This is a genomic window from Arthrobacter mangrovi, assembly GCF_026011795.1.
GTDB classification, from domain to species: Bacteria; Actinomycetota; Actinomycetes; order Actinomycetales; family Micrococcaceae; genus Crystallibacter; species Crystallibacter mangrovi.
Genome location: NZ_BRVS01000006.1, coordinates 1 through 56,640, shown reverse-complemented (window position 1 = coordinate 56,640; position 56,640 = coordinate 1). Strand labels below are relative to the sequence as shown.

53 protein-coding genes (1 of these 53 only partly in view) are annotated in these 56,640 nt (G+C 66.5%); 34 read left to right on the top strand and 19 right to left on the bottom strand.

The features are described from left to right. From AHIS1636_RS08245 to AHIS1636_RS08225, 5 genes are all read left to right on the top strand, one after another. Nucleotides 1-1,145, top strand: partial view of an FdhF/YdeP family oxidoreductase gene (locus AHIS1636_RS08245; RefSeq protein ID WP_264795346.1) — the 3' portion only. 1,177 nt of this gene lie to the left of the window's left edge; the window shows 1,145 of its 2,322 coding nt (coding positions 1,178-2,322); its start codon lies off the left edge, out of view; it ends in the stop codon at nt 1,143-1,145. Nucleotides 1,146-1,412: 267 nt separating this feature from the next. Next, the gene (gene purU / locus AHIS1636_RS08240) at nt 1,413-2,339 is read left to right on the top strand and encodes a formyltetrahydrofolate deformylase (protein WP_264795345.1); all 927 of its coding nucleotides are present in this window, start codon (nt 1,413-1,415) and stop codon (nt 2,337-2,339) included. 111 nt (nt 2,340-2,450) lie between these two features. Further along, a complete protein-coding gene (locus AHIS1636_RS08235; protein WP_264795344.1) occupies nt 2,451-3,074 on the top strand; it encodes a cyclodeaminase/cyclohydrolase family protein in 624 nt (207 codons plus the stop codon). Continuing rightward, nucleotides 3,071-3,967 carry a bifunctional 5,10-methylenetetrahydrofolate dehydrogenase/5,10-methenyltetrahydrofolate cyclohydrolase gene (locus AHIS1636_RS08230; protein WP_264795343.1) on the top strand — a complete coding sequence of 299 codons (897 nt, stop codon included), beginning with the start codon at nt 3,071-3,073 and terminating at the stop codon, nt 3,965-3,967. The genes AHIS1636_RS08235 and AHIS1636_RS08230 overlap by 4 nt, the downstream gene beginning before the upstream one ends. Nucleotides 3,968-3,975: 8 nt before the next feature. Beyond that, the gene (locus tag AHIS1636_RS08225) at nt 3,976-4,224 is read left to right on the top strand and encodes a hypothetical protein (protein ID WP_264795342.1); all 249 of its coding nucleotides are present in this window, start codon (nt 3,976-3,978) and stop codon (nt 4,222-4,224) included. Here AHIS1636_RS08225 and AHIS1636_RS08220 read toward each other — a convergent pair. After that, nucleotides 4,182-4,844, bottom strand: a complete 663-nt coding sequence (locus AHIS1636_RS08220) for a TetR/AcrR family transcriptional regulator (protein WP_264795341.1) — start codon at nt 4,842-4,844, stop codon at nt 4,182-4,184. The genes AHIS1636_RS08225 and AHIS1636_RS08220 overlap by 43 nt on opposite strands. A 258-nt stretch (nt 4,845-5,102) precedes the next feature. Between AHIS1636_RS08220 and AHIS1636_RS08215 the strand changes: the two genes are divergently transcribed. Beyond that, nucleotides 5,103-5,459 (top strand): hypothetical protein, encoded by a 357-nt coding sequence (locus tag AHIS1636_RS08215; protein WP_264795340.1) that lies wholly within the window; start codon nt 5,103-5,105, stop codon nt 5,457-5,459. A 74-nt stretch (nt 5,460-5,533) separates the two neighbouring features. Here the strand turns inward: AHIS1636_RS08215 and AHIS1636_RS08210 are convergent, their stop codons facing one another. Beyond that, the gene (locus tag AHIS1636_RS08210) at nt 5,534-6,001 is read right to left on the bottom strand and encodes a type II toxin-antitoxin system VapC family toxin (protein ID WP_264795339.1); all 468 of its coding nucleotides are present in this window, start codon (nt 5,999-6,001) and stop codon (nt 5,534-5,536) included. 269 nt (nt 6,002-6,270) lie between these two features. Between AHIS1636_RS08210 and AHIS1636_RS08205 the strand changes: the two genes are divergently transcribed. From AHIS1636_RS08205 to AHIS1636_RS08185, 5 genes are all read left to right on the top strand, one after another. Then, nucleotides 6,271-7,095: a DUF4397 domain-containing protein gene (locus AHIS1636_RS08205; protein ID WP_264795338.1), complete on the top strand. Its 825-nt coding sequence runs from the start codon at nt 6,271-6,273 to the stop codon at nt 7,093-7,095. Between the two features lie 108 nt (nt 7,096-7,203). Further along, complete coding sequence (locus AHIS1636_RS08200; protein ID WP_264795337.1) at nt 7,204-7,902, top strand: class F sortase; 699 nt, start codon at nt 7,204-7,206, stop codon at nt 7,900-7,902. Between the two features lie 57 nt (nt 7,903-7,959). After that, nucleotides 7,960-8,529, top strand: a complete 570-nt coding sequence (locus AHIS1636_RS08195) for an RNA polymerase sigma factor (protein WP_264795336.1) — start codon at nt 7,960-7,962, stop codon at nt 8,527-8,529. Next, a complete protein-coding gene (locus AHIS1636_RS08190) occupies nt 8,516-9,301 on the top strand; it encodes an anti-sigma factor (RefSeq protein WP_264795335.1) in 786 nt (261 codons plus the stop codon). Before AHIS1636_RS08195 ends, AHIS1636_RS08190 begins: the two co-directional genes overlap by 14 nt. 95 nt (nt 9,302-9,396) lie before the next feature. Then, nucleotides 9,397-10,500, top strand: a complete 1,104-nt coding sequence (locus tag AHIS1636_RS08185) for an NADH:flavin oxidoreductase/NADH oxidase (protein ID WP_264795334.1) — start codon at nt 9,397-9,399, stop codon at nt 10,498-10,500. 129 nt (nt 10,501-10,629) lie between these two features. On the opposite strand, the gene AHIS1636_RS08180 is transcribed toward AHIS1636_RS08185, so the two are convergent. Beyond that, nucleotides 10,630-12,120 (bottom strand): amino acid permease, encoded by a 1,491-nt coding sequence (locus AHIS1636_RS08180; RefSeq protein ID WP_373875807.1) that lies wholly within the window; start codon nt 12,118-12,120, stop codon nt 10,630-10,632. Between the two features lie 742 nt (nt 12,121-12,862). Here AHIS1636_RS08180 and AHIS1636_RS08175 point away from each other — a divergent pair. Then, entirely contained in the window at nt 12,863-14,257 is a 1,395-nt protein-coding gene (locus AHIS1636_RS08175) for a DUF6421 family protein (protein ID WP_264795332.1), read from the top strand. Nucleotides 14,258-14,352: 95 nt separating this feature from the next. On the opposite strand, the gene AHIS1636_RS08170 is transcribed toward AHIS1636_RS08175, so the two are convergent. After that, nucleotides 14,353-15,084, bottom strand: coding sequence for an SDR family NAD(P)-dependent oxidoreductase (locus AHIS1636_RS08170; RefSeq protein ID WP_264795331.1), 732 nt, complete (start codon nt 15,082-15,084; stop codon nt 14,353-14,355). Nucleotides 15,085-15,543: 459 nt separating this feature from the next. Between AHIS1636_RS08170 and AHIS1636_RS08165 the strand changes: the two genes are divergently transcribed. Then, nucleotides 15,544-16,731, top strand: coding sequence for an MFS transporter (locus AHIS1636_RS08165; RefSeq protein WP_264795330.1), 1,188 nt, complete (start codon nt 15,544-15,546; stop codon nt 16,729-16,731). Between the two features lie 140 nt (nt 16,732-16,871). Beyond that, a complete protein-coding gene (locus AHIS1636_RS08160; RefSeq protein WP_264795328.1) occupies nt 16,872-17,210 on the top strand; it encodes a DUF8129 domain-containing protein in 339 nt (112 codons plus the stop codon). Between the two features lie 37 nt (nt 17,211-17,247). Here AHIS1636_RS08160 and AHIS1636_RS08155 read toward each other — a convergent pair whose 3' ends face one another. Then, nucleotides 17,248-20,076 (bottom strand): FAD-binding and (Fe-S)-binding domain-containing protein, encoded by a 2,829-nt coding sequence (locus AHIS1636_RS08155; protein ID WP_264795327.1) that lies wholly within the window; start codon nt 20,074-20,076, stop codon nt 17,248-17,250. Between the two features lie 173 nt (nt 20,077-20,249). On the opposite strand from AHIS1636_RS08155, the gene AHIS1636_RS08150 reads away from it, so the two are divergent. Together AHIS1636_RS08150 and AHIS1636_RS08145 are read left to right on the top strand one after the other, a co-directional pair. Beyond that, nucleotides 20,250-20,570, top strand: coding sequence for a putative quinol monooxygenase (locus AHIS1636_RS08150; RefSeq protein ID WP_264795326.1), 321 nt, complete (start codon nt 20,250-20,252; stop codon nt 20,568-20,570). Nucleotides 20,571-20,700: 130 nt separating this feature from the next. Continuing rightward, nucleotides 20,701-21,489, top strand: coding sequence for an IclR family transcriptional regulator (locus tag AHIS1636_RS08145; protein WP_264795325.1), 789 nt, complete (start codon nt 20,701-20,703; stop codon nt 21,487-21,489). A gap of 107 nt (nt 21,490-21,596) precedes the next feature. On the opposite strand, the gene AHIS1636_RS08140 is transcribed toward AHIS1636_RS08145, so the two are convergent. Beyond that, the gene (locus tag AHIS1636_RS08140; RefSeq protein ID WP_264795324.1) at nt 21,597-23,183 is read right to left on the bottom strand and encodes a GMC family oxidoreductase; all 1,587 of its coding nucleotides are present in this window, start codon (nt 23,181-23,183) and stop codon (nt 21,597-21,599) included. Further along, entirely contained in the window at nt 23,180-23,758 is a 579-nt protein-coding gene (locus tag AHIS1636_RS08135; RefSeq protein ID WP_264795323.1) for a gluconate 2-dehydrogenase subunit 3 family protein, read from the bottom strand. The genes AHIS1636_RS08140 and AHIS1636_RS08135 overlap by 4 nt, the downstream gene beginning before the upstream one ends. Nucleotides 23,759-24,127: 369 nt before the next feature. Here AHIS1636_RS08135 and AHIS1636_RS08130 point away from each other — a divergent pair, with 369 nt between their 5' ends. Next, on the top strand, nt 24,128-24,349 hold the full coding sequence (locus AHIS1636_RS08130; protein WP_264795322.1) for a hypothetical protein: 222 nt from the start codon (nt 24,128-24,130) through the stop codon (nt 24,347-24,349). Between the two features lie 136 nt (nt 24,350-24,485). Here AHIS1636_RS08130 and AHIS1636_RS08125 read toward each other — a convergent pair whose 3' ends face one another. Further along, entirely contained in the window at nt 24,486-25,577 is a 1,092-nt protein-coding gene (locus AHIS1636_RS08125) for a glutamate--cysteine ligase (RefSeq protein WP_264795321.1), read from the bottom strand. Between the two features lie 110 nt (nt 25,578-25,687). After that, nucleotides 25,688-26,689, bottom strand: a complete 1,002-nt coding sequence (locus AHIS1636_RS08120; protein ID WP_264795320.1) for a LacI family DNA-binding transcriptional regulator — start codon at nt 26,687-26,689, stop codon at nt 25,688-25,690. Nucleotides 26,690-26,859: 170 nt separating this feature from the next. Between AHIS1636_RS08120 and AHIS1636_RS08115 the strand changes: the two genes are divergently transcribed. From AHIS1636_RS08115 to AHIS1636_RS08085, 7 genes are all read left to right on the top strand, one after another. Beyond that, nucleotides 26,860-27,828 (top strand): asparaginase, encoded by a 969-nt coding sequence (locus AHIS1636_RS08115; RefSeq protein ID WP_264795319.1) that lies wholly within the window; start codon nt 26,860-26,862, stop codon nt 27,826-27,828. A 23-nt stretch (nt 27,829-27,851) separates the two neighbouring features. Beyond that, entirely contained in the window at nt 27,852-28,730 is an 879-nt protein-coding gene (locus AHIS1636_RS08110; RefSeq protein WP_264795318.1) for a polysaccharide deacetylase family protein, read from the top strand. An 8-nt stretch (nt 28,731-28,738) separates the two neighbouring features. After that, nucleotides 28,739-30,094: an MFS transporter gene (locus AHIS1636_RS08105; protein ID WP_264795317.1), complete on the top strand. Its 1,356-nt coding sequence runs from the start codon at nt 28,739-28,741 to the stop codon at nt 30,092-30,094. Next, the gene (locus tag AHIS1636_RS08100; protein WP_264795316.1) at nt 30,091-30,870 is read left to right on the top strand and encodes an SDR family NAD(P)-dependent oxidoreductase; all 780 of its coding nucleotides are present in this window, start codon (nt 30,091-30,093) and stop codon (nt 30,868-30,870) included. Before AHIS1636_RS08105 ends, AHIS1636_RS08100 begins: the two co-directional genes overlap by 4 nt. Before the next feature lie 26 nt (nt 30,871-30,896). Beyond that, nucleotides 30,897-31,646, top strand: coding sequence for an SDR family NAD(P)-dependent oxidoreductase (locus AHIS1636_RS08095; protein ID WP_264795315.1), 750 nt, complete (start codon nt 30,897-30,899; stop codon nt 31,644-31,646). A gap of 134 nt (nt 31,647-31,780) precedes the next feature. Next, complete coding sequence (locus AHIS1636_RS08090) at nt 31,781-32,089, top strand: hypothetical protein (protein WP_264795314.1); 309 nt, start codon at nt 31,781-31,783, stop codon at nt 32,087-32,089. Between the two features lie 143 nt (nt 32,090-32,232). Then, the gene (locus AHIS1636_RS08085) at nt 32,233-33,336 is read left to right on the top strand and encodes an oxidoreductase (protein ID WP_264795313.1); all 1,104 of its coding nucleotides are present in this window, start codon (nt 32,233-32,235) and stop codon (nt 33,334-33,336) included. Between the two features lie 516 nt (nt 33,337-33,852). Here AHIS1636_RS08085 and AHIS1636_RS08080 read toward each other — a convergent pair. The 9 genes from AHIS1636_RS08080 to AHIS1636_RS08040 all read right to left on the bottom strand — a co-directional run bounded on the left by AHIS1636_RS08080 (nt 33,853) and on the right by AHIS1636_RS08040 (nt 43,877). Beyond that, nucleotides 33,853-35,583 carry a carbohydrate-binding domain-containing protein gene (locus AHIS1636_RS08080; RefSeq protein ID WP_264795312.1) on the bottom strand — a complete coding sequence of 577 codons (1,731 nt, stop codon included), beginning with the start codon at nt 35,581-35,583 and terminating at the stop codon, nt 33,853-33,855. 95 nt (nt 35,584-35,678) lie between these two features. Further along, complete coding sequence (locus AHIS1636_RS08075; RefSeq protein WP_373875806.1) at nt 35,679-36,470, bottom strand: polyphosphate polymerase domain-containing protein; 792 nt, start codon at nt 36,468-36,470, stop codon at nt 35,679-35,681. Further along, complete coding sequence (locus AHIS1636_RS08070; protein ID WP_264795311.1) at nt 36,467-37,102, bottom strand: DUF4956 domain-containing protein; 636 nt, start codon at nt 37,100-37,102, stop codon at nt 36,467-36,469. Before AHIS1636_RS08070 ends, AHIS1636_RS08075 begins: the two co-directional genes overlap by 4 nt. Continuing rightward, nucleotides 37,099-38,262 (bottom strand): bifunctional glycosyltransferase family 2/GtrA family protein, encoded by a 1,164-nt coding sequence (locus AHIS1636_RS08065; RefSeq protein WP_264795310.1) that lies wholly within the window; start codon nt 38,260-38,262, stop codon nt 37,099-37,101. The genes AHIS1636_RS08070 and AHIS1636_RS08065 overlap by 4 nt, the downstream gene beginning before the upstream one ends. A gap of 2 nt (nt 38,263-38,264) precedes the next feature. Continuing rightward, nucleotides 38,265-39,305 (bottom strand): phosphodiester glycosidase family protein, encoded by a 1,041-nt coding sequence (locus AHIS1636_RS08060; protein WP_264795309.1) that lies wholly within the window; start codon nt 39,303-39,305, stop codon nt 38,265-38,267. Between the two features lie 22 nt (nt 39,306-39,327). Continuing rightward, complete coding sequence (locus AHIS1636_RS08055) at nt 39,328-40,899, bottom strand: sensor histidine kinase (RefSeq protein WP_264795308.1); 1,572 nt, start codon at nt 40,897-40,899, stop codon at nt 39,328-39,330. Further along, entirely contained in the window at nt 40,896-41,645 is a 750-nt protein-coding gene (locus AHIS1636_RS08050) for a response regulator transcription factor (RefSeq protein WP_264795307.1), read from the bottom strand. Before AHIS1636_RS08050 ends, AHIS1636_RS08055 begins: the two co-directional genes overlap by 4 nt. A 109-nt stretch (nt 41,646-41,754) precedes the next feature. Further along, complete coding sequence (locus AHIS1636_RS08045) at nt 41,755-42,807, bottom strand: D-2-hydroxyacid dehydrogenase (protein ID WP_264795306.1); 1,053 nt, start codon at nt 42,805-42,807, stop codon at nt 41,755-41,757. A 77-nt stretch (nt 42,808-42,884) separates the two neighbouring features. After that, nucleotides 42,885-43,877, bottom strand: coding sequence for an Lrp/AsnC family transcriptional regulator (locus tag AHIS1636_RS08040; protein ID WP_264795305.1), 993 nt, complete (start codon nt 43,875-43,877; stop codon nt 42,885-42,887). 214 nt (nt 43,878-44,091) lie between these two features. On the opposite strand from AHIS1636_RS08040, the gene AHIS1636_RS08035 reads away from it, so the two are divergent. The 10 genes from AHIS1636_RS08035 to AHIS1636_RS20430 all read left to right on the top strand — a co-directional run bounded on the left by AHIS1636_RS08035 (nt 44,092) and on the right by AHIS1636_RS20430 (nt 55,954). Further along, a complete protein-coding gene (locus AHIS1636_RS08035) occupies nt 44,092-44,907 on the top strand; it encodes a substrate-binding periplasmic protein (RefSeq protein WP_264795304.1) in 816 nt (271 codons plus the stop codon). Nucleotides 44,908-44,934: 27 nt separating this feature from the next. Next, nucleotides 44,935-45,702, top strand: coding sequence for an amino acid ABC transporter ATP-binding protein (locus AHIS1636_RS08030; RefSeq protein WP_264795303.1), 768 nt, complete (start codon nt 44,935-44,937; stop codon nt 45,700-45,702). After that, nucleotides 45,699-46,355: an amino acid ABC transporter permease gene (locus AHIS1636_RS08025; RefSeq protein WP_264795302.1), complete on the top strand. Its 657-nt coding sequence runs from the start codon at nt 45,699-45,701 to the stop codon at nt 46,353-46,355. Before AHIS1636_RS08030 ends, AHIS1636_RS08025 begins: the two co-directional genes overlap by 4 nt. Beyond that, nucleotides 46,352-47,002: an amino acid ABC transporter permease gene (locus AHIS1636_RS08020; protein ID WP_264795301.1), complete on the top strand. Its 651-nt coding sequence runs from the start codon at nt 46,352-46,354 to the stop codon at nt 47,000-47,002. Before AHIS1636_RS08025 ends, AHIS1636_RS08020 begins: the two co-directional genes overlap by 4 nt. Before the next feature lie 111 nt (nt 47,003-47,113). Then, nucleotides 47,114-48,316 carry an FAD-dependent oxidoreductase gene (locus AHIS1636_RS08015; protein ID WP_264795300.1) on the top strand — a complete coding sequence of 401 codons (1,203 nt, stop codon included), beginning with the start codon at nt 47,114-47,116 and terminating at the stop codon, nt 48,314-48,316. Between the two features lie 42 nt (nt 48,317-48,358). After that, nucleotides 48,359-49,036, top strand: a complete 678-nt coding sequence (locus AHIS1636_RS08010; protein ID WP_264795299.1) for a haloacid dehalogenase type II — start codon at nt 48,359-48,361, stop codon at nt 49,034-49,036. Nucleotides 49,037-49,277: 241 nt separating this feature from the next. Then, nucleotides 49,278-50,555, top strand: coding sequence for an aspartate aminotransferase family protein (locus AHIS1636_RS08005; protein ID WP_264795298.1), 1,278 nt, complete (start codon nt 49,278-49,280; stop codon nt 50,553-50,555). An 8-nt stretch (nt 50,556-50,563) separates the two neighbouring features. Continuing rightward, the gene (locus tag AHIS1636_RS08000) at nt 50,564-53,482 is read left to right on the top strand and encodes an FAD-binding and (Fe-S)-binding domain-containing protein (protein WP_264795297.1); all 2,919 of its coding nucleotides are present in this window, start codon (nt 50,564-50,566) and stop codon (nt 53,480-53,482) included. Next, complete coding sequence (locus AHIS1636_RS07995; RefSeq protein ID WP_264795296.1) at nt 53,479-54,939, top strand: NAD-dependent succinate-semialdehyde dehydrogenase; 1,461 nt, start codon at nt 53,479-53,481, stop codon at nt 54,937-54,939. The genes AHIS1636_RS08000 and AHIS1636_RS07995 overlap by 4 nt, the downstream gene beginning before the upstream one ends. An 859-nt stretch (nt 54,940-55,798) precedes the next feature. Continuing rightward, on the top strand, nt 55,799-55,954 hold the full coding sequence (locus AHIS1636_RS20430) for a YjzC family protein (protein ID WP_373875805.1): 156 nt from the start codon (nt 55,799-55,801) through the stop codon (nt 55,952-55,954). A gap of 483 nt (nt 55,955-56,437) precedes the next feature. Here AHIS1636_RS20430 and AHIS1636_RS07990 read toward each other — a convergent pair. Next, the coding region (locus AHIS1636_RS07990) for a hypothetical protein (RefSeq protein WP_264795295.1) at nt 56,438-56,640 on the bottom strand (203 nt) is incomplete at its 5' end.

Sequence of the window (56,640 nt, the reverse complement as noted above, 5' to 3'; positions counted from 1 at the left end):
AAATCATCAACATCCTTTTGATGCAGGGCAACTTCGGCAAGCCAGGCGCCGGCGCCTGCCCGGTCCGCGGCCACTCCAACGTCCAGGGCGACCGCACCATGGGCATCTGGGAGAAGCCCAAGGAATGGCTGCTTGAAGCACTGGACAAGGAATTCGGCATCGCTTCCCCGCGGGATCACGGCGTCGACGCGACCGAAACCCTCGAGGCGTTCATGGACGATGAGGTGGATGTCTTCGTCTCCATGGGCGGCAATTTCGCCCTGGCCTGCTCCGATACCGAGGCACTGGAAGCCGGCATGAAACGGGCGGGACTGACGGTGCACGTATCGACCAAGCCCAACCGCTCCCACATCGTCCACGGGCGGACCTCGCTGATCCTGCCGACCCTCGGCCGCACCGACAAAGACGACAAGCACCCCAAGGGAGCACAGTTCCTCTCCGTCGAGGACTCCATGTCCGTGGTCAAGTCCACGCAGGGCCGGCTGGCGCCGGTCAGCGAACACCTGCTGGCCGAGCCCGTCATCATCGCCCGCATGGCCCAGGCCACGCTTGGCGACGACCACCCGGTGGACTGGCGGGCCATGGCCGAGGACTACGACGTCATCCGCGACCACATCTCCCGGGTCCTGCCCGGCTTCGAGAACTTCAACCAGCGGATCCGCAACAAGAACGGCTTCGTGCTGCCCAACCCGCCGCGGGACACCCGCTCCTTCGCCACGGACATCGGGAAGGGCCGGTTCACCGTCAGCCCGCTGGAGTACCTGGAGGCGCCGGAAGGCCACCTGATCCTGCAGACCATGCGCAGCCACGACCAGTACAACACGACGTTCTACGGCCTGGATGACCGGTACCGCGGCATCTCGGGCGGCCGGCGCGTGGTCCTGGTCAATCCCGAAGACCTGAAGGACCTGGGCTTCGCGGACCGCGACCTCGTGGACGTCATCAGCACGTTCAAAGGCACCGAACGCAGGGCCGAAAAATTCCGCCTGGTCGCCTACCCAACCGCAAGGGGCTGCGCGGCTGCCTACTTCCCGGAGGCCAACGTCCTGGTGCACCGTGACCTTGTCGCCCGGGAATCGAACACGCCCGGCTACAAGGCGATGACGGTCCGGTTCGTGCCCCGCGAGGAGCCCCAACTCAGCTAGTACCGCGCTGCTCGATTGGGACTGCTGCCGCAGAACCAGGGTCACGGGTAGGAGGTAGGGCACCCTCCTGCCTTCAGCGCGCGGAATGAGGAGGCGTTTTTAGGCAAAACTGCCTGTCAAAGAACTGGCTGAGAGGCGGACGAAGAATTCACGCCAAAAAGTATTGACACCATATGTGAAGTGCGCCACTCTGGACGAGTTGCACATCGCGACGAATGTTGCGCTATTCGAGCCAGAACCAAATCTGAGATGGGACAAAGAGATCCGATGACTTTACTGAATCCGGCAGCTTTGGCCGGCACCGCCCTCGCAACGCCTGCCAACCCTCAGCCTGATGCAGCAAAAACGTCGCCCCGGTTCCTGCTGACAATGGCATGTCCCGAGCGCCCGGGCATCGTCCATGCGGTGACGAGCTTCCTGGTCGAGCACGGATTCAACATCAATGAGCACCAGCAGTTCGACGACTCAGTCCGGGGCAAGGTCTACCTCCGGACGGCCTTCTCTGGTGCCGGCGCCTTGGACGCTGGACACCTGGCGGAGGAATTCCAGGACATCGCCGATCGTTTCGGCATGACGTATGAGTTCCATGACCAGACCCGGATGCGGCTGCTGGTCATGGTGTCGAAATTCGGGCACTGCCTGAACGACCTGATCTTCCGCTGGCGGGCAGGGACACTGGGCGGCGAGATTGCGCTCGTCGTATCCAACCATGAAGACCTGCGCCCGATGGCGGAGGCCGCGGGACTGCCCTTCGTGCACATCCCGATCTCTTCCGGGAACAAACCGGAAGCCGAACAGGCGCTTCTCCGCCTGGTCGACGAGCATGAGATCGACCTCGTCGTCCTTGCCCGCTACATGCAGATCCTGTCGAACGAACTCTGCACCGCCCTCGAGGGCCGGGCGATCAACATCCACCATTCCTTCCTGCCGGGCTTCAAGGGCGCACGGCCGTACCACCAGGCCTACGCGCGCGGGGTCAAGCTGGTCGGGGCCACCGCCCACTACGTGACGGCCGACCTGGATGAAGGGCCCATCATCGAGCAGGAAGTCATCCGCGTGGACCACACCTACCATCCGACGGCCTTGTCGACGGTGGGACAGGACGCCGAGGCCCTGGCCCTCTCCCGCGCCGTCCGCTGGCACTGCGAACACCGTGTCCTGCTGGACGGGCACAGCACCGTCGTCTTCCGCTGACCAGGCAACGTACAAAGACCCGCGGCCCCGGTCCCGCTCAACCTCCAGGACCGGGGCCGCGACCCCCTACCCTGCCAGCCATCTCAGCACGGCCGATTGGACCACCTCCCCATGACCAGTTCCGATACCATCAACAACTACCTCCAGCGCCTGGCAGCCCGGCAGCCGACGCCAGGCGGAGGCGCCGCAGGGGCCCTGCACGCAGCCCAGGGGGCAGCCCTCATCGCCATGGTTGCCCGCTACTCCACCGGCCCCAAATATGCGGACGATGCGGACGACGTCGAACGCATCATCGCCGCCGCCGACGGACTGATACCCGCCGCCGTGCGCATTTCCGACGACGACGAGGAAGCCTTCGCCGCCGTCATCGCGGCCTACGGGCTGCCGGGCGGCTCCGACGATGAACGGGCATGCCGCAGCCGGGCCGTCCAGGCAGCGCTGGCGCGGGCAGCCGAACCGCCCCGGGCGCTCATAGAAGTGGGGGAACAAGTCATCGCCCTCGGCCGCGAGCTGGCCCATATCGGCAACGCCAACGTCATCAGCGACGTTGCGGCAGCGGCGGAAGCAGCACGTGCGGCGATCGCTACGGCCCGGATTACCTTGGACATCAACATCAAGGCGATCAAGGACACCAGCCTGCAGGACGCCCTCCAAGCGGAGGTCCTGCGCGCCGACCGGGCGATTGAGTCCGCCGATGACCTCGCCGGCCGGGTGCGGAAGCGGGTGCTGGCATGAGCGCGGTTTCCCTCGCCGGTGCACCGGTGGCCAAGGCACTCCGGGCCGGGATAGCGGACAATGTCGCACGGCTGGCGTCCGACGGGATCGTTCCTGCCCTCGCGGTTGTCGTAGCCACCGACAACGAGTCAACGCATTGGTACGTCCGCTCCATCGCCAAGGCCGCAGACAAGGCCGGCGTGGACTGCAGGATCATCGATCTGGGCCCGACAGCCTCCGCTGAGCAGCTCAAGTCCACGCTGTCCGAGCTCAGCGAAGACCGGCAGACACACGGCATCATCCTGCAGACCCCGCTTCCGGACGGAGTACAGGCCGACGAGCTCGTCCCCCACATCGACCCGGGAAAAGATATCGACGGCGCCAACCCGCTGAGCCTTGGCCGCCTGGCCGTCGGACTCCCGGCTTTCGCTCCCGCTACGGCACGGGCCGTCGTGGAGCTGCTCGTCCATTACGACGTCCCCGTCGAAGGCCGGCACGTCGCCATTGTCGGAAGGTCCGCCGTCGTTGGCAAACCGCTGCTGCACCTGCTGCTCGAACGCAATGCATCGGTCACCATCTGCCACTCCCGGTCGCGGCCATTGGAGGACTACACGCGGGCTGCCGACGTCGTCGTCGTTGCCGCCGGACGGCCCGGGCTGGTGACCGAACGGCATGTGGCGCCCGGCGCCGTCGTGGTCGATGTGGGAACCAATGTGCTCGAGGACGGCGCCCTGGCCGGCGACGTCGACGCACACTCGGTGGAGCAGGTTGCGTCGGCGCTCTCGCCGGTTCCCGGCGGCGTCGGCACCATCACTACCGCTCTCCTCCTGCTCCACACCTCCGTGGCTGCCCGGGCTGCGGTGGAAGCGAAGGGCCCGCTGGTATCCAGCGGAACCGTTAGGTCAATCAGGTAAGGCGCGCCATGTCGAAGCAATCCGCTTTGGTCCCCGACCGCCAAAACGTGCAGGAAAGGCCGGGCCGCCTGTACCCGGGAGACCCGGTCGCCATCGAACACCCCCGGCGGGTGAAGGAGACCGGCGTCGTCGACGACGTTACCGAAGACGGACGAACCATCTGGGTGTACCTGGACCACGGCCGCGGCCGGCGAATGTACCTCGAAGACGATGGTTACCGGTTCTCCCTCCGGAACTGCCCCGTCCCCTCGTGGTGACCGGGTGATGCCGGGCAGTGGAAGGCTTGGGTGGCTGTGGCAGGACGGTGCTGGGCGATCAGCGCCGCAGCCAGCCGGCGGGCACGGGACGCCGCCCCCAGGTCCCCTTCAGCCGCGGTGACGATCGATCCGGCCATGAGGATCCGCCATGACCACGCGAATCCGTCCACATCGTCCAGGCCGGCATCCTTGGCCAGCAGGACGATCTGGTTCCGGATCTCGTGCAGGTAGCCAATGCTGGCCTGCCCGGCCGGATCCGAGGCGCCCAACTCAAACATCACGCGGATGAAGGAACACGCTTCGTAGTCCTCGCGGGCGAACCATTCGGCAAAGACATCGAAGATCGCCAGCAAGCGTCCCTCCGGAGTGGTCGCCCGCCGCGCCACCTCGCCGAGGAGCCAATTAATGCCGAAGACCTCGTGGCGCCGCTGCAGGAAAGCCAGGACCAAAGCTTCCTTGGACGCAAAATGCCGGTAGAACGTCGCCTTGGCCACTCCGGCAGTGCGAATAATCTCGTCGATGCCCACATCACGAACGCCGCGATGCGCAAAGAGCGGGTAGACGGCGGACAGCACCCGTTCGCGCGGGTGCTGGGATTCGGCGACTTCGCTTTGGGTCATGACAGTCACCTAGGATACGCCAGGCATCCGGTCGCGGACCGGTCATTCCACTGGCCGGAAACGGGTTTTCCCCCTGCGCCAAGCGGCCGTAAGCACCCGCAAGAGGGCCCGAGACCCAAGCCGCTCTGTCCAGGATTCACGATCCGGCACCGGCCCCGTATATGCTGTGGGCCACGAGCGAGACCGGTCGGTCTTGCCCGGAGGCCTCCTTCCCCCGGAAGGCAGAAGGCCCGCCCCTCTCGCTTGGAAGGGACCTCCATGGAGCCCATTGCTGAACCAAAGACTCTGCCCCTGTCCGTTGCGGCGCTGGAGGCAGACGTAATCGTCGAGTCAGCACCCGAGGTCCTCCCGTTGCCGGACGGGGAGACGGACGCCGTGGCCAGCCTTTCCACCGAACAGAAGAAGGCGCTGGCGGCCGTCACGGTCCGGGCGGGGGAGGTCGAAGCAGCCGAATGGGCGCTGGACCAGGCGAAAGCTGCCTGCGATGAGGAGATCAGCATTGCCCTCGCTGCCGGCATCCCGCCGGAGCTCGTGAGCGCAGCCGCCGGAGTTTGTGCCGGCGCCGTCGCGAATAGGTTCGCCCAGGACCGCGCGGCGGAACCCGAAGCCAGCTAGCTGTCCGCCCACGGTCTGAGGGCGCGCCTCAATCTGCGCTCGTCGTGGCCGTCGAGGACCGCGACGAGCACTTCCTAGATCTTGAGCGGCGGCAGCTTCCGATGGCGTCCTCCGCCGCTGCCTGGCCTCCTGTCGGTACCGGCAGGTACGAATAACGCCTCGGGCTCTGCGAGCTTCACCAGTTTCCGAGCGGACCGCGCGAGCTGCTGGTCAAGGGTCACAAAGGCGTCGGCCTGAAGCTGGGCCAGAGCCACGTATTCGGCCTCGAAAGTGTCCGGCCACCCAAGTTCGCTGGCTACCTTCCATGCGGCCCGCTGCAAGGCACGATCTCCCAGCAGCCGGATCCGCAGGCCGCGCAGGTAGTCGAGCTGCCGCTCCGCCTCACGCGACTCCATCGCACCGCTGCGCACCTCCCGGTAGAGAACGGAGAGGACCTGCGAGCGCAGCAAAGTCGGCGCCACGAGCTGGTGCGCCACCGCAATCCGGGCCCTGTCCCGCGCCAACTGCAGTGCAACATCGGGCCCGATCACGAACCTGGTCATCGCGACACCACCCCACACTCCCGCGGCCGCCCAACCGCCCCCGGGATGCGCCCGGGACTGCTGCAGCGGCCGCGACTTTACCGCCCTGCCCACCCTCATTGTCCCGCCGGCCGGCCTGTACGTCACGGCCCACGGTCCCGGGGTATTGGGACCCCTCCACCGTTTCGAAAAAAACTGCGTCCGCCTGCATCCAAACGGCAGTTTCGACCGGTAGTAGGGGTGTCAGCAATATCCCGCCCGGTCCCCGGGCCGATGAAGGAGAGATGGCAATGCGCAGAATGATTCTTGCTACCGGAGCCGCAGGACTGATGGCCGCCGCCGGTTTCGCCGCGCCCGCCAACGCGGCGGATGGCGAGGCCCAGCTGTCGGTGCTGCACGGCGTGCCGGACCTCACCGTCGATGTGTGGGTCGACGGTGCGCTCACCCTGGACGACTTTGCGCCGGGGACCTTGGCCGGTCCGCTGCCGGTTCCGGCCGGCGGCCACTCGCTGGCGATCACCGCCTCGGACGCGGCGAGCGCGGATGAAGCAGTCATCGGCCCGGTCGATGTCGACCTCAAGGACGGCGGCAACTACACCGCGGTGGCGAACCTCGACGCCGAAGGCAACCCGACGGCCAACTTCTACACCAACGACGTCTCCCCCATCGACGCCGGCAAGGGCAAGCTGACGGTCCGGCATACTGCCGCAGCCCCCGCGGTGGACGTCCTCGCCGGGGGCACCGCCGTGATCAAGGGCCTCGAGAATCCGGACGAGCAGACCCTCACCCTGGATCCGGGCACCGTTCCCGCGGCCGTCGCTGCTGCAGGCACCACGGACCCCGTCATCGGCCCGGCCGACGTGACGGTGGCCGAGGGCACCCACACGATTGTCTACGCCTGGGGCAGCCTGGACGACGGCAACCTGCAGCTGGCCGTCCAGAACATCGAGGGCCTGCACTCGAACCCTGGCGCCGTTCCCGGCGGCCGCTCGGGTGCGGCTGCCGACGACGGCGGCACCGGCGCGGCCATGGCGGGTGCCGCTGCCGGCGGCCTGCTCCTGCTCGGCGCCGGCGCGGTGGCCCTGCGGCGGCGCGCTGTTGCCCGCCGCGGCTGATTGAGCCGGCGGCGTCCACGTCATCTAAGCACCGATGGGCGCCGCCTTCATCCGCCCGTCCGGTCCCTGGCACCTTGGGACCGGACGGGCCCCGTCCTGAGGAGAGCCATGACCCGGCCAGCGAAAACGAACACCCGCCGCCGGAGGGAACGCCCCGCCGTCGTTATGTCCCTGGCGGCCGCCCTGCTGCTGGCGACGGCCTGTGGCACCGCGTCTCCCGGCACCCCGCCTCCCGGTGCCGGTCCGTCCGCGCCGGTTGCCGGCACGGCGGCCGCGGCCCCCTCCCGGACCGCCTCGGAAGCGGCGCCGGATCTGCCGGATATCCCGCTCCACAAGGCCACGCTGGCCCCGGCACCCCGCGAACCGGCTCCGCCACGATTCCTGCGCGTCGAAGGCACGTCCATCGCCGTCGACGTGGTGGAGGTCGGCGTCGGCCCGGACAACGCAATGGTCATTCCGGACTCCTTCTACCAGGCCGGCTGGTACCGCCACGGAACGGTCCCGGGCGCGAAGGAGGGCAGCGCCGTGATCGCGGCCCATGTCGACACGCTGACGGATGTGGCGCCGTTCGCCGAACTGAAGCGGCTGGACCCGGGCGCGCGGGTGACGGTGGAGCAGGCCGACGGCGGCGTCCTGGAGTACGAGGTTTCACGCGTCGATTCCGTCGACAAGGGGGAACTCGACGGCGGGGCCCTGTTCCGCCGGGATGGTCCTCCCGAACTGAAGCTCGTGACCTGCGGGGGCCGATGGCTGGACGAGCGCCAGGACTACAGCGACAATGTCATAGTCACCGCGGTGCCGCGGTGAGCGGTCCAACCGGCCATGGAAGCGACGCGCTACGCCGCAGTTTGGAGGGAGCAACCGTTGGCTCCTCCCGCTGCCAGTGCCTGGACCGCGGAACTCGACGCGGCCTTCGCCGGCGGGGACGAAAACGCCCTCGCCGAGGCCTACCGGCAGTTCGCTCCGCTCGTCCACACTCTCGCGGCCCGTTCGCTCGGGAACCGCGCGGGGGCCGACGACGTGACGCAGGAAGTCTTTATCCGCGCCTGGCGCTCGCGCAGCACCTTCGACCCCTCGCGGGCCCGGCTTCCGGCGTGGATCGTCGGCATCACCCGCAATGCCATCGCGGACGCCCGGTCCTCCTCGATCAAGGACCTGCGGAGCGTCCAGGCGGCTCAGCTGGCTGCCGACCCTGACGGCACTGTCGGCGGCCCCGACGCGGACCTGCTCGCGGACCGGCTCCTGCTCCATGACGAACTGGAGCGCCTGGGGGAACCTCAGGGGTCCATCATGCGTTTGGCCTTCTTCGACGACCTGACGCACGACCAGATTTCCCGCCGGCTCGAACTGCCGTTGGGTACAGTCAAGAGCCACATCCGCCGCAGCCTGCAGCACCTGAGACGCCGATTGGAGGTAGACAGTGCCGCATATTGATCCGGACCTGCTCAGCCTCATGGCCCTCGGCGAGCCGGTGGCGAGCGAAGCCGACAACGAGCACCTGCGCACCTGCAGCGCGTGCGCCGCGGAGCACGCCGCCCTCCGCCGGGCGGTGGACGCAGCGCGCAGCCAGCCCGACCCGGGTACCCTCACGCAGCCTTCCGCCGGCGTCTGGACAGCTATTCACCGGGAGCTCGCTTTGGACGAGTCCCTCGCCGCCGATCCGCTGGAGCCGGAACGGCCGCGGGAACCAGCGGAGCAGCAGGAACCCAAGGAGGCGCAGGAACCCACGAGCCTGGCCGACCGGCGCTCCGCTTCACGCACCCGCGGGACCGGCACGGCGCCGCGCCGGAACACCGCGCTCTGGCTGATTGCCGCAGCCGCCGCCGTCGTCATCGCGGCAGCCGGCATCTCCTGGGTGGTCACGCAGCAGTCCCAGACCCCGCCGCTGGCCGCGGCCCGGCTCGAACCGCTGGCCAACTTCGCCACCACCGGCACCGCGGAGGTCGTCGAGCGCGGCGGCGAACGCGAGCTGACCGTCGAACTCAGCGACCAGGAAGCCTCCGGCTACCAGGAGGTCTGGCTCATCAAGCCCGATCTCTCCGGCCTCGTCAGCCTCGGGGTCATGGACAGCAGATCGGCGACCTTCGCCATTCCCCCGGGGCTCAACCTCGCGGAGTACCCGATCGTCGACGTCTCCGACGAGCCCCTGGATGGCAACCCTGCCCACTCCGGCGTCAGCATCGTCCGCGGCTCGCTCTCCCTCTGAGCGGGCCGCATACCGCGCCAGCACCGTCGGCGGCCGTGAGCCATCCCATGACCCCTGCAGGAATAGCCGGGACCGGGCTCCGGTTGGAGCAATACGTGAGCAAGCTTTTCGAACCCGCGACCCTGTCCACCCCCGACGGCTCCGGCCTGCAGCTGCGCAACCGCACCGTGCTCGCCCCGATGTGCCAGTACTCGGTGACCGCACGCGACGGAGTTCCCACCGACTGGCACCTGGTTCATCTCGGCGCACGTGCCGCCGGCGGCTTCGGACTCGTCGTCGCCGAAGCGACAGCCGTAGTGCCCGAGGGCCGGATCTCCGACCGCGACGCCGGGCTCTGGAACGATGCGCAGCGCGACGCCTGGAAGCCCATCGTGGACTTCGCCCACGAGCAGGGGGCGGCGATCGGCGTCCAGCTGGCACACGCCGGCGCCAAGGCCTCCACCTACCCCTGGCTGCCCGGGCAGGCCGAGGGCTCCATCCCAGTTGAGGAGGGCGGCTGGGAAACGGTCGGCCCCTCGACCACCGACATCTTCGGCCTGGCGCAGCCGCATGTGCTGGACGTCGACGGGATCAAGGCCTCGGTCCAGTCTTGGGCTGACGCCGCACGCCGCGCGGACGAGGCGGGATTCGACGTCGTACAGATCCACGCCGCCCACGGCTACCTCATCCACCAGTTCCTCTCCCCGCTGACCAACCATCGTGAAGACGCCTACGGCGGCAGCTACGAGAACCGCACCCGGTACGCGCGCGAGGTCATCGCGGCGATCCGGGCCGCCTGGCCGGACCACAAGCCGCTGGCGATCCGCCTCTCCGGAGACGACTGGGTCGAGGGCGGATGGCGGCTCGCGGATACCCTCCGGTTTGTCCGCGAGGCGCGGGAACTCGGCGTCACCGCCTTCGACCTCTCCAGCGCGGGCATCGGGTCCTACCACGGCCCCTCCGGCCCGGGCTTCCAGGTTCCGCTCGCGGCTGCCGTCCGTGAAGCCCTGGACGGCACCGATTCCTTCGTCACCGCCGTCGGGCTCCTCACGGACCCGGCGCAGGCCGAGCACGTCGTGGTCACCGGGCAGGCCGACGGCGTGAGCGTCGGGCGCGCTGCCCTGAAGGACGCGCACTGGCCGGCGAATGCGGCGAAAGCCCTCGGCATCACCCGCGACGTCAACCCCCGTGCCGACCAGTACTGGCGCGCCGCCTGGTAGCCGCCGAATAAAGCTTCCCGGGCCCGGGTGCCGCCCCGAGCCCGGGAAGACGGGCTTTCTGGATGGTGCTTGTATCCGCGGCTCGTGAGCGCCTCGGGGGCGTCACGCGTAATCCGGCCGCTCGGAGGGTCAGCGGGTGCCGGCGGTAGGTACCTCTTCGAGGACCTCGGGTCCGGTGAGATCCATCTCGCGCAGCGGCACCAGCTTCGACTTGGTGATGAAGCGGTGGCTGAGCCATAGGAGTATGAAGGCGGGCAGCCCGATGTACGAGGTCAGCACTTCCAAGCCCCGACCGGCAAGCACGGCCTCATAGTTCTGTCCAGCGATCACCAGGACCAGCAGGGCGAAGGCAAGCAGCGGGCCGATCGGGAACAAAGATGCCTTGTACGGCAAGTCGCTGACGTTGTTGCCCTGGGCCAGGAAGCCGCGTCGGAACCGGTAGTGCGAGATCGCGATGCCTGCCCAGACAATAAAGCCACACAGGCCTGACATGTTCAGCAGCCAGGAGTAGGCCGCGCCCTGACCGACGATCGCGGAGAGGAAACCGAAGAGTCCTACGGCCGCAGTCGCCAGCAGTGCCGGAACGGGGACACCCCGTGCGTTGGTGCGGCCGAAGATTTTCGGCGCCTTGCCGTCGTGGGCCATTGCGTAGAGCATTCGGGTGGAGGCGTATAGTCCGGAGTTGCCTGCGGACAGGATGGCGGTCAGGATCACCGCGTTCATCAGGGCCGCTGCAAAGGCGATCCCGGCGTGGGAGAAGACCAGAGTGAACGGCGACACCGCAACGTCGGCCTCGCCCGATGCCAGGAGGCTGGGATCGGTGAACGGGATCAGGCAGCCGATGATGAAGATGGCACCGATATAGAAAAGCATGATGCGCCAGAAGACCGCACGAATAGCCTTCGGTACTTCGCGGCGCGGGTTCTTGGCTTCGCCTGCGGCCACCCCCACGAGCTCGGTGCCCTGGAAGGAAAATCCGGCAATCATGAAGACGGAGATGATTGAGACCCAGCCGCCGTGGAACACGTCATCCCGGTTTTCCCAGTTACTCAGGCCCGGGGAGTTACCCCCGAGGATGCCGAAGATCATCAGCACGCCGGCGATCAGGAAGACCACCACAGCCGCAACCTTGATAAGGGAGAGCCAGAATTCCGACTCGCCGAAGGACTTGGCCGAAAGCGCGTTGAGCCCGGTCAGCATCAGCAGGAAGGTTCCGGCCCAGACCCAGCCTGGCACTCCCGGGAACCAGAAGTCCATGATGATACCGGCCGCGACAAGCTCGGCGGCCACTGTGATGGCCCAGTTGAACCAGTAGTTCCAGCCGATTGCGAACCCGAAGGACGGGGAGACGAAACGGGCGGCAAAGGTCTGGAAGGAGCCGGCAACGGGAATTTTGGCCGACATCTCGCCTAGCGACTGCATCAGCAGGAACACCATCAGCCCGACCAGGGCGTAGGCGACCAACGCGCCGCCGGGACCTGCCTGGGAAATGCTGCCGCCGGAGGCGACAAACAGTCCGGTGCCGATCGCACCGCCTATGGCGATCATTTGCAAGTGGCGGCTGCTTAGCCCCCGTTTGAGTTCGTTGGGCGTCTTTCCGGAGCCTCGGCCTGTCCCTATCGCTGAAGCGGCTCCGTGTGGTGCCAGGGCATCGGCTTTGACGTCAGCAGCAGTTCCGCTCAAGGCTGTCACGCGACACCGCCCAGAGACATCGCTGGGCACAGACCCAGATTCGATGCGCTTCCGACGGCCCGGCTGCCGTAAGCCGTGAAGATGGCCGCACCTGGCAGGCAGGCCGGCCCTACCCCGATGGGTCGACCGGCCTCAGGCCGGCCGGGGGCAACGGCCCGGTCATCTTTTTGCGCTGCGGATCTGAATCCCATGGTGCCTCCGGGAAGGTAGCTTCGGTGGATTGAGCCTCCCGGCAAGCCCGCCGCGAAGGATCGTGATCAAGCTAACATCGCGAAAAGAAGGAGCACTTTTCGGCGCTATTGTTGCGCCACAGCGCGGCGAACTCTTAGGCGTTTCTTCTGAATGCGGGCAGCGAGCACAAGACTAGCTAATCTTCCTGCTTTCACCGGTAAGTCCTGCTTGGTGATGTGGTATCCGCGCGCGTTGCCGCCGGCACCTGCAGATTCCATGGATGGACCAGGAGTAGCGGCCGCCAGAAGCAATCTTGAGAAGACGTCAGTTCGCGGCGAGGCCGGGACGAACCGAGCGCGAGCAAAAGACAGCCTCTGCTCCTCGGTAGCTCGTCTTAGCCCAAGAGATGCTTACCTAAAAGCAGACTCAGCGTAAATACATCTGTCTCTGCTGTAGCGTCCAAGCCGTTACCCCGACACATTCCGGAAAGGACGCCCACATGACGCTGCAGCTTGAGGAACTGACCATTGACGAGCTTCGGTCCCATCCCGCTTGGGCAGTGTTGAAGCAGGCGGCCAGCAGCTTCCAGCTTCTGCAGGCCCAGGACGGGTCCGTGCAGGAGCCGGCGGACAAGCCGCGGGCGGACGCCTTGGTCGACACGGTTCTGGAGGCCATCGGTGAGCTTGCTCCGTTGTTTCCGCATGATGCCGAGTACCTGGAACGGGTCTGCGAAGACCTGGCGGCATGGCAGGCTTCGGGCTTCGAGGTTCCTGATTTCCTGGACTCTTTGGTGGCCTTCCAGCCCCAGCTGAATCGGGTGGACCGCCTGCGGCACTTGGTGGTGTTCCCGATGTACACGCAGAATGGCAGCACGAATCGGCACCTCGAGGCCGTGCTGATCGAAGTCGCCTGGCCGGAGTTCGTTGCCGAACTGGAGGCCGGGGCATATTCCAACCCGATGTTTCTTCCCGTCCGCTTCATCGACTTCACCCCGGGGTACGAGTCGAACTCTGCCGTGCTCTTCCCCGAATCCGTCGCGGTACGCGAGACCCCCACCTTCAGCTGGGGCGCCATCTTTGCTGACCGTGAGGCTGCACGGTTCCGTCGGGTTCTGCGGGAGGCCGCGCGGGTCACTTCACTGGACCTGCCGGCTGATGCCGCTGACTTCCTGGATGACCAGCATCTGACGGAGGAGACCTTCGTCATGTGGGACCTGATCCATGACCGCACGCATATGCGCGGGGACCTGCCCTTCGACCCCTTCATGATCAAGCAGCGGATGCCGTTCTTCCTCTACACCCTGGAGGAACTGCGCTGCGACCTCACTGCTTTCGGTGAAGCCGTCAAGATTGAAAAGGATAAGGACGCAAGCCCGGAGGCCCGGAGGCACGCCAAGCTCGTGCAGTATGCGGTCATCTTTGACAGGATCTTCCGGTTTGCCATGACCGGGCCGCGGGTGCGCAACTATGACGGTCTCGGCGGCCAGTTGCTGTTCGCGTGGATGCACCAGCACCGGGTGCTCCATTGGACCGATACGAAACTCACCATTGACTGGGAGAACGTCGCCGAAGTCGTCGTCGCGCTCGGCCAGGGCATCGAGGAACTCTACTGGCGCTCCATCGACCGGCCCAAGATCGCCCACTGGCTGGCCGCCTACGAACTGATCTCCTCCACAGTGACGCCGCACCCGGCCTCAACCTGGGCGAAGGGGCCCGAAGCGCTGCCGTTGGCCGGGCCGCCGCGCGGCCTGACCGATCTGGTTCTCGATGACGAGTTCCCGTACTCGATGTTTTATGAGGCGTTGGAGAAGAAGATGCGGCCCGTTATCGAATCAACCGCCGGCATTACCGGCGAAACTGATGCCCCCAGGGACTCCACCGGGGATGCCCCGTGAGCTGAGGGATTCCAAGGACAAAGCAGCTCAACGTAGTTGTTGCGGGTCGACGAGGTCCTAAGCGGCGGCAGCTGCCGCAAGGCCCGGTGTCTGGTTCAGGTGAGGCGCTCCCCGGTGATGCGGGCCAGCTGGTCCAGCAACTCGGTCTGCAGCCGCTCATCATAGGCGGACCGGTGTGCCTGCTGCCGCCGCTGGTGGTGCCAGTAGCCGCCGCTCGTGAGGGCCTCCGGGTCTTCACTGACGGCAAGCCACGCCTGGGTGAGATGGCCCAGCCGGAGGTCGTCAGGGGCGTTCGGGCCGCCCATTTTGGTGGGCACCCAGCCGGGATCGACGGCGTTGCTCAGAACGTCCGGCCACAACCGGGCCACGACCAAGGCCAGGGCGGTGACGTAGAGCTTGCTGTCCGAGTAGGAGACACGGGCCGCCGCGCCGTCCCGGTCGATGCCGGCCAGGTCGGCGCTGCCGCCGTGGTGCATGCCGCTGCTGAGGTAGATCAGTCGGCGCGGCCGCTGGATGAGGGTGGTTAGCAGGTAGGGCGCGACGACGTTGACCTGGAAGACGTGAGCACCGCCGAGCACGCCCGCGTTGTGCACCACGGCGTCCAGCGGACCGGCCCGGTTCACCTGGTCGGCGACGCCGCGCGTTTCCTCTATGTCGGATAGGTCGCCGACCGCCCCGAGCGCGCCGCGGTCGAGGAGATCCCGGACCGAGGCCAGGCGTCCGGTGCTACGGGCATGAACGACGACGTCGTGCCCCTGGTCCAAAAGCGTCCGTGCCGTGGCCCGGCCGAGCCCGTCGGTGGAGCCGGTGATGAAGATCCGCGCCATAGGTCCTTCCTTCGTGCAGTCACACCCGTAAGTCCACTCTGGGCATCATTCCGACGCGATGGCAATAGCACCGTTGTCGAGGATCGGGATTTAGAGCAGACCGCCGTCGTTGTCCTCTCCGCCGTCCCTGGTGCTGTCGGACGAGGTGTCCGCATCGACGTCGGCGTCCACGTTCGGGTGGACGTCCGCTTCCGGTCACGTTGGCGGTGGTCTCATCCCACTGATTGTCAGCCTCGTACCCACTGTCAGCACTGGCCATGCCGGCGCCTCCTGCCTGCATGGCGCCGGTAGCGGCGGTAACAGCCAGTGACTTGGTCCAGAAAGCAACTCGGACGTTAACGCACGCGCGCCGTCGCCACCCGTCGGCTGCGTTCGGGCATGCTTGCCTAAGAGCGGTGGCCGCGCCCGCGGACAGCCAGCCCAGAGACTCCCACGACCGAAAGGAAGCCCCTCCGGATCATGAGCGCCCTCGGATACCTTGCCGCGTCGGCCCCGCCGCGACTGGCCATTGCCGGCTCCGCCGTGGCGATCCCGATCCTGGCCGTGCAGCAAATGGACGACGTCGTCCTCGGCGGCGCCCTGGTCTCCGTCTCCCTCGGCCCGAGCGTGGTTGCCGCCCCGCTGGTCGGCGCGGTCCTCGACCGTGCGCGCAGGCCGGGCCTCCTCATCGCGGCATCGGGCGTGCTGACCGCCGTCGCCTTCGCAATCACAGCGTTCCTCGGCCACATCCCGCTCCCGGTCGTCTTCGCGGCCCTGGCCGTCGCGGGAGCGGTCGCCCCGTTCTTCATGGGCGGGCTCTCCAGCTTCGTCTCCGACGCCATCCCGGACAAGCGCCGGGCCTTCGCCTACGACGCGCTCTCCTACAATTCCTCCGCCGTCGGCGGCCCCGCCCTCGTCGCCATCCTGGTGCTGTTCGTGCCCGCCCCGGCCGCGCTCTGGATGCTCTCGGCCGCGGCCGCCCTCGGCGCGGTGAGCGCGGTCGTGATCCGCCGCTCCTCCCACCCGGCTCCCGACGGTTCGGTCTGGCAATCCGTCAAGGCGGGCCTGGCCCAGATCGTCGGCAACCGGCGCCTGGCCGTGGTGACCGGAGCCTCGACCCTGACCCAGCTCGGCCAGGGCGGACTGGCCGTCGCCGCCGTCGCGCTCTCCATCGAACGCATCGGCTCGGCCGCCGAGGGCGCCGTCCTCGTCACGGCCTTCGCCGTCGGCAGCCTGCTCGGAGCGGTGTGGGAGACCATCCGGCCCACCCGCGCCCGCCCCCACCTGGTCATGATGGCCGGCTACTTCGCCACCGGCGCCTGCACCATCGCCGCCGCCTTCGACCTCGGGACCACCTGGACCATAATCGCGATCGGCCTCTCCGGCGTCTTCACCGCGCCCAGCACCACCACCATGCTCTTCCTCCGCAGCCACCTCAGCCAGCCCGAACTCAAGGCCCAGGTCTTCACCGTCGGAGCCGGCCTGCGCACCAGCGCCTCGGCAGCCGGCGCCGCCCTCGCCGGAACCGCCGCCGGCCTCGGTGCCGGGCTCGCCCTCGCCGGCGTCGGTCTCGCCTGGGCAGCATCGGCCGCCATCATGTTCGCCTACCCGGCGGCAGACCGGTCCCCTGCCGAGCGTGCGGATGCCCGAGTGGAGGACCCTGCCTGAGCTTCGGTCTCCCCTGGCGCTCAAGTCCGGCGGATCTTCCGCTTGCCCTTACTTCCTGCCGGTGTCAGGACTAGATTCGAACCACGTCAGGCTGACCATCACAGATCCACCAAACGTCTGCTTCCAGCCTAGGAGGAACCATGAATGAGTCTTTGAACCGCGAGGAATTGCCGCTTCCGGATTATGATCACATCCCGCTCGGCACATTGGGGTCCCGCATCTCGCCGCTGGATGAGCAGGGTGTGCAGGCGCTGCTCGACTACGAGCAGGGGCACGGCAATCGCCTGCCCGTTGTACAGGTTCTGCAGTCCCGCATCGACGCACTGAAGAACGGTGCGGAACCCAGCGGATCCATTCCGGAGAACATGCCCGAAGTCAGCCAGAGCCAGCAGGGTTCGCCCGTGTCTCCCGCGACGTCCGGCCCGCCCATCAACCCGCCTTCGCACGGCGACCCGACCAATCCCGCCCAGCCGCGCTAGGACCTGGAAGGAAGACAAGCCTGCAGCGCGAGGAACATCAGGGCCGGGTGAGCTCCTCCAGGAGTTCGAGGACGTGCCGGTAGTCCTGCCCGGTCGCCCGGGTCATGCCGAGTTCGCAGGTGCGGTTGCAGGAGGCGTAGGCGGCTGCCCCGAGGGCGGCCGCCTCCTGCCCCTGCTTCCGGGTTGCGGAGGCCGTCAGCTCGGGGTGGAGCATGCCGCGGTCGCCGGCGAAGGCGCAGCAGCCCCAGTTGTCCGGAACCTCCACCCGGTCGGCGACGGCTTCGGCGACGGCGGTCAACGCCGGGTTCAGGCCCATACGGGTCGAGGAGCAGGTCGGGTGCAGGGCCAGCGAGGCGAGCTTCGGGTGGTCGGGAAGCTTGGGCAGGATCTGCTCGGCGGCGAAATCGACGGCGTCGACAATCCGCAGCCGGGCCTGTCCGACCAGCGGCTCATCCGATGCGACGGCCTGCCGCAGGCCCTCGGTGCAGGAAGACGCGTCGCAGATGATGGGCAGTTCGCCGTCCCGGGTTGCCTCCCGGAGGGCCGCGAGGGTCTTCTCGCGCATGGTGTCCTGGCCGGCGGCCATGCCCTTGGAAGACCAGGGCGTGCCGCAGCAGAGGCCGTCGATGCCGGCCGGAACCAGCAGTTCGATGCCGGCACGCTGCGCCAGCTGCTCGAAGCTGGCCTGGACCCCCGCGCCACCCGAGGCACCGCCGTCGTCCCTCCCGGTTCCGGCCGGACCGAACATGGTGCCCACGCACGCGGGAAAGTAGACGGCCGCCGGTTGTCCGGCGGGGGCAGGGCGCCGGCGCCTCGACCCGCCGCCCGGTAGTTCCGGCGAGTAGAGCGGCACCCGGTCAGGTCCCAGCACGGCCCGGGCTGCCTTGTTGGCCGGCAGCACCGCACCGGCCGGGACCTTGGCGACGGCGTCGAGCGCAAGGCCTGCCCCGCGCGTCACGGTCCCCCAGTGCTTGGCCGCGAAGTTCCACGCGGCATTGTCGGCCGCACCGGAGTCCTCGCGCCGCAGCCGCTTCACCAGCAGCCCCGTGTTGATGTCCACCGGGCAGGCCGTCTGGCACATGCCGTCCACGGCGCAGGTCTGGACCGACTCGTAGTCGTAGTCCTTCTCCAGCTGCTCCGCCAGCGCGGTGTCCCCGGTCCGGCGGGCGGCCTCGATGGCGCGGAGCGTGACGATCCGCTGCCGCGGGGTCAGCGTCAGGTCCTTGCTCGGGCACACCGGCTCGCAGTAGCCGCAGGAGACGCAGCGGTCCACCTCTTCGGCCACCGGCGGCGCGGTCTTGATGTGCCGCAGGTGCGCCTCGGGATCGTCGTCGAGCAGCACCCCGGGGCTGAGCAGCCCGGCCGGGTCGAAGAGCCGCTTGAGCTGGCGCATCACGTCGTAGAGCTCGTCGCCGTACTGGCGCCGCACGTACGGTGCCATGACGCGTCCGGTTCCGTGCTCGGCCTTGAGCGACCCGCCCTCGCCGAGCACCAGGTCCACCATGTCCTCGGTGAACGCGCTGTAGCGTTCCAGCTCCGCCCCGCTGGCGAAGCCGTCCGTGAGCATGAAATGCACATTGCCGTCCTTCGCATGGCCGAAGATCACGCTGTTCCGGTAGCTGTACTTGTCGAACAGCCTGACCAGCTCGCGGCAGGTCCGGCCCAGCGCCGGGACGGGAACCACGATGTCCTCGAGCAGCGCAGTGGTTCCCTGCGGCCGGGCCCCGGCGACCGAGGCGTACAGCCCCTTGCGCAGGTGCCACAGCCCGGACCGGGTGGACGCATCTGTCGTGAAGTCGGGCGCCGATGCGAGCCCCAGTCCCGCGAGCGCGGCGGCCCCGCGGTGCCGCAGGTCCGCCAGCCGCTCCGGCGTCCGGGCGGAATACTCGACCAGCAAGGCCGTGTGGTCGCGCACCGCCAGGTCGCTGACGACGGCGGGCGCGCCCTTCAGCGTCTGGCCCACCTTCAGCGACAGGGAGTCCAGGAGTTCGACGGTGGCCGCGCCGGTTTCCACGATGGCGGGCAGGCCGGCGTTGGCGGCCTCCAGATCCGGGAAGACCAGCAGACCGGTGGCCGCGTGGGCGGGGCGCGGGACCGTGCGGAAGACGGCCTCGGCGACGAAGCCCAGGGTGCCCTCGCTGCCGACGATCAGATGGGCCAGCATGTCGACCGGCCGCTCGAAGTCCAGGAACGAGTTCAGGCCGTAGCCCATGGTGTTCTTCATGGAGAACTGCCGCCGGATCGTGGCCGCGGAGGCGGGGTTCCCGCGGACCCGCCGGGCCAGCCGGTCCAGCCCTTCATACAGGTCGGGCTCCAGCTGGCGCAGTCGGTCATCCGCGTCCGGGGCGCCGGTGTCGACGACCGTCCCGGACGGGAGGACGACGGTGAGCGACTCGAGCGTCCGGTAAGCGTTCTCGGTGGTGCCGCAGTTCATTCCCGACGAGTTGTTGGCCACCACGCCGCCGATCGTGCAGGCGGATTCGCTCGCCGGGTCGGGACCGAATTTCCGGCCGTAGCGGGCCAGCCTGGCATTGAGCGCCCGGACCGTGGCGCCGGGCTGCACGCGGACCCGGTCACCGCCGTCAAGCACCTCGATGTCCCGGAAGTTGCGGCGCACGTCCACCAGCACGCCGTCGGTCACGGCCTGTCCGCTGAGGCTGGTGCCCCCGGAGCGGAACGTTAGCGGCAGGCCTTGGGCGGCGCTGGCCCGCATCAGCGCGCCCACCTCGCCCGCGTTGCCGGCAACGACGACGGCCTGCGGGACCAGCAGGAAATGCGAGGCATCATGCGCGTTGGCGTGCAGGTCGATCGCGCGGGTCTTCACCTGGGCCGGATCGGCCACCGCAGCGCGAAGCGTGCTCAGCATTGTCCACCCGCCTTCCTCAAGACAACATTCTCCGAACTTCCTCAGCCTATGGGGCGGCACCGGAATATCCGCCGCTTGTTATCACCAAGCGATAAAGCCCGTTGGATGCCGGCAGCCGCACGGGCAACACTCGGAAGGGCAGGAGAATCCACCACTTCGGAAGGACAAATCCCATGATTTTCATCGTCGTGAAGTTCAACGTCAAGCCCGACTGGTCCGACCGTTGGCTGGACCTGACGCGCGAGTTCACCGAGGCAACCCGCCGCGAGCCCGGGAACCTGTGGTTCGACTGGTCGCGCAGCGTCGAGAATCCGAACGAGTTCGTGCTGGTGGAGGCATTCCAGGACGATGCGGCGGGCGACCACGTCAACAGCGAGCACTTCCAGCAGGCCATGAAGGAAATGCCGGAGGCCCTGGCGGAGACGCCGAAGATTATCAGCCGGCAGATCGAAGGCAGCGACTGGGACCGGATGGGGGAACTCACGGTCGCGTAGCCCCGTCCGGCCCCGCCGGCTCCGCTCCCGGCGACGGCGATCCCTTAGGTTCCCTCCGCACGGAACCCGAGGGATCGCCGTCGTTCTTAGTATTTGGTGTGCCCCGCCGCCGCGGGACACACTATGTGACATGGGACGCAATGATGTGCTGACGGGGATGGCCTCGGTCCGGAAGGCTTTCGCGCTGCTCGACGTGGTCGCGTCCAACAGCCGCGGGATGTCCGCGAAGGAAATCGCGGCGGCACTGGACATGCCCCTGCCCACGGTCTACCGGCTGCTCAAGACCCTGGTGGCCTCCGAGCACCTGGTCCACCTCAAGGACGAGAGCCGCTACGGGCTGGGCTACAAACTGCACGCCTTGGACAGCTCGCTGCGGCGCCAGATCGGCACGCCGCCCGCGGTGGCGAGGCTCATCCGCGAGCTGCACGTCCGTGCGGACGCCGCCGCCTACTACGCCGTGCACCGCGGCGACGACATCGTGGTCGCCCACGTGGTCGACTCCCCCGCCCGGCCGCGCATCACGCCGATGGGATTCGGCTTCAACGACGCGGCCCATGCCACGGCCTTCGGCAAGGTCCTGCTGGCTGCGATGGATCCGGAGCGGCGGGCAGCCTACCTGGAGCGCCACGGCCTGCCGGAAATGACGGACCGCACGATCAGCAGCCCCGACCAGCTCGAGGCCGAGCTGCGGAACGTGCTCGCCTGCGGGATCGCGGTGGAGCGGGAGGAGTTCATCCGCGGCGCCTCCTGCATGGCCGCGCCGGTCACCAGTCCCGCCGGCCAGACCATCGGATCCGTGGCCGTTTCCATGGATCCCGAGGATTTCGCCGGCCGGTGCGCCCGGACGGAAGCGCTGCTGCGCGATACGGCGGACAAGGTGAGCCGGGCGCTGCGCGGCACGCCGATGCTGCAGCTCTGACCCGCCAGGCACCTCCCCCGCAGGGCCCCGCCACACGTTTCTGCCACACGCGGCGGGAGGGGCAGGCCGGACCTGCCCCTCCCCTCCGGTGTTCCAAGCGGCCGGCCCTACAGGGCCGCGGATACCATCTGGTCCGCGATGTATTCGGCCTGCCGGATGGCCAGCGCCACGATGGTCAGCGTCGGGTTGGCCGCCGCTCCGGTGGTGAACTGCGACCCGTCCGAGACGAAGAGGTTCGGCACGTCGTGCGTCTGCCCGAAGGCATTTACGACGCCGTCTTCCGGACGTTCGCTCATCCGGGCCGTGCCCAGGTTGTGGGTCGACGGGTAGGGCGGCGTGTGGTGCGAAGAGCGGGCGCCGACCGCTTCGTACAGCAGCGACCCCTGCTGGTAGCCGTGCTCCCGCATGGCCACGTCGTTCGGGTGGTCGTCGAAGTGCACGTTGGGCACGGGCAGGCCCAGCCGGTCCTGCACGGTGCTGTTCAGGGTCACCCGGTTGTCCTGCTGCGGCATGTCCTCGCCGACGATCCAGAGGCCGGCCGTGTTGGCATAGCCGTCCAGCAGCGCGGCGAAACCCGGGCCCCAGGCGCCGGGGTCCACGAAGCTGGCCAGGAACGCCGGGCCCAGCGAGATGGTCTCCATGTAGTAGCCGCCGGCGAAACCCCGGTCGACGTCGTGGCGGGATTCGTCGGCGATCAGGCCCGCCATGGTCTCGCCGCGGTGCATGTTGACCGGCCTATCGAACTGCGCGTAGACGGAGCCGGTGGTGTGGCGCATGTAATTGCGCCCGAGCTGGCCGGAGGAGTTGGCGAGCCCGTCGGGGAAGAGCGGCGAGGCCGAGAGCATGAGCAGCCGCGGCGTCTCGATGGCGTTGCCGGCCACGGCCACGAGGCGGGCCTTCTGGCGCTGCAGGTTGCCCTCGCCGTCGATGTAGAGGACGCTGTCCGCCTTGCCTTCCGGAGTATGGGTGATCTGCACGGCCTGGCTGTCCGGGCGGAGGTCCAGCTTGCCGGTCCTGAGCGCCTTCGGGATTTCGGAGACCATGATGGACCACTTGGACTTGTTCTTATCGCCCTGGAAGTTGAAGCCGTCCTGGATGGACGCCGGCCGGCCGTCGTAGGGCTCCGCGTTGGTGGCGTAGGGGCCCGTGGCGAAGTGCCGGTAGCCAAGGCGCTCGGCGCCGTTGGCCAGCACCTTGTAGTTGTTGTTGGCCGGCAGCGGCGGACGCCCGTGCCGGTGGGTGCTGCCCATCTTCTGCTCGGCGCGGTCGTAGTAGGGGGCCAGGTCCTCGAGGCTGATGGGCCAGTCCAGCAGGTTCGCGCCGTCGATCCGGCCGTAGGCAGAGCGCGCCTTGAACTCGTGGGCCTTGAACCGCGGGGTCGCGCCGGACCAGTGCGTCGTCGTGCCGCCGACCGCCTTGACGAGCCACGCCGGCAGGTTCGGGAAGTCCCGGGCGATCCGCCACGAGCCCGACGTTGTCCGCGGGTCCAGCCAGGCCATCTGGTTGAAGGCCCGCCACTCGTCGTTCTCGTAGTCCTCGTTGGTCAGGTACGGTCCGGCCTCCAGCAGGACGACCTTGACGCCCTTCTCCACTAGCTCGTGCGCGAGCGTGCCGCCGCCGGCACCGGACCCCACGATGACGACGACCGAATCGTCGTCGTAATCGAAACGTGCAGATTCATCCTGGATGCTCACAGCGACTGTGCTCCTTCGACCTTGTCGGTGCCCTTGAAGAGGTCTTCCACGGCTTCAATGCCCTCGCCCGGGGACTTGGCTGCCAGCTGGTAGGGCAGCGGGCCGACCTCCGTCAGCGTCTCTTCGCTCTCCTCGATGCGAGGTTCGGGCAGCCAGTCCAGGTCGTTGAAACCACGGTTGATGTAGCCGCCCTTAGAGAACGACTCCCCCTCGTAGCCCAGGACTTCGCAGACCTCCGGGTCCTCATAGAAGTTCAGGACCGTCGTCCGGCGGATGAAGCCGAAGAACTCCAGGTCTGCGACGCGTTTGAGCACCGCCAGCGCCCTCTCGTCGGGGAGGTCCAGGAAATGCTCCTCGGTCAGCGAGTCCAAGGTCATCAGGCCCTGCGTGAGCGCCATCCGGAACCAGCGGGATTCCTCCGAGACCTCGATGATCTTCTGCATCATCCGCTCGTACGGCCCGTCGGGAATCTGGGGATGCGGAAAGGCCACCCGGATGATCCGGGTCAGGACCTTCCGGGCCTCCTCAGTCAGCTCAAGCGCGTTGAGCTGCGAATATTTCGCGGGAAACACCATCGTTGTCACCTCGGGTCGAGAGAGTATCTGCCTTGGCTCGCCGGCCGGGAGGCCGCAGGAGATCCTCCACCTCCAAGGCGCGAGCCGGTGCCAGCAGTCTGTCGGGTGCGCCGCTCCCGCGCCAATGCCCTTTATCGGGGGGTGAGAATGAAATTGCGACGCCGGCGCTTCCCTCAGCCACCGTGTTTGACCGGCCCGCCCCACTCCTTAAAAGCGTCTTCCTCCCGAGCGTGCTCGGACACTCGATTCTCATCCCGCGATAAAGAACCTGTTTGGTACGGGACCCATCCCATCAGAATGAACGGGACGGGCAGCAGCATCGGAGATGCAGCCGCCCTCTCCCGCAACGCCGAAATGAGATTGACCTGCATGAACGCCGCACTCGCCAAAAAGAAGATCACCGTCAGCACGGTGGACCAAGCACACCGCCTGCTGAACGCGGCCGTGGAAGAGTTCCAGCGCGAAGCCGCCGTGGACAGACTGCATGGGGTCCTGGTCACAAAGACAGGTCCAGGGCAGTACATCGTGGAACTGACCGACCAGGTGCCCTACGGCTTCACCGAAGAACTCGTCGCCATCGCGGCCTTCTAACCCCGATCCACGTCTACCTTAGCCCCAGGGAGTAGGCCGGTGATGTCCCCCGGCGAGGGTGCTGCTAGGCATAGCTGTCCGCCCGGATTCGGCGGGCTTCCCCGGTAGCAGCACGTGACGCGCTGGGAGGCCGAACTCATAGACGGCTGTGGGTGGCTTCCAGAGCTGTCCGGACGACGTGGGTCAGCGTCCCGGTTTGCTGGAGATGCCGGCGCTGGTACTGGGCACCGGTTCCCCTGCTCACCAGTTGTTTGAGCAGCGCTTTGACTTGCTGGTCGTCTCCGCTGTCGACCAGTGCCGGCGACAGGTGATCGATGAGCGCCTCGAGTACCTGACCAACGGGGCGCGGAACCCCGCGTTCCGGATCGAGAAGTTCTCCGGCAATCCCCGACCTGCTCGCCCGCCATCCCGCCAGCCTCAGCACGGCTGCGGGGACGGGAACCGGCGGCACTCCCACGCGCCATTGCCTCGCAGCCGTTTCGACCAGGGCCCGGCACAGGCCCGCGATCAGTACCGTGTCACCGGGATGGAGGCACACATCGGCGACGCGGATCTCCACGGTGGGATAGTTGCGGGACAGCCGCGCATCCAGGTAAAGCATGGCCTCGTCGAGCGGCACCCGCGTATCCAGCAGGGCCCGCAGACGCTGACGATACGCGTCGGCGCAGCCGTAAATCTCGGCCGGCCCCGCCATCGGCCACCGCGCGAGAGACTGGATCCGGTAGCTCTCGTATCCGGTGTCCCGGCCCTGCCAGAACGGCGAGTTCGTGCTCAGCGCGCTCAGCACGGGAAGCCAGATGCGGATCCGGTCCAGGACGGCCACGCCCTCCTCGTCCGACTCCACCCCGACATGCACATGGCAGGCACCCGTCAGCTGCTCGCGGGTGATCAGGCCGAACCTTTCCCGCATCGCGTCCACCCGCGGCACGCCGGACAGATGCGGCGTGAACGGAAGAACCGGCGTTGCCAACGCGGCCGCCCGCACTCCCGCTCTCTTGGCCAGCCTGTCGGCCAACGACCTGCCCGCGGAAATGTCCGCAGCCAACTCCTCGAGCCGCGTATGCACCGGACTTATGACCTCAAGCTGCTCCATCTGCAGCTCCGACACCAGCCGGATCCCGGAGTCCGGAAACCGGCCCTGGCTGAGGACCTCTTCCACCCGGGGCACGACCTCCCCGGTCTCCTCATCGACCAGCAGGAGTTCCTCTTCGACGCCGAAGGTACGCACCGCACCAGCTTAGACATTGACGCTGATGCACCTCACGTCCTCTGTCCATGAACGACGACGGTCATCAGCTTTTTCGGCCGTTCCCCTTTCCGGGTCCGAAGGTGGCGGGCTTAGCCGCTTGCGCGCACAATCAGGGTGGGCGCAAGTTTGGTACTGGCCACGGTGCCGCCGCCGATCAGGTGCTGGAGCGTCTGGAGGCCCTGGCGGCCGATTTCGTGCATGGGTGAGCGGACGGTGGTGAGGTTGACGCCCGCAGCCAAGGGGGTGTCGTTGAAGCCGGCCAGGGCGATGTCGTCTGGGACCCGGATGCCGCGTTCCTGAAGCACCCCGAGGGCGCCAATGGCGGCGAAGTCGTTGACCGCGAAGATGGCTTCGGGCTTCTCCGGGTGAGCGAGCAGGCCGATGGCAGCCTTCTGGCCGGCGGCCGCATCGAAGCCCCCATGGATAATTCTGTCTTCCAGAACATTGATCCCTTTTTCGCGCATCACGTCCAGGAAACCACGGGTACGGTCCTGGGATGTGGAAGTCGTGGGGTCGCCGGCGATGACCCCGAAGCGGGTGCGTCCGGTGGATATCAGGTGTTCGGCAACAAGCCGTCCGCCGGCGTAGTCATCGCAGGTTACCGACAGGTGCTCTCCGCAGGTGCGGTTGATCAGCGCAAAGGGCACGCCGCGGCCCTTCAGCTCTTCGAGGTAGGGCTCGGTCAGATGGGCATCCCCAAAGATCAACCCGTCCGCCCGCCGCTCGAGCAGCATCTCGGCTTTGGCCCTCTGGGTTTCCGCTTTATCCAGGGAGTTGGCGACGACGGTGAAAAGACCTTGCTCGGTGGCGGCCTCATCGACTCCTTCGTACATGGTGGCCAGAACGAAGTCCTGCAGGCGCGGAACGATCACTCCCACCATGTTTGAGCGCGCGGTGCGCAGCGAGGCTGCATGCGGGTTGCGGGTGTAACCGCGTTCGCGGGCCAGGGCGAAGATCCGTGCGGTTGTTTGGGCGGAGGCCCACTTCGAGTCGGGCCCGGCCGGGTCGTTGAGCACCCGGGACACCGTTGAGACGTTGAGCCCCAACTCCTTGGCGAGGACCTTGAGCGTGACCGGTTCAGCAGCAGCCATGTTTCCGTCGTGTTTCCTTCCTGCCTCCGGCGTAAATTCTTCGTGAACGTGTTGCGCCTCACATCGTCTTCCCATACTATCTTTTGCAGCGGCTTACACAAACGTTTGCGGCATACGTTTGCCTCAATCGTTTGTGTAACGAAGCACACGAACATAGGGAGTTTCGGGCATTGGCTCACATTCAGATTTTTGGAACCGGCGGCACAATCGCCTCCCGGAAGGGCAGCGGCACCGGTGCGGTTGCATCCGACAGCGCTGAGGTCCTGCTCCTGGGTTTGTCAGGCAGGGACAGCGTCGTATCCCAGGACATCCTGACCACCGGCAGCTACCGGCTCGGCTTGGGTGATCTGCGGACCATTGCCGAATTCGTCAACAAATCCCTCGAGGACGAGCAGGTGGACGGGGTGGTCGTCACCCACGGCACCGACACCATGGAGGAGACTGCCTTCCTCCTGGATCTGGTCCATGATTCACCCAAGACCGTGGTCCTGACCGGCGCACAGCGGACGGCAGACAGCCCCAATCCGGACGGTCCGCGCAATCTGGAGGAAGCCGTGCTTGCCGCAGGATCGCCGGAGCTGCGGGGAGCAGGAGTCCTCATCGCCTTCAGCGGTTACATCCGATCGGCGCGGGGAGCGCGCAAGGCCCATACGACGGCGGCCAATCCCTTCGCCGGAGGATGCGAAGTCGCGCACATGGCAGGCGATGAGCTCATCGTCACCGGCCTGCCGCTCACGCGCCGGCCCCTGCCGCTGCCGTCATCGGCGTTCGACACAATCCGCGTGGAAATCGTCACCGTCTATCCCGGGGCGACCACGGAACTGTTCGACTATGCCGTAACTGCCGGGGCCGACGCAATCGTCCTGGCGGGATCCGGCGTCGGCAATGCAGGCCCCGGCTTTGCCGAATCGGTCGCCTCTGCCGTGGCGCGAGGATGCCCCGTCGTGCTGAGCACACGCACGCCCTGGGGACCGGTCGTGCCGACCTACGGCAACGGTGGCGGTACCGACTTGGTGAGCGCCGGAGCCGTGCCTTCAGCAGACCTGAATCCATTCCAGGCGCGGATCCTCGCAGCCCTTCTGCTTTCCCACGGAACGTCCCCACGGGACTTTCCCCACGTCTTTTCCCTCTACCGCTAACCCTTCATCCCTCAGGAGGAATTGTGTCCAAGAAGATCTATGTATCCGTCGGCATTGATGTCGACGCCGTCGGCGGCTGGCTGGGCTCCTACGGCGGCGAAGATTCCCCCGGCGACATTTCCCGCGGCCTCTTCGCGGGGGAAGTCGGCGTTCCCCGCCTGCTGAAACTGGCCACGGACCGGCAGATGCCCGTCACATGGTTCTGGCCCGGCCATTCAATCGAGACTTTCCCGGAGCAGTTCGAGGCAACCGTCGCTGCCGGCCACGAAGTCGGCGTCCACGGCTACAGCCACGAAAACCCGATCGCGATGACCCGCAAACAGGAAACCGAGGTTCTGGACCACTGCATCGATCTGTTCGTCTCCCGCACCGGGAAGAAACCAGTCGGCTACGTGGCACCCTGGTGGGAATTCTCCCCGGTGACCAACGAGATCCTGCTCGAGCGCGGCTTCCTGTACGACCACTCCCTGATGCACAACGACTTCAGCCCCTACTATGTGCGGGTCGGCGACAACTGGACCAAGATCAACTACGACGCCGACTCCGCCCAGGAATGGATGAAGCCACTGGTCCGCGGCCAAGAAACCGACCTCATCGAAATTCCCGCCAACTGGTACCTGGATGACCTGCCTCCCATGATGTTCATCAAGGGCAGCCCCAACAGCCACGGCTTCGTCAGCCCCCGGGATATCGAACAGCTCTGGAAGGACCAGTTCGACTGGGTCTACCGCGAGATGGACTACGCCGTCTTCCCCATCACCATCCACCCCGACGTCTCCGGCCGTCCGCAGAACCTGCTCATGCTCGAGCGGCTCTTCGACCACATCCAGGGCCATGACGGCGTCGAGTTCGCCTGCATGGAAGACATCGCCCGCGACTTCGCCAAGCGCAACCCCCGTTAGGAACCAGTATGAGCACTCCACCCACCCTGTCCCGGCCGGCGCCTTCGGCAGTCGAGCCCTGGAATACACCGATTACCAGGAAGACCATCACCTACGTCTCGGTCGTCTGCTTCATCGCCTGGGTCGCCTCCGTCTACGACTTCACCCTCTTCGGCACCCTGCTGCCCGTCATCAGCGAGGACTTCGGCTGGTCCACGGCCGAGGCCACCGCCATTAACACCTTCGCCACCATCGGCGTGTTCATCGTCTCCCTGGTGGTCGGCACCATCCTGGACAAGCTGGGACGCAAGAAGGCCCTGATCCTGCTAATGATCGGCGGCGCGGTCGCCTCCGGGCTAACCGGCGCCGTCATGGGCGCGGTGAGCCTGATCATCATCCGCTCCTTCTCCGGCTTTTCCATGTCCGAAGAGGTCGTCAACGCCGTCTACCTCAACGAGATCTATAAGAAAGCCAAGGGCCGCGGCCTGCTCTACAGCCTGGTGCAGGGCGGTTGGCCGATCGGCGCGCTAATCTCCGCCGGCCTGTCCGCACTGCTGCTGCCGGTCATCGGCTGGCGCTGGAGCTTCGTCGTCGCCGCCGTGCTGTCCCTGATCGTCGTCGTCATGGCGCTCAAGCTGCCCGAATCACCCACCTTCGCCGCCATGAAGGAGGTCAAGCGCCGCCGTGCCGCCGGCGACATCGAAGGCGCCAATGCGCTGGCGGCCGAACACGACCTGGAAGAAGGCAGCCACCATCAGGCCCGGCTCCGCGATGTCTTCACGCCCCAGCTGCGCCGGCATACGATCTGCCTGTCATTGGCGTGGTTCGCGAACTGGATCGGTATTCAGGTGTTCGCGGTCCTGGGCACCACGGTACTCGTCGAGGCCAAGCAGGTCTCCTTCGACAACGCCCTGGTCATCCTCGTGCTCGCGAACGCCGTCGGATTCTGCGGCTACGTCTTCCACGGCTGGCTCGGCGACCGCATCGGCCGCAAGCTCACCGTCGTGCTCGGCTGGACCGCCGGCGGCACCGTCAGCCTGATCATGCTGCTGGGCCCGGGAACGGAAGCCTTCATCATCCCCCTGTACGCGCTGACCCTGTTCTTCCTGACCGGTCCGTACTCCGCCCTGCTGTTCTACATGGGCGAGTCCTTCCCTGCCCACGTGCGCGGCACCGGCACCAACGTCGCGCACGTCATGGCCCCGATCGGAGGCATCGTGGGCTCCGGCCTGCTCAGCATCCTGCTCACGGCAGGACTGCCCATGGTGACCGCGGCAATCCTGACCGGCTCCCTGTTCATGCTGCTCTCGGGTCTGTTCATGCTCGGAACCCGTACCACCAACCGCATCGGCGACCACAAGAAGGCACAGGAGGTTTCGGCATGATCCGCGACGACGGACTTGAAGGAAAGGTCGCGGTCATCTCGGGCGGCGGCAGCGGCATCGGTCAGGCACTGGCCGTCGCGTACGCCCGCGCCGGCGCCCACTCTGTGGTCGGCTACCTGCCAGCCGACCCGCACGACGTCAACGAAACCGTCCAGGCGGTGGAAGCAGCAGGAGGCAAGTGCGTCCCGGTGCCGGTGGATGTTCGCAGCATTAACGGCACCGAGACGCTTGCTCAGACCGCGCTGGACGTCTTTGGCCGGCTGGACATCTCCATCGCCGCCGCCGGAATCCTGCGCCGGGCAGCGCTCGAGGACATGACCGACCAGGCCTGGGACGACATGATGGCCGTGGATCTCTCCGGCGTAATGCGCACCTTCCGCTCATGCGCCACCCGCATGGACGGGCCGGGCGCGATGGTCGCCACCTCCTCCATCGCCGGAGGAGTCTACGGCTGGGAGGAACACAGCCACTACGCGGCCGCCAAGTCCGGACTGCTGGGCATGTGCCGGTCCCTGGCCGTCGAACTGGCCCCACGCAAAATCCGGGTCAACACCGTCATCCCGGGACTGATCGAAAGCCCGCAGTCCCTCGACGGCGTCAACTCCCTGGGCCGCAAGGGCCTGGACGAGGCCGGCCGGCTCATCCCCTGGGGCCGCGTCGGCAACGTCGACGAGGCAGCCCGGGTGATCCGCTTCCTCACCAGCGACGACTCTGCCTACGTCACCGGCCAGCAGATCATCGTCGACGGCGGCCTCACTGTCCGCTGGCCCTCCTGACTGAACCGCTACGACAGGATATGAACATGAACCAACTCACTGGAAAAGTTGCCGTCATCACCGGCGCCGGCAGCGGCATGGGAGCGGCCATCGCCCGGCTTTTCGCCCAGGAAGGCGCGTCCCTGGCTCTGCTGGATCTGAACGAACAGCACGCCAAGGAAATCGCCGCCGAATGCGCCGGTTATGGGACCAACACCTCCTACCACGCCGCGGATGTCACCGACAGCGACGGGGTGCGGGCGGCCGTGGTTGCCGCCGCGGCCGAACACGGGGGCATCGACATCCTAGTCAACAGCGCCGGCATCCTTGACGAGACGCCCTTCCTGGAGATGAGCCCGGAGACTTTCGACCGCACCCTCGAGGTGGACCTGAAGGGCGTCTTCCTCAGCTGCCGGTGGGCCGCACCGGAAATGGTCAAGCGCGGCGGCGGACGGATCATCAACATCGCCTCACAGTTGGGCATCAAGGGCGGAGTCAATCTGGCCCACTACACCGCGGCCAAGGCCGGGGTCATCGGGTTCACGAAGTCGCTGGCGCTGGAACTGGCCCCGCACCACATCCTGGCCAATGTCATCGCCCCGGGCCCGATTGTCACCCCGTTGATCGACGGGCTCTCCCCGGACTGGAAGGCCGCCAAGCAGGCCGAGCTGCCTATCGGCCGCTTCGGGCAGGCCCATGAAGTGGCCCCGACCGCGCTGCTGCTGGCGTCCTCCCCCGGCGGCGACCTGTACACGGGTCAGACTCTCGGGCCCAACAGCGGCGACGTCATGCCCTAACCCGGAAGAAAGAAGCAACCATGTGCGGAGCCTGCCCCGGCGGAACGGCCGTCTCCCGTCTCACGGCTTATGCCAATCTCAACGGACTCACCTCTGAGGTAACCGCCCTGCTGCAATGTGCCGTCGGCAGCCGCATGACGCTCTCAAGGTTCGGCGGTCGGTGGGTGCTGCGCAAGCGCACCGGACAGCAGTTCATCGCCAGCGAACTGGAAGCAGTGGCCGGCCACATCGCACGGACAGGGGCCGTGGACTGGGAACAACTCCAAGCCGCGGCAGAGATAACCGTGGAGCCGTACGCGGCCGGCCCCTGGCGCACGTCACCGTACGATGCCGGGTTCAAACAAATTCTGGACACACCGCCGCAGCGGGCGGACCCGACGCTGGATGCCCGGCAGTTTACCGTCGCGCTACTGGTCCACGCCAGCAACGCACTGGCGGCCTGATCGCTGTTCAGGCCGCTCTTGGCTGGGCAAGCGGCCCGCGGAGCAGGAATAGAAAGCCTGCACCCAAACGCTGTGCCAGGGGGCCCGCTCACATTTGATGGGCGGGCCTTCCCTTCACCCCCACAAAACTGAAGGAGGCCTTCGTGCCGAACCATGCTCCCCTCTGGAACCCTGTCCGGATCGGTTCGACAGAGATAACCAACCGTATTGCGCTGGCGCCCATGACGCGTATCAGCGCCACCGAAAACGGACACGCTACCGAAAGAATGGCTTCCTACTACGAAGCCTACGCACGCGGAGGCTTCGGACTGCTCATCACCGAGGGCATCTACCCGGACACCGCCTACAGCCAGGGCTACCTTTTCCAGCCCGGCATCGCGACTCCCGAACAGGCCCGGTCCTGGGCGAAAATCGTCGAGGTCGTCCACGCCGCCGGGGCGAAGATTTTCGCCCAGCTCATGCACGCGGGAGGTCAGGCCCAGGGCAACGCGTTCGTCGATTCCTCCGTCGGCCCGTCTGCCATCGCCCCCAAGGGCGAGCAGTTGGCCTTCTACCGCGGAGAAGGCCCCTATTCCGTCCCCTCGGAAATCACGCCAGACCAGATGGACGAAGTCCGCAGAGGCTTTGTCGCCGCTGCCCTGCGGGCCAAGCATGCAGGCTTCGACGGCATAGAAATCCATGGCGCCAACGGATACCTGATCGATCAGTTCCTCACCGACTACCTGAACAAAAGGACGGACAACTACGGAGGCTCGTCCGAAAACCGGGTACGGTTCGCGGCCGAAATCTGCCGCGCCGTCCGCGACGCGGTCGGTTCGGACATGACGGTGGGAATCCGTATTTCCCAAGCTAAGGTCAGCGACAACGAGCACAAGTGGGGCGGAGGAGAAGAAGAGGCGAAGACGATATTCTCCTCGCTGGGAGCCACCGGGATCGATTACATCCACACCACCGAATACCGTGCCACTGCCCCCGCCTTCAACGACACCGGGGCATCCCTGGCCACGCTCGCCAAGCGGCACTCCGGGGTAGCGGTAATCGCAAACGGCAACCTGGACCATCCGGAAACCGCGGCGTCGCTGATCGGCGACGGTGCGGCCGATGTCATTGCGCTCGGCAAAGCGGCCCTCGCCAACCGCAACTGGCCACACCGTGTGAGGAACAACCTGGACCTCGACGAACTCGACGGAAGCCTCTTCGCACCCGTAGCGGACGTCAAGGACTGGGAACTGGAGCTGCCAGCATAGGGATCAGCCCTCGAACTGGCTGGGCAATACCCACCCACGGGCGAGAGCGGCACATATGCAGTGGGCAATAGTGCTTCTACAATGGGCGTGGCCGGCACAGGCTGCGTGTACCGCTCGATTGAGGGGCGTAGGGTCAATCCCCGCGCCCCTCAACCAGTTTTGGTCATCAGCAGGTTGTCTTCGCGGAACTCACGGCCGACTACCCGAATGCAGTTACGGCCAAACCGAAGGCAAAGAGCCCGTAGGCCAAGGCGAGAGTCAGCAGCGCCAACGGGCAAGTAGGCAGGAGGAACGGGGCCACCCAGACCCATGGCAGCTGCTGCCGCAGCCGCGAGGTGTCGGCATTTCGCCCCTCCGGCGCCAGTCTGTCAATGCTCCTTGGAACCGCATTGTGCTGCGCTGCCCGTATTCTCGAGGGCATCCGGCGAAGGGTCTGGCGGCCCATTAGCTGCTGCGGGCAAGGCCGCCGCCGTCCTTGAGGGACGGCGGCGGCCTCTGCGTTGCGAGGGCGGTGGGCTAGAAGCCGGGGCCGCCGAAGTGCTCCTGGGTGTATTCGCCGGCGGTGACGGTGCCGGCGTTTTCGGCGCCGTCGGTGCTGCCTTCGGTGCCGCCGGTGTAGACGGTGTAGGTGTCGCCGGCGGTGATGTCCGCGCTGGAGTAGACGAGGGAGGCGGTGTCCTTGGCGGGGGTGAAGGAGGCGACGATGTTGCCGTCGGCGTCGACGATCTGGATGAGCGTTCCGGCGGACACGGCGGATCCGAAGGTCACCTGGACGCCCGACTGCTTCGAGGAGTCCGACGGCGTTCCCGCCATGCCTGCGCTGCCGGCGGCGGCGAGGGTTCCGCCGTCGACGGTCAGTTCGCCGTTCACGTCCAGCGCGCCGTTGCCGTCGCTGGTGGGCCCGTTGACGGTCACGGTGCCGCCGGTGATGCTGGCGTTTCCGTTGGAGTCCAGGCCGTCGCCTTGGGCGTTGATGGTGAGGTCTCCGCCGGTCACGGTGACCGAGTAGTCGCCGACTTCCATCGAACCGCCGCCCCCTCCGCCGGGGCCGCCCATCGGAGCGCCGGCTCCGCCCTGCGTCGCGGTGGTGGCCGTGGAACCGCCCGCCGCGTTCACGCCGTCGTCACTTGAAGTGACGTCCACGCTGCCGCCGTTGATGACGATGTCCTGCGCCTCGACGCCTTCCACCGACTCGGTGATGTTCACGGTTCCGGCGTTGACGGTGAGCAGGTTGGCCGCTTTGAGGCCGTCGTCACCGGAGGACGCCGTCAGTTCGCCGCCGTAGACCGTTAGCCAGCCGCGGCCTTCGTCCTCCTCGTTGGTGGCCCTGACGCCGTCGCCGGCGGCTGTGACGTTGTAGCTGCCGCCGAGCAGGACCAGGTAGTCCTTGCCCACAATGCCGTCATCGGCCGCGTCCACCGTGACGTTGCCGTCGGCCAGGACCAGTCCGTCCTTGGAGGTGATGCCGTTGTTCGAGTTGCCGTTGACCGTCAGCGAGCCGGTGCCGGCGATGGTCAGGTCCGCCATCGAATACAGCGGGGCGTTCGGCGCGTCGGTCCCGGTGTCGGAGTAAGTCGCGGCGTCGGTGAGGCTGTTGGAGCTGCCGTCCTCGAGGAAGACCAGGGCTTCGTTGGCGGAGTTGACCACGAACGGCGAACCGGTGTTGCTGGTGAGTTCGACGCCGTCGAGGATGACGCGCACTACGTCCTCCTCCCCCGCGGCGATGACGACCTGCCCGTCGGACAGGCTGCCGGAGAGCCGGTAGGTGCCGGCCGCGGTGATGGTGACGGTGTCGCCGTCGACCGTGACGCCGTCGCCCTCTGCGGTGCTGGCCGCGTCGACGAGAGTCACCGACACCTCGTCGGTGGCGTCCCAGATGAGGTCGTCGGCGTCGAAGTGGGTGTCCTCCGTGATGGCATCGGCGCTGGCGGCGGCGGTGGAATCCTGCGTTGTACCGGCGGCTGCGGCGGTGGCCGACCCGGCTGTGTTGCTGCTTGAGGTGGACGTCGTGGACGCGGCTGCGCTGCAGCTGGCCAGTGACAGGGCGAGGGCCAGGGCCGCTATCGAGGTTTTCAGCGCGGCGGCACGGCCGGTGGTCCTGCGGCCCGATGAGATGGAGCTAGTCAGGCCGGCAGAGGCGGGGTTGGGCCGGCTGGCAGAGGTGGGGTTGGACGGAGTGGCAGAGGTCGGATTCGTGCGGACGGAAGTGGTGGGGTTGGGCCGGCGGAAAGTGGCGAAGTTGGGCATGGGAGTTCCTTTGAAGGTCTTGGGGTAGGTGGCTCGAAGCGGGACGCTCGAAGCAGGCGTCCGAGGTAGGTGTCTGAGGGGATCGGCTTGAGTGGTCAGCTCGCGCGGGCCAGGGGCCGCAGGGTCAGGCTGTTGGCGAGGGTGCGGTGCCAGCGGTTGGCGGGCAGCTCGGGGTTGAGTGCGGCCATGCCTGTGGCGAACTTGGAGATCCTGCTGGGGCGGATGCCGTGGGCCCACAGGTGGCGGTCCAGGCCGCTCGCCGCGGAGCCGGATTTCGTCTCGAGGATGACCGCCCGGTGCAGGACCTTGGCCGGCCCGCCGGGGTGGCGCCAGGTGACGCCGACGTCGATGGTGGCCCGGCTGCCGGAGGTAGGCAGGTACAGGGTGAATCGGTGGTAGGCCGTTTCGAGGACCGGGGAGAGCGCGTCCGACGGCGGGTTCCCCACCGTCTCCTGCAGGGTTTCGTTGATGTAGGCCAGGCCTTCCGGGGTGATGGTGTGGCTGTCCCCGAGACCGTAGGGAATGCGTTCCTTGACGGTGGCGGCGCGGGCTCCCTCGGTCTTGACTTCCAGGAAGCTGAGGTGGCTGTCCACGTACGTCCGGGTCCGGATCTTGTAGCGACGACGGCGCCCGTAGGCCGCGAGCAGGTAGCTCTCCAGGTCCGGGGTGTCGAAGTAGACGGAGTCGTAGGCGAAGGACCTCTTGCCCTGCATCTCGAGCACGCGGACCTCGGCGTGGAAGCTGCCGAGGACCAGCGCGGCTTCGTCTTCGCCGATCACGTATTTCCGGTCGACCCTGGTCTGCAGGGCGGCGGCGGCATTGAGTTCGTCGAGTCCGATGGCGGGCCGGCCGTACAGATCCTCCGCCATCGTGGCCGCGGGGTTCACGAGGCCCTCGCTGCGGCCGGATCGGTCAAGTGGAGCGGCTGCGGGGCCTCGAACGGCGAGTGCTCGGCGAAGCGGGTCTGTCCGGGCTGCCGGGCGGCTTCGTAGCGGACCTCGACGATGGTCTTGTCATTCACCAGGTCCAGTTCGGACACAGTGGCGGAGTGGATCCGGGCGCCGAGCACCAGGGCGAGCCGTTCCCGTAGGAGCGCTTCGTCGCCGATCGCCTGGTCCAGCACCACGATCTGGTGCCGGTAGCCGGGCAGCACCCGGGAGTGGTCACCGACGAACATGACGGTGAGGATCAGTCCCATGAGGAGCAGCGGGAGCCAGAGCGGGTCGCTGCCGACGCCGGCGATCAGGCCGAGGGCGAGGGCGGAGAAGTAGTAGGCCACCTCGTGCTGGGCCAGCTCGGTGGAACGGAGGCGGATGATGGACAGCACGCCGAACAGGCCCAGGCCGAGGCCGACGGCGGCCGTGGATCCCGACAGGGCCGTGGCGACGGCGAGGACGCCGACATTCATGCCGAGGTAGGAGACGGCGAGGTCGCGGCGGCGGTGCCGGCGCAGGTAGAGGGCGAAGGTGAGCAGGGTAATCGCTACCAGGTCGGCTGCGATCAGGATGAGGATGTTCATGCGATGTTCTCCAGGTGGTGCCTTGCTGTTCGTTTTCTACGATCCGGGACGTTGCTATGCCGTTCCTGTGTCGATCCAGTACCGGGCATATGAGCTTTTCCGGACTGGGCTTTGCCGGACAGGAACCGCCGCTGCAGGGCGAAGCTCACGCCGAAAAGCAGCGCCTCGGTCAGCAGCTTCGCCGGGACCGCCGGCAGGCCGGCATGCGTCAGCAGAAAGATCAGCGCGTAGTTGCAGCCCATCAGCGCGGCGACGAGGCCGAAGTACCTGACACCAGCGGCAACAAGCCGCGTCTGCCGGCCGCCGGGGAAGACCAGGTTGCGGTTGACCAGGAAGTTGACGGTCGAGCTGATGATGCGCGCGCCGACCACCGCCGCCAGCAGCGAATCCAGGACGTGGCCGAGGACGATGAACGCGGCCAGGTCGATCCCGAAGGCGGCGAAGCCCGACAGCGCGAACTTCAGCAGCGGCAGGTAGATCCGGACCGAGTCGGCCAGCGGCCGGAAGTGAGAGGACTCGTTGCCGGCCAGGTAGATCGTGGCGATCTCGATGCTCTCGATCCGGTGTCCGGCCGGGCCGGCGCGGAGCAGCAGGTTGAGCTCGTACTCGTAGCGGTCCCCGGGCACGCTCTGCAGCCAGGGCAGCATGGCCGCCGGATACCCGCGCAGCCCGGTCTGGGTGTCGTGCAGCGCGGTGCCGGACGCCAGCCGGAACAGCGCCCGGGTCACCGTGTTGCCGATCCGGCTCCGGGCGGGAACGGCGCCGTCGAACCGCCGCTCCCCCAGCACCATGACGCAACCGTCCGGCACCCGGCCGGGGACGCCGCCGTCGTTATTGGCGTCCCGCACGCGGTCCGCCACGCGCAGGATGTCCGAAATGGCGTGCTGGCCGTCGCTGTCCGCGCAGACCACGCCGCGGCCCGGATGGTGCCGCGCCACGTAGTCGAAGCCGGTCTTCAGGGCCTGGCCCTTGCCCCGGTTGCGCGGGTAGCCGATGACGGTGGCCCCGGCGGACCGCGCGGCCTCGAACACCGGCGCGAAGTCCGGCCCGCTGCCGTCGTCCACCACCAGCACGGCGAGCCGCCGGTCCGCGGCGCGCAGGCCCGCGATGAGGGTGATGAGCTTCAGGTCCGGCTCGAAGGCGGGAATCAGGATGATCATGGCTACTGCCCGATGTAGAGGATGTCGGAGGTGCCGCGTTCCTCGCCCCGGCCCAGCGGGTTGTTCACCAGCGCGCCGTTGAAGTACATGGTGGAGGAGCCGCCGCCGTCGATGTTGTACGCGGTTTCGGCGCCGAGGTCCTGCATGATGCCGGCCAGCTCGGTCATGGTGGCGCCGTCGCTGTAGCCCTCGGCGCGGCCGTCGACGACGACGAACACTAGGTGGTTCTCGTCGATCACGCCGACGGCGGTGCGCGGCTGTTCGCCCTGGATGGAGTGGTTGCCGAAGTTGGTGTCCACCTCGACGTCCTCGATGCCGTCGACGATCTGGCCGTCTTCCAGCAGCGCGGGGCCGAAGGAGAGGGTATTCCAGACGCCATCGTCCACCAGCTGCTGGGCGGTCGTGGCGGTCTCGTCGTACACCTTGACGGTGCCGTCCTGGTAGAAGGCGAGGCCTTCGCGCGCGGCCTCGTCCCGGTAGACCACGCCGTTGCGGATCACGATGCCGGTGCTGCGGAAGCCGTAGTAGTCGCCGTTGATGGCGAACAGCGCGTTGTTGGCCTCGGCGATGCCCGACGTGGTTTCGGTGATGTTTTCGCCGAAGCTGTCCTGTGCGAAGGCGGAGCGCAGCGTCGTGGCATCGGAAAGTACGACGTCGGCAACGTAGTAGGTGACCGTCTCAGCTCCGGAGCCGGTCACCACGGTGGAGATGTTGATGCTGTCGCCGCCGGACTGGTAGGAGGTGTCCGTGAGGGTCTCCTCGGTGGCGGCTGTATCGGCAGAGTCGGTATCGGTCGAGTCAGCTGTGTCGGCGTTACTCACGCCGGAATCGTCGGCGGCGGAGCCGCCCGAGGCCGAGCCGGCGGATGTCGCCGCCGTCCGGCTCGCCTCGTACTCGGAGACGTTGGAGATCTCGACCTTCTCGACCACGAACCGGTCGATGGCCCAGGCAGCGGTGCCGCCCGCGGCGAGCGTCACGGCGAGGGTGGAGGCGAGGACGGTTTTGCGGAGGCGCCCCATCGGGCGGGTGCTTTTGGATGTCATACCTCCGTTTTACGGAGGCACCCTATGCCCGGAATTGACCGTTCTTATGCCGCTCCTGTGAAACGGTTTGATCATCCGCGACGGCTAGCGGCAGCACCACGGTGAAGCGGGTGCAGCCGGGCTCGCTGTCCACGCTGACGGTCCCGCCGTTCGCCTCGAGCAGCGCCTGGACGATGGCCAAGCCCAGCCCCGAGCTGCCGGACTTGCCCTTGCCTGCGGTGCTTCCGGCGGGAACGGTGCGGGCCGTATCCGCCCGGCTGAACCGGGAGAAAATAGTGTCGAGGAAGGCCGGATCGATGCCGGGGCCGTTGTCGGTCACCGTCAGCCAGACCCGGCCGTCGGCCACCTGCAGCGCGGTCACCACCCGGGTCCCCGGCGGCGTGTGCTTGTGCGCGTTGGAGAGCAGGTTGATCAGCACTTGCCGCAGCTCGTCGTCCACGCCGGGAACGACGACGGGGTCCTCCGGCAGCTCCAGCTTCCACTCGTAGTCCGGGGCCGTGACCTGGGCGTCGCTGGTGGCCTCGATGATCAGCTCGGTCAGGTCCACCTCGGTCGGCTCGCCGCGCTGCCCCTCGTCCAGCCGGGCGAGCAGCAGCAGGTCCTCCACCAGCGCGGACATGCGCTTGGACTCGCTGTCGACGCGTTCCAGGGCGGCCCGCTCGGTCGGATCGACCTGCGCCCGGTCCAGGACCAGCTCGGTGTAGCCGCGGATGGCGGTCAGCGGGGTGCGAAGCTCGTGGCTCGCGTCGGCAACGAACTGCCGCACCTTCGTCTCGCTCGCGTGCCGGGCCCGCAGGGCGTTCGTGACATGGTCGATCATCTTGTTCAGCGCCAGCCCGACCGTCCCCACCTCGGATCCCGGGTGCGACACGGCCGGCGGAACCCGCACGGGAACCTCCACCTCGCCCGACTCCAGCGGCAGCTGCGAGACGGAATTGGCGACGGCGGCGAGCTCCTCCAGTGGGCGCAGCGAGCGGCGGATAATGATGGTGCCGACAAGCCCGGTGGTCAGCAGGCCGGCCAGCGACAGGCCCGCCATCGTGATGTCGAGCGAGGCCAGGGCGCTGTCCCGCTCCGCCGTCGAGAGCCCGGTGACCAGGACGGTGCCTTCCGGGCCGGCCTGCGCCGGCAGATCCGCCGCCACCACCCGGTAGCGTCCGCTGGACAAGACCAGGTCCGTCGGCCCGCTCGCCGGGTCGACCGAGCCCAACAGCGTCAGGTCCTCCGCGGACAGCGGCTCGGTGCTGCCGTCGTCCTGCACTAGAGCCGAGTTCTGCACTTGTCCGTCCCGGAACAACACGTTGAGCGTGCCCGGCCGCTGGCCGGCGGCGTTTTCCGGGTTCACTCCCCCGGCGGGCGGTTTGATGTCTCCCGGCCGCGGCCCGTCCGGGAAGCCGGCCCGCCCCGCGGCGTGCGTCAGACCGCCGTCGATCTCCCCCGTCAGGTAACTGCTCATTGCCACGTGGCTGAAGACGCCGATCGCCACGCAGATGGCCGTCAGCAGGGCCAGCGTGGCGAGGATCAGCCGGGTCCGCAGGTGCCGGTTCCGCACCCTCGGGTGCCCCGGCGACCGGACGGCAGTACGGGGGCTCACGACGCGGCGGGCTTCAGGACATAGCCGACGCCGCGGACCGTGTGGATCATGGGCGCGCGGCCGGCGTCGATCTTCTTGCGCAGGTAGGAAATGTAGAGTTCGACGACGTTCGCCTGGCCGCCGAAGTCGTACTTCCAGACGTTGTCGAGGATCTGGGCCTTGCTCAGCACGTGCTTGGGATTCTCCATCAGGTAGCGGAGCAGCTCCCACTGGGTCGAGGTGAGCGAAATGTCCTCGCCGCCGCGGGTGACCTCGCGGGTGTCGAGGTTCAGGATGAGGTCGCCCACCACCAGGTCGGCCGAGTCCGAGGCGGCCACGCCCGAACGCTGGACCAGCCGGTGCAGCCGCAGGACGAGCTCCTCCATGCTGAACGGCTTGGTCACGTAGTCGTCCCCGCCCGCAGCGAGGCCCTCGATCCGGTCCTGCACCGCGTCCTTCGCGGTGAGGAAAAGCGCCGGCACCTCGGGGGCGAACGCGCGGATCCTTTCGAGCGCCTCCAGCCCGTCGAGGCCGGGCATCATCACATCGAGGACCAGGACATCCGGGCGGAAGTCCCGGGCGGCGTTGACCGCCGCCTGCCCGTCGCCGACGGTGACGACGTCCCAGCCGATCATGCCGAGACCCATGCTCACCAGCTCCGCCAGGCTCGCCTCGTCGTCGACCACCAGCGCCCGGATCGGGCTGCCGTCCGGGTGCGCAAGACGCGGCAGGTCGCGGGTCGTGGACTGGCGCGGGGAATCGGGCATGTAGGTATCCTCTGGATCGGGTCCGGGTCGGACGGCATCCCGGCGGACCGCCTGCTTTCGCTGCGCGACGAAAACATAGGGGCAGCACGTCCCGGGCGCTGGCTTAACCCTAATTCTGCCCCGCGCACATTGTCCGTTCCTGTCCCGAACCTGTGGCGAAACTGTGCGCCGTGCTGCCGCACCTCATTACGTCGAGCACGAACCCCGTAAGATCCACCACGTTCTCAAGCTGCTCCCCCTGCTGCCATCGACGAAGATTGCGCACGAACATCTCGACCGCGGCGCGCTGCCAGCCCACGAAATCCGCCGACTGGTGCGGAGACACAAAGACGTTCTCCATCTCCCAGAACGGATGATCCGCCCTGAGAGGCTCGGTCTCGAAGACATCGAGTGTGGCGGCGCCAATGCGTCCTGATTGCAGGGCTGCGAGCAGGGCATCCTCATCGAGCAGCGGCCCGCGCCCCACGTTCACCACATGGGCGTTGGGCCGCATGACTGCGAGCTCCCGTGCGCCGATCAGGCCCCGCGTCGAGTCGGTGAGCGGTGCCGCGAGCACGAGGTCGTCGATTTCCGGCAGCAGTTCCGGCAGTTCGTCCATGCCCCGCACCGGGCCCAGCATGCGGCCGTCCACCGCCCCGCCGTCGATGCGCGGCGTGCGGCCCACGATGTCGACGTCCATCCCGACAGTCCTGAGCAGCAGCGCGATGCGTGCGCCCACCCCGCCCGCACCGATCACGGCGGCCCTGCGTCCCTGCAGCCGCAGCGTGGAGCGCTGATCCCATACCCGCCTTCGCTGGTTCTCGATCGAGCGCCTCATGTCTTTCGCTTGCAGCAGGATGCTTGCGAGCACGAACTCCGCCATGGGCTGCTCGAAGAGCCCCCGGGTGTTCGTGACGAGCACCTTTGAAGCGGCAACCTCGGGCGTTGCGACCGCATTTACGCCGATACTATTCGTCTGAATCCATTCGAGCCCCTCCGGTCCACAATCGCGGATCAGCGTCGTGGCGAGGTCCCATACAAGCATCACACGAGCGTCCCGCCGCGCAGCGCACAGTTCTTCGGCGGTGCGCACATACACGGGCACAGCGACCTCCTCGATGAGCGCAAAATCGCCGCGGACCGGGGCGTCCTTCGCCAGGACGACGATAACTCGGGGTTTCAACGGAACCTCCAACGGTTGTGACCGTGCAACGGAATGGTACTGCTTCCTCCAACTCCGGCTTTGAGTAACGGGTGTCCTCAGCTGTCTCCTGATCCCTCGCCGAACAGCCAGGCTGGGCCCGCAACGTCGCCGTAGCTGTCACCCGTCACGAGGTTCCATACGCGCTTGTAAGTAGCAGATTCGAGAAGTGTCTCCGCGCTGCGGGCGCCGGGGAGGGCGCCGAGCACCTGGGTCGTAAAGGCGTAAGTATCGGTGTGCCGGGGCAGTACGAACTGCCCGATGAGGTTGCAGCTGCCTGCCGTAGCGAAGAGGGTCTTGGTCGCGGGATTCTCGGCGAGGATGCTCGCGGCCTCGGGTAGGCGCGACGGCTCGATGTCGAGTAGCGCCCAGAACATCGCCTGGAAGCCCAAGACCTGCGGCTCGACGAGCAGCCGTAGCGAGACGATCTCCTGTTCAAGGAGGGTCTCGACGATGCGGCGAACAGTGCTCTCGGATTTGTCGCTCGCGGCCGCGAGCGACGCGAACGACGCGCGCCCGTCGCGCAGGAGCATGCCGAGAATGTTGCGCTCGTCGGCCGAAAGCTCGACGTCCGGGCGGCGTACTTCAACGTCGATGTCACGTTTCGCGCTGTTGGGCAGCCAGTCCTGGCCGGAGGTATAGGTGTGCGTAACCACAAACGCTTCCGAGGAGACTGCGAAATCCTGCCCGATGTCCGAGAGGATCTCACGCAACGACGAGAGCGACTGAGGCACAATTTCGGCCAGGCAGTGCGCAGACCCGACCGTAGCGGAAAGGTAGCGTACATTGGGGTGCCGCTGTAGGCAGCTGAGGAACTCCGGTCGCAGAGCGTCGCGACCCCGGTACTTCACCATTGCCGGCGGGCCGTAGCCGAGGCGGGAGACGTCAGTCCGGCCAATCACCCGTACGATCCCGCGGCGCTGCAGCGACTCGTAGCGACGGCGCACGGTACTCACAGAACTGCCAATTTCCGAGGCGATCTTCGGCCAGGGCGCGCGTCCCTCAGCGTGGAGTGCTGACAGGAGCGACCGGTCCAGTTCATCTGCTTCCATGGTCATATTCTTGCACTTTTTGCCGTTCACGTGAACGAAACATTCAAGATCTACCATTGGTCCGCAACGTAATCTTCAAAAATTACCCTTGACGTGACACTGCCCCACTGGTTTGATGTGGGTCACATCCAATGACGACCTGACCTGAATTGAGGCCCCCATGGCTATCGTCTCCTCCGATCGCAAGCACTCGAAGCTCGTCGCGTCCGGTGGCGTGCTCGCCACTATCGCGTTGCTCGCCACCGGCTGCTCGAGCAGCAACGGCAACGCAGCCACCGTTGATGAGAACTGCACGCCCGTCGCACAGGTCGAGACCATGACCGAGGGCAAGCTCAAGGCACTCGTCGTCGAACACCCGCCGTTCGTCACCATGCAGGGGGGCACACCCTCCGGCATCGAGGGCGAGCTGCTGCAGAAGATCGCAGCCGACCTCTGCCTCGAGCTCGACGCACAGGTAACCTCGTTCGCCGGAGCCATTGAGGGCCTGCAGAACAACCGCGCCGACATCTCGTCGAGCAACTGGACCGTCAACGACGAGCGCCGCGAGCTCTTCGAGGTGAGCAACCCGATGTACGAGAGCCGCATGGGCCTCGTCACCAAAGGCCAGGACTGGGATACCCCGGAGGCGCTGGAGGGAAAGAAGATCGGCACCCCGCAGGGATACCTCTGGAACGAGCAGCTGCACGCGCTCTATGGAGACAACATCACTGAATACCAGTCCGACGTCGCTGTCATCGACGACGTGAAGGCCGGTCGTATTGATGTCGGAATCGTGAACAACCACGCAAATTCGTGGCGCCTTACCCAGGACCAGTACAAGGACCTAACCCTGAAGACCATGCAGAAATCCGACAAGCTGCCCCATACACAGAAGGAGGCCCTCGCCGTCGTGCTCGTGAAGAAGGGCGAAACCGACCTCAACGACGCCGTCAACGTCGTGCTCAGTGAATATCAGGATTCCGGGGAGATGAAAGCGCAGTTCGAAGAGTACGGTCTGGACCCCCAGTTCATCGTCTCGAGCGGGTCCTGACCCTGATCCACGGAACTGAAACTCATCATGGACATGACTGAAAACCGGGTCCTGCTTAACGCCAACTCGATTTCGAAATCGTACGGCGCCAATGACGTGCTCAAAGGTATCTCTCTCGAGGTGCACGCGGGCGAAGTCATCGCCCTCATCGGTCCGAGCGGCGCAGGCAAGAGCACTTTCCTCCGCTGCCTCAACTACCTCGAGCGGCCGACCAGCGGCGGCCTCACCCTCGATGGCGAGCAGGTCTTCAAAAACCCCCTCAATCCCTCGAAGCACGAGCTGGTACAACTGCGCCGCCGAGTGGGCATGGTGTTCCAGAGCTTCAACCTCTTCCCGCATCTAAGCGTGCTGCAGAACATCGTGCTCGCCCAGACACTCAATGGAAAGCGGTCGAAACAGGAGGCCGAGGAGTACGCGATGAAACTCCTCGCTCAGGTTGGTCTGCCCGATAAAGCCTCCGCCAAGCCCTCGCAGTGCTCGGGCGGACAGCAGCAGCGCATCGCGATCGCCCGGGCGCTCGCGCTCGATCCCGAGATAATGCTTTTCGATGAGCCCACGTCGGCGCTCGATCCCGAGATCGCCGACGAAGTGCTGAAGGTAATGCGCGACCTCGCTGAGACCGGCATGACGATGATTGTCGTAACCCACGAGATGCGGTTCGCGGAGCGGGTGGCGGACCGGGTGCTGCTGCTTGACCGCGGACGCATCCTGGAGGAGGGCTCACCCGAGCAGGTGTTCACCAACCCGACCCAGGAGCGCACCAAGACGTTCCTGCAGGCGGTGCTGAATAGATGAACGGCATCAGTATCGAGACCCTTTTTTCGGGCATCGGAGCCGGTCTTAGCATTACGGTGATCCTGACGGTGGTCTCCTTCGTCGCCGGAAGCGTCCTCGCGGTGCCGCTGGCGCTGGCGCGCACGTCCCATCTGCGGGTCTTGCGCTGGCTCGCCATAGGCATCATCGACATCTGCCGCGGTGTGCCGCCTCTCGTGTGGCTGCTGATTATCTACTACGGCATCAGCCCGCTCATCGCACTCGAACCGCTACCCGCCGCACTCATCGGCCTGAGCCTCATCTCGGGCGCCTACCTCGCGGAGAACTTCCGGGCCGGCATCGATAACGTGCACAAGGGCCAACGCGAAGCCGCCATGGCGCTCGGCCTCACACCGACCCACCAGTTCTGGCGGGTCGTCGCACCCCAGGCCGTCAACATTGCGATGCCGCCCTCGGCGTCGTACGCGGTGAGCCTTCTGAAGGACAGCGCAAAGGCATCGATCATCGGCGTCGCCGACATCATCTTCATGGCGCAGCTCGAGGTCTCCCGGGGCGCCCCCGCAGTGCTCGTCTTCTCGATCGCGGCCGTGCTCTACCTGCTTGTCGGGATCCCGCTGTCGTACTTCTCGCGCTATGTCGACAGCGTGGTCCGCAGAAAGGTGGTGACCGTATGATCTTCGACCGATGGATCGAATGGCTGCCAGCCCTCTTGGAGGGCCTCGGGGTCTCACTTGCCCTCACCGGATGCGTCGCCCTGGTCGGCCTTCCCTTAGGCCTCGTGTTCGGCCTTCTGAGCACTCACCAGAACCGCCTCATGCGTACGGTCTTCATCGTGTTCATCGAGGTTTTCCGCGGCATTCCGCTCCTCGCGGTGATTTACTTGCTCTACTTCGGACTCCCGAGCGGCGGCATCACCCTCACCGCCTTCGTGACGATGGTCATTGCCCACGGGCTCAACCTCTCGGCCTACTCGAGCGAGGTATTCCGGGCGGGCATCTTGCACGTCGGCCCAGGGCAGCGCGAAGCGTTCGCCAGCCTCGGCATCACCCAGACGAGGGGCTTCTTCCACGTCGTGCTGCCGCAGGCGATGCGAGCGGTCATCGGCCCGATGATGTCGCTACTCATCATGGTGTTCCAGTCCAGCTCGCTCGCTTACACCATCGGCGTCGGCGAGCTCACGAGCAAGGCGTTTTCGATCGGCGCAATGACGTTCCAATACTTCGACGTTCTGGCTCTCGCGGGCATTATCTACGCGGTGATCTGCATCGCGTCGTCCCGCATCGCCTCGAACGTGGAGGAACGCCTGAAGACGGGACGCTGAGCGCAGCCTGGCACCAGCAGGGGCAAGCCGCGTGCCCCGAAACGCGCGGGATTGGGTGAAGTGCCAGCCTTGCGCTGCCCTGACGAAGGAATCACAAGGAATGAGAAAATCATGAAAATCGGTGTTGTTGGCCTCGGAGCCATCGGTGCACAGGTGCTGTGGAGCCTCAGCAAACGCGCCGGCGTCGAGGTGCACGGTTTTGAGAGCGGCTACATCGGCCACCCGCTCGCGGGGGCGGGTGGAGAAGGACGCCTGTTCCGGAACCTCGAACTCACCACGATGGGGTACATGCCGATCGTGAAGCGCTCGGACGAGCTCTGGGAGGAGCTGGAGCTGACGGGCGGCCGGCAACTGCGCCGCAAAATCGGCGCTCTGCTGCTCGGCGCTCCGACCGATGCGCAGATCGAGCACGCACTCCAGGCGGCACGGGAGTGGGACCTGGAGCACGAGACCTATGGCATCGAGGAAATGCGCGATCTCTTCCCGCAGTTCTCGATGGCAGACGGGGACGTTGGCATCTGGGATACCGGTGCTGGTGTCATCTCGCCCGAGCGGAGCATTTCAGTCGCCGTCGAGCAGGCGGTGCGGGCCGGAGCCACGGCCCGCGAGTTTACACCAGTCACCGCAGTAGACGAGCGGGCCGACGGCGTCACCCTCCGGCTCGAATCCGGCGAGAGCCTCAATGTCGACCGGGTGCTTGTGGCCTGCGGCGGTTGGACCACGAAGCTCGTGCCCGAGCTTCGCGACTGGATCGTGACGCGGCGCCTCACCTCGGCGTGGTTCTCGGGCAAGGACGACAGTAGTCTGCGGGGCCTGCCACCCTTCATGCGGGTCGCCCCCTCCTACTGCTACGGCATCCCGAACGCAGACGAGAAGCTCGTAAAGCTTGGGCTCGGCTTCAACGACCACCTGCCGACGGGTGACCCCGACTCGGTGCCACGGAAGTTTGGCCACAAGGAGGCGCAAGCCGAAATTGAGAAGTTCTCTTGGATCCTGCGCGACCTTCTCCCGGCCCTTGATCCGAATCCCGTGCGGCTAGAGACCTACATCGAGAGTTACACCCGCTCGATGCATGAGTTCATGGCAGTAGCGCCCGGCCGCAGCAACACAGTGGTGCTCGGCGGCTTCTCCGGGCACGGCTTCAAACTCGCCCCCGCGCTCGGCGAGATCGGCGCGGATCTCGTGGTCGACGGGAGCACCAAGTTCGACCTCGGCTTCCTCAGCGCGGCGAAACCAGTTTTCTCCATTACCGATGTCAATAGCGGCATCACGACCCACAATTCCGTCGTCGCATCCACCGGCGGCGAGAAGTAACCCTCCCTAAATATGTCCCACCACCTCGACAGAGTAGGAATAATGAGCAACAACACCCCGATCGCGACTTTCGACTGCTACCGCACGTTGATCGACTTCGACCTCAATCGCCTCGCGTTGCCGATAGTGCAGGAGCGCCTTGACGAGGTCGGCATCGATCATGACACCTTCCTCGACAACCTCCGCGTTATGCGCTTCCAGGCCGTTGCCGAGGGCCCCTACCGCAGGTATCAAGACCTCGTGCGCTCGACGCTTGAGAACGTGATGCTGCTGCACGGCGCCCGCTACGAGGACGCGTTCGGCGACCAGCTCGTCGAGGAGGCGAAGTCGCTTCCCGTCTTCCCCGAGGTACCGGAGGCGCTGCGCAAGCTCAAGGAGAAGGGCGTGCAGCTGGCGATCATCTCGAATTCGGATCGCGATTTCATCCCGCACCACGTCAAGACGATCGGCGTCGAGTTCGACTACGTGATCACGGCCGAGGACGCCGGCTGGTACAAGCCCCGCCCCGGTGCCTTCGAGCACCTCTTCAAGACGATCGATCGCGACCCTAGCCTCGTCACCCACGTCGCGCAGGGTTGGGAGTACGACATCATGCCCGCGAAGCAGTACGGCGTGCGCCGCATCTGGGTGAACCGCTACGGGTTCAAGGGCAGCGATTTCTACCAGCCGTACCACGAGATCCAGGATCTTTCGACGCTGCCTGACTTCTGGAATAACTGAGCGACGACGCGAAGTGGCCCCGCACCTCCTTCGAGGTGTGGGCGCCACTTCCGTACGTGGCGGGAGCGGACAGACCTTGCACAAGGCCGCTCAACTCCATGGCCGATTTTGCCGCAGCAGCAGTCCGCAGGCGTCGCTTCCAAATAGTCCCGCAGCAACTTGCGCAGCCAGCATCCTCAACCATCACCCGTTTCCGGGTCACGAGGGTGCTGGTCGCATTACGATCCGACGAAGGTGACCAATGACTTCCCTCAGCCCTATCCTCAAGCAGGCCACGCCCGTGGTCGTCGACCATGCCCTTGGCAGCTGGATCTATGCCACGGACGGCCAGGAGTACCTGGACTTCACGACGGGCATCGGCGTGACCAGCACCGGTCACTGCCACCCCAAAGTTGTCGCCGCCGCCCGCGAGCAGGTCGGCAAGATCATCCACGCCCAATACACGACGGTGATGCACAAGCCGCTGCTGGAACTGACGGAGAAGCTCGGGGAGGTTCTGCCCGCGGGCCTGGATTCGGTGTTTTACGCCAACTCGGGCTCGGAGGCCGTCGAGGCTGCGATCCGCCTTGCCAGGATGGCGACCGGCCGGCCCAACATTGTGGTCTTCCAAGGCGGGTTCCATGGCCGCACCGTGGCGGCCGCTTCCTTGACCACCGCCGGAACTAAATTCTCCGCCGGGTACGCCCCGCTCATGGCCGGTGTCCATATGTCGGCGTTCCCGTACGCCTACCGATATGGCTGGGACGAGGCCACTGCCGTGGAATTTGCGCTGAAGGAGCTGGACTACCTCCTCAAGACACGCACCGCACCGAACGATACCGCCGCCTTCCTGATCGAGCCTGCCCTTGGCGACGGTGGCTACCTGCCTACCCCACCGGCCTTCATGGAGGGTCTGCGCGAACGGGCGGACCGGCACGGCATCAAGCTCATCTTCGACGAGGTTCAGGCCGGCGTGGGCCGCACCGGCAGGTTCTGGGGCCACCAGCACTCCAGCGCATCCCCCGACATCCTTATTACCGCCAAAGGCATCGCTTCCGGTTTCCCGATCTCGGCGATCGCCGCCTCCACCGAAACGATGTCCAAGGCCTGGCCCGGCTCCCAGGGCGGCACCTACGGCGGCAACGCGGCCGCCGCCGCAGCCGGGGTCGCCACGCTCGGCGTTATCGAAGAGGAAGGCCTGGTCGAGAACGCCCGGATCCGCGGTGACCAGCTTCAGGCGGGCCTGAAGGAAATCCAGGCCAGGTTCCCTGCGATCGGCGACGTTCGCGGGATCGGCCTGATGCAGGGCATCGAATTCACTGCAGCCGACGGGTCCCCCGATGCCGCAACGGCGGCATCTGTCCAGCAGGCCACCACTAAACAGAAGCTCTTAACCCTCACTTGCGGGCCCGAGAGCAATGTCGTCCGCCTCATCCCGGCGCTCGTTGCTACCGAGAACGAAATCGAAGCCGGCCTGTCACGCTTTGAAGCGGCAGTAGGCGCAGTCGTGGGCGCTGTGCCTGCCGAAGCTGGAGTCTAAAGACCGCCATGACCCAAGATGTCCTTTCCGCCCCCGAGCGCGCACCGATCCTGGCGCGGCTTGAAGCTGCTGGCGTGCGCGCTGAAATCTCAGGCCACCGGATAGCCGAGTACTCCTACGATGCCTCGAATTTCCGGGTTCCGCCCGTGGGCGTGGTTTTTCCGCGCAGTGTTGGCGACGTAGTTGCGGTCGTGGCGGCGTGCCGGGAGACCGGCACGCCGCTAGTCAGCCGCGGCGGCGGGACATCGATGGCCGGCAACGCCATCGGTCCCGGTATCGTCCTGGATTTCTCCCGGCACATGAATCGGATCCTCAGCATCGACGAGGACGCCCAGACAGCTGACGTCGAGGCGGGCGTCATCCTCTCCCACCTCACCCGGGAAGCCGAGGATGCCACGGGCGGACAGCTGACGTTCGCGCCGGACCCTTCCTCGAAGACCCGCGCCACTGTCGGCGGCGCGATCGGCAACGACGCTTGCGGCAACCACTCCGTGCGATACGGCCGGACCTCGGACCACGTTGCCGAAGTCGACGTCGTCACCTCGGACGGCGCGCAACTCACGGCCACGCCCACCGGTCTGCGGGCAACGGACCCAGCCGACGCCTACTCGGTATCGCGCGCCTTCGAACTGAGCGAAGACCTGAAGGAACTCGCCCGGGACAACCTGGCCGCGTTCCGGACTGAGCTGGGACGTATCCAGCGGCAGGTTTCCGGCTACCATCTGGCCAACCTGCTGCCGGAGAACGGGCTGAACGTGGCCCGGGCCCTGGTGGGCACGGAGGGCACCTGCGCCGTGGTGGTCCGCGCACGGATGAAGCTGGTACCCAAGGCCCCAAGCGCGCTGCTGGTCTGCCTGGGCTACGCCGACGTCGTCGACGCCGCGAAGGACATCGAAACCATCCTCGAATTCTCTCCCGCCGCGGTCGAAGGAATCGATGAGGCCATCGTCGACACCATGCGGTTGCGCCGCGGCGCAGACTCCGTCCTCGGCCTTCCCGAGGGGAAGGCATTCCTGTACGTGGACCTGGACGGGGAGAACCCGGAGGATGTCTCCCGGGAAGCAGACCGGCTGCTGGAGCAGCTGGCCGCCAACGGCCGCCTGGTCGATGGCCGGGCCGTCCCGGACCCCGTGCAGCGGGCCACCCTGTGGCGGGTGCGCGAGGACGGCGCCGGTCTCTCCTCCCGCCCGGCCGCCGGCGGCGAATCGCAGGCCGGCTGGGAAGATTCCGCCGTCGCCCCGGAAAACCTGGCCGCCTACCTGGCCGACTTCCGCCGGCTGCTGCAGGTCTACGGGCTGACGGGGATCATGTACGGGCACTTCGGTGCCGGCTGCATGCACATCCGCATCACCTACGACCTGCGCAGCGAGGACGGCCGGGCCGTCTACCGCAAGTTCACCCATGCCGCCGCCGAACTGGTCGTCCGCCACGGCGGATCCCTCTCCGGCGAGCACGGCGACGGACGGGCCCGCTCCGAATTCCTCCCCGTCATGTACTCCCCCGCGATGATCACTGCGTTCGAGACCTACCGCGGCCTGTGGGACAAAGCAGGCATCATGAACCCCGGATCCATCACGGACCCCGACCCCATCGACACCCACCTCGCCCTCGAGGGCGTCCCGGACCGTGAATGGCGCACCCACTTCGAACTCCGCCCCAAGGAGGCCGCCGCTGCAGGCGCCGACAAATGGGTGCACGCCGTCCAGGCCTGCATCGGGGTGGGCCGATGCCGGTCCGACGCCGGCGGGGTGATGTGCCCGAGCTTCAGGGCCACCGGCGACGAAAAGGACTCGACCCGCGGCCGCTCCCGCGTCCTGCAGGACATGGTCCGCGGAGCCCGAAGCATCGACGAAGGCTGGCAATCAGAAGACGTCCGCGAGGCCCTGGACCTGTGCCTTGCCTGCAAGGCCTGCTCGAACGACTGTCCGGCCGGGGTGGACATGGCCACGTACAAGTCGGAGTTCTTCTCGCACTACTATGACGGCAAGATGCGGCCCCTGTCGCACTTCTCCCTGGGCTGGCTGCCGCGCTGGCTGAAGATCACCACATTGGTCAGCCCCCTCGTCAATCTGGTGATGGGAAGCCCGCTCGGCAAAGCCGTTGCCGCCGCCGGCGGCCTCACCACCAAGCGCGCCATGCCGAAATTCGCGTCCCGCAAGATGCTCCGCGATGCACTCGCAGGCTTCGGCAGCAATCACGAGACCAGTGACACCGTGCTGTTTGTCGACTCATTCACCAAGGGCTTCCGCCCCGAAGTCGCAGGCGCCGCAGCCCGGGTTATCGAAGGCACCGGACGCCGGATCTCATGTGAGCGCGACGCCTGCTGTGGACTGACCTGGATCTCCACCGGGCAGCTCGACACAGCCAAGAAAATGATGGCCAAAACGGTGGCGAAACTTGATGACGGGACGGACGCCCCGATCGTCGTCATCGAACCCAGCTGCGCCGCCGCGCTGAAAAAGGACGGGCCCGAGCTGCTCGGCACCGAGGCCGCCAAACGCGTCTCCCGCCGGATCCACAGTTTCGCCGAGGCCGTCACCGGCTGGATCGCTGGCGGCTGGACACCCCCGGTCGTCCCCGCGGCCGTGACCGTGCAGACACACTGCCACGAATACTCCACCTTCGGCGCCACCATCCAGCGCAAAGCCCTCGCAGCTCTGGGCGTAGCCGACGTCACCGAAGCCACCGGATGCTGCGGTGTCGCCGGCAACTTCGGCTTCGAAGCCAACCACTACGACATATCCATGGAAGTTGCCGAACAGGCACTCGCTCCGGCACTCGCCGGTACGCCCGAAAGCACGCCCGTCCTCGCCGACGGATTCAGCTGCGCTATGCAGGTCAAACAGCTGGACCCCGAACGCAAGAGCCTCCACCTGGCCGAACTCCTCGACCCCCTGACCACCTCACAAGACAAAGGACAACCATGACCATCACCACCCAGGCGCCGGCAGGGCTGCAGACCGAACTGTTCATCAATGGACGCTGGGAAGACCTTCCCGACCGGCCCCGGATCCAGGTACAGAACCCGGCAACCGGCGAGGTCATCGCCTCCATCCCCGATGCCAGTCCGGAAGACGGACGCCGCGCAGTTGCTGCCGCCAACACCGCCCAGGCTGCTTTCGCGGCGATGCCCGCACGCGCCCGCGCCGATATCCTGCTCGCCGCGCACAAACTGCTGCTGGAATCGAAGGAGCAGCTCGCGGCCATCATGACCGCGGAAATGGGCAAGCCGCTCGCCGAAGCACGCGGCGAGATCGAATACTCCGCTGGCTATCTGCAGTGGTACGCGCAGGAAGGGGTGCGCGTCCAGGGATCGCACGCCGAGTCGCCCAGCGGCAGGGGACAGATCGTTCTGTCCCGTGAACCCGTCGGCGTGTCGCTGCTGATCACGCCCTGGAACTTCCCCCTGGCAATGGGCGCCCGCAAGATCGCCCCCGCGATCGCCACCGGCTGCGCCGTCGTCGTCAAGCCTGCCGAGAAGACCCCCTTGACGATGTTGTTCCTCGCGAAGATTTTCGAGGAAGCCGGGGCACCCGCGGGCACCATCAACGTGGTCACGACCTCTAGCTCCAGCGCTATGGTGGCCCCCCTGCTCAGCGAAGGACTGGTACGCCACTTGTCGTTCACCGGTTCCACGCTCGTTGGCAGCAAGCTCCACGGCCAGTGTTCCGACCACATGATCCGCACCTCGCTCGAGCTCGGCGGCAACGCGCCCTTCATCGTCTTCGACGACGTCGACCTGGACCGTGCCGTCACGGAAATCACCGCAGCCAAGATGCGCAACATGGGCGAAGCCTGCACCGCAGCCAACCGCGTCCTGGTCCACGAAGGCATCGCCGACGAACTCGCCACCCGGTTGGCCGAGAAGTTCGCTTCGCTGCGCGTCGGCAACGGTTTGGACGAGGGCACGGACATCGGGCCGATGATTGATGGCGCCAGCGTCGAACGCATTCAGTCTCTCGTGGATGACGCCGTGTCCCGCGGCGCCGACGCCCGCACCGGCGGGGTCATCCCCGACGGAGCAGGATCGTTCTACCCGCCGACCGTGCTTGCAAACGTGCCCCGCGACGCGCGGCTCATGCAAGAAGAGATCTTTGGGCCAGTCGCACCCATCATTCCGTTCAGCGACGAAGACGACGCGATCGCGATCGCCAACGACACCGCCTATGGACTGGCCGGCTACTTGATGACGAATGATCTCGCCCGCGCCCACCGGGTCGCGCGGCGGATGGAAGTCGGAATGCTCGGCATCAACTCGGGCATCATTTCCGACGTCGCAGCGCCTCTGGGAGGCGTAAAGGCGTCGGGGATGGGACGCGAAGGCGGCGTGCTCGGGATCGATGAATTCCTCGAGTACAAGTACACGTTCATCCCCCACCAGTAACCAAGTGCACCGCAACCGGTTTCGAGAACCGGGGCTGACCGCCTTCACAGTGACGCGAAAGAAGGATTGAACAATCCAATCGATAGCGGAAACTACACCGTGAAAGACAACTAGGACAGGCATGGTGTGCCGCAGAAGGCGGCGCACCATGCCTGCTTTGAACTGTCAGGATTAGCGGCCTAGGTCCCTCTGAACATTCAGGTGCGGGTGCCTAGGTTGTGCCTCGGAAGCTGTCCGTCCGGGGATGTTGCCCGGTGGCGGCTGGGCCGGCACGCTGACAGCGTGTGGCCGCCGCATCCAGGCCACGTCCCGGACTGAACGTTCCACGTCGCCTTCGAGTTCCTGGGCGAGCTGCCGCTTCTCCTAAGCGGGGTATCGGTTCTGCTCCTGGAGGATCTGGTGCAGGGCTCCGTCGTGTCTACGAGTGGCGCCTTCGGGCAGTCGTTTAGGGACACGCCGAAGAGCGCGCGACACGGAGTTTTTCAGAGCTGTGGGCAAGTGCCTCCACAGGCTGTGGATGGCCACTCCAGACGCCGCAGCAAATCCGCGGAAAATCAATGGTTTCACCGACACCGGCATCCCTGGTTCCTGTGGACGACACAGGGGATGAATAACATACTTGTAATACATCATCTAGGGGTTTCGGCGAGATGCACACACTAGATGTAGTAGATTGTGACGTGTTGGGCAACCAACAAAAAACCTCAGCGGCGACCGTCGCTGAGAACCAGCACAGCAGCCAACTGAGGCATTCGTTTCCTTGGCAGGGGAATACGAAACAGCTTAGGGGGTACCGGCATCCGTCGCCAAGTGCACGGCGTGTCGCCCCACGGTTGGCGCATTAGTAGAAAGAACACTAATGACCACTTACCGACCGGGCCAGAAGGCTCCGCACTCAGGACAATACGAAGTAGTCGGCCGCCGCGGCGGGAGCCGCAATAAGGAAGTCACTTCCACCAAGGGCAATCCCCTACCCCCGACCAAGGGGGTAGGGCGAGGGTTACAGGCTCGTTGACGGGACCAAGAACAAGTCCGGTGGCAAGAAGTGAGCGGCGCCAGGGACACAGCGGTAAATCCGCTTGCCCGGCTTCCCAGCGAGCCGGAGGAAGACGTTGAGTTCTCATGGGGAGGACCGAACTTCCCCCGTCCGGTGGAGCGCTACAAGCGCCGTAAGCTCAGCCTTTGGCTCCCTGAGTCCTAACATCTAACGAGAGACCCCTGCCAATTGGCAGGGGTCTCTGGTGGTTCTTGGCGGCAAACCAATTGAGGGACCCGCCCTACCGCTTTATTCCGGATGCCGGCTATGCCGCTCCGCGGGTCCCGTCAAAGGCCTCCTTCTTTGTTACTGAGAATGCTCCGAGTGAGACATATTGATGAGACAAGCCCACGCCAGGAAATCCGGGGCGGCCTTCCGAGAGGCGGGCCGGCTGGCCGTGCCCCAGCAAAGGGTCCCTTAACGAGACAGATTTTAAGGCCAAATTTCCCAACGGTAGGACGATTAGATCGCTTCATTCTCGAGCTGGAAGCGAGCGATCCGCTGACGGAAAAGATCTTCACTGCCCGTGCGCCAGAATCCTTCTGGTTCGTCTTGCCCGTTACCACGAAGTTCCCATCCGAACCCCTTGAACAGTTGCCTCTCCAGCGCCCAAGCATCCTTGATCTTGGCTTCCCAGTCAGATGCGTGTAAGCGGCCATGAAAAA

What these genes read in the sequence shown, in the direction of transcription:
- AHIS1636_RS08120 (WP_264795320.1), bottom strand. Translation starts at nt 26,689, where the DNA reads ATGGCTGCTGCTGAACCGGTCACGCTCAAGGTCCTCGCCAAGGAGTTG.
- AHIS1636_RS08145 (WP_264795325.1), top strand. Translation starts at nt 20,701, where the DNA reads ATGGGACGCAATGATGTGCTGACGGGGATGGCCTCGGTCCGGAAGGCT.
- AHIS1636_RS08005 (WP_264795298.1), top strand. Translation starts at nt 49,278, where the DNA reads ATGACTTCCCTCAGCCCTATCCTCAAGCAGGCCACGCCCGTGGTCGTC.
- AHIS1636_RS08010 (WP_264795299.1), top strand. Translation starts at nt 48,359, where the DNA reads ATGAGCAACAACACCCCGATCGCGACTTTCGACTGCTACCGCACGTTG.
- AHIS1636_RS08030 (WP_264795303.1), top strand. Translation starts at nt 44,935, where the DNA reads ATGGACATGACTGAAAACCGGGTCCTGCTTAACGCCAACTCGATTTCG.
- AHIS1636_RS08015 (WP_264795300.1), top strand. Translation starts at nt 47,114, where the DNA reads ATGAAAATCGGTGTTGTTGGCCTCGGAGCCATCGGTGCACAGGTGCTG.
- AHIS1636_RS08070 (WP_264795311.1), bottom strand. Translation starts at nt 37,102, where the DNA reads ATGAACATCCTCATCCTGATCGCAGCCGACCTGGTAGCGATTACCCTG.
- AHIS1636_RS08090 (WP_264795314.1), top strand. Translation starts at nt 31,781, where the DNA reads ATGACGCTCTCAAGGTTCGGCGGTCGGTGGGTGCTGCGCAAGCGCACC.
- AHIS1636_RS08220 (WP_264795341.1), bottom strand. Translation starts at nt 4,844, where the DNA reads ATGACCCAAAGCGAAGTCGCCGAATCCCAGCACCCGCGCGAACGGGTG.
- AHIS1636_RS08060 (WP_264795309.1), bottom strand. Translation starts at nt 39,305, where the DNA reads ATGACATCCAAAAGCACCCGCCCGATGGGGCGCCTCCGCAAAACCGTC.
- AHIS1636_RS08000 (WP_264795297.1), top strand. Translation starts at nt 50,564, where the DNA reads ATGACCCAAGATGTCCTTTCCGCCCCCGAGCGCGCACCGATCCTGGCG.
- AHIS1636_RS08095 (WP_264795315.1), top strand. Translation starts at nt 30,897, where the DNA reads ATGAACCAACTCACTGGAAAAGTTGCCGTCATCACCGGCGCCGGCAGC.
- purU (WP_264795345.1), top strand. Translation starts at nt 1,413, where the DNA reads ATGACTTTACTGAATCCGGCAGCTTTGGCCGGCACCGCCCTCGCAACG.
- AHIS1636_RS08230 (WP_264795343.1), top strand. Translation starts at nt 3,071, where the DNA reads ATGAGCGCGGTTTCCCTCGCCGGTGCACCGGTGGCCAAGGCACTCCGG.
- AHIS1636_RS08135 (WP_264795323.1), bottom strand. Translation starts at nt 23,758, where the DNA reads ATGGTGTTTCCCGCGAAATATTCGCAGCTCAACGCGCTTGAGCTGACT.
- AHIS1636_RS08155 (WP_264795327.1), bottom strand. Translation starts at nt 20,076, where the DNA reads ATGCTGAGCACGCTTCGCGCTGCGGTGGCCGATCCGGCCCAGGTGAAG.
- AHIS1636_RS20430 (WP_373875805.1), top strand. Translation starts at nt 55,799, where the DNA reads ATGACCACTTACCGACCGGGCCAGAAGGCTCCGCACTCAGGACAATAC.
- AHIS1636_RS08105 (WP_264795317.1), top strand. Translation starts at nt 28,739, where the DNA reads ATGAGCACTCCACCCACCCTGTCCCGGCCGGCGCCTTCGGCAGTCGAG.
- AHIS1636_RS08165 (WP_264795330.1), top strand. Translation starts at nt 15,544, where the DNA reads ATGAGCGCCCTCGGATACCTTGCCGCGTCGGCCCCGCCGCGACTGGCC.
- AHIS1636_RS08205 (WP_264795338.1), top strand. Translation starts at nt 6,271, where the DNA reads ATGCGCAGAATGATTCTTGCTACCGGAGCCGCAGGACTGATGGCCGCC.
- AHIS1636_RS08025 (WP_264795302.1), top strand. Translation starts at nt 45,699, where the DNA reads ATGAACGGCATCAGTATCGAGACCCTTTTTTCGGGCATCGGAGCCGGT.
- AHIS1636_RS08215 (WP_264795340.1), top strand. Translation starts at nt 5,103, where the DNA reads ATGGAGCCCATTGCTGAACCAAAGACTCTGCCCCTGTCCGTTGCGGCG.
- AHIS1636_RS08100 (WP_264795316.1), top strand. Translation starts at nt 30,091, where the DNA reads ATGATCCGCGACGACGGACTTGAAGGAAAGGTCGCGGTCATCTCGGGC.
- AHIS1636_RS08150 (WP_264795326.1), top strand. Translation starts at nt 20,250, where the DNA reads ATGATTTTCATCGTCGTGAAGTTCAACGTCAAGCCCGACTGGTCCGAC.
- AHIS1636_RS08235 (WP_264795344.1), top strand. Translation starts at nt 2,451, where the DNA reads ATGACCAGTTCCGATACCATCAACAACTACCTCCAGCGCCTGGCAGCC.
- AHIS1636_RS08130 (WP_264795322.1), top strand. Translation starts at nt 24,128, where the DNA reads ATGAACGCCGCACTCGCCAAAAAGAAGATCACCGTCAGCACGGTGGAC.
- AHIS1636_RS08065 (WP_264795310.1), bottom strand. Translation starts at nt 38,262, where the DNA reads ATGATCATCCTGATTCCCGCCTTCGAGCCGGACCTGAAGCTCATCACC.
- AHIS1636_RS08020 (WP_264795301.1), top strand. Translation starts at nt 46,352, where the DNA reads ATGATCTTCGACCGATGGATCGAATGGCTGCCAGCCCTCTTGGAGGGC.
- AHIS1636_RS08200 (WP_264795337.1), top strand. Translation starts at nt 7,204, where the DNA reads ATGACCCGGCCAGCGAAAACGAACACCCGCCGCCGGAGGGAACGCCCC.
- AHIS1636_RS08175 (WP_264795332.1), top strand. Translation starts at nt 12,863, where the DNA reads ATGACGCTGCAGCTTGAGGAACTGACCATTGACGAGCTTCGGTCCCAT.
- AHIS1636_RS08210 (WP_264795339.1), bottom strand. Translation starts at nt 6,001, where the DNA reads ATGACCAGGTTCGTGATCGGGCCCGATGTTGCACTGCAGTTGGCGCGG.
- AHIS1636_RS08160 (WP_264795328.1), top strand. Translation starts at nt 16,872, where the DNA reads ATGAATGAGTCTTTGAACCGCGAGGAATTGCCGCTTCCGGATTATGAT.
- AHIS1636_RS08170 (WP_264795331.1), bottom strand. Translation starts at nt 15,084, where the DNA reads ATGGCGCGGATCTTCATCACCGGCTCCACCGACGGGCTCGGCCGGGCC.
- AHIS1636_RS07995 (WP_264795296.1), top strand. Translation starts at nt 53,479, where the DNA reads ATGACCATCACCACCCAGGCGCCGGCAGGGCTGCAGACCGAACTGTTC.
- AHIS1636_RS08080 (WP_264795312.1), bottom strand. Translation starts at nt 35,583, where the DNA reads ATGCCCAACTTCGCCACTTTCCGCCGGCCCAACCCCACCACTTCCGTC.
- AHIS1636_RS08040 (WP_264795305.1), bottom strand. Translation starts at nt 43,877, where the DNA reads ATGGAAGCAGATGAACTGGACCGGTCGCTCCTGTCAGCACTCCACGCT.
- AHIS1636_RS08050 (WP_264795307.1), bottom strand. Translation starts at nt 41,645, where the DNA reads ATGCCCGATTCCCCGCGCCAGTCCACGACCCGCGACCTGCCGCGTCTT.
- AHIS1636_RS08225 (WP_264795342.1), top strand. Translation starts at nt 3,976, where the DNA reads ATGTCGAAGCAATCCGCTTTGGTCCCCGACCGCCAAAACGTGCAGGAA.